This window comes from Dickeya sp. Secpp 1600, assembly GCF_003049805.1.
Taxonomy (GTDB): Bacteria; Pseudomonadota; Gammaproteobacteria; order Enterobacterales; family Enterobacteriaceae; genus Dickeya; species Dickeya fangzhongdai.
In genome coordinates this window covers 1,094,400-1,152,070 of sequence record NZ_CP023484.1, presented here as the reverse complement: position 1 = coordinate 1,152,070, position 57,671 = coordinate 1,094,400, and the positions used below count along the sequence as shown (strand labels likewise).

Sequence of the window (57,671 nt, the reverse complement as noted above, 5' to 3'; positions counted from 1 at the left end):
ATCACCGCCGGATCGCTGGTGCGGGTCAATGCCAGCATCAACAGGATACGGGCATGCGCCGGGTTAAGAGAATCCGCGACCAGACCCGGCAGCGCCTCATCCGGCGGCACGATGCCGTTGCCGGTGCGGGAGGAGCGCATCACCACCACGCCTTTATCCTGCGCCTTGCGCATGCCGGCGATGCCGCGCACCGACACCGAACCCGCGCCCATACCGGCATAGACAATGCCTTTCACACCGTGGCTGATGGCGGCGTCGTACAGGTATTCCGGGTCATCCTGATACCCATAAAGAATATCGACTTTCGGCAGCGAGGTCAGGCCGCGCACATCGAACACCGAACGGTTGGTATGCAGTTTGTCGAGACGATTCTGGTAGTAGATATGGTTGCCGATCACGACCCCCAGATAACCTTCTTCATTCACCCGGAAACTGTCCAGCGTCGAGGCGTTGCTCTTGGTGATATAACGGGCGGAACCGATACGATCATTGAGCACCACCAGCACGCCGCGGCCGCGAGATTGTTTGTCGCTCGCCACGCGAACCGCCTCCAGCAGGTTCATCGGACCGTCGGCGCTGATGGCCGTGGCCGGACGCATCGCCGCCGCAAATACCACCGGCTTGTCGCTTTTCACCGTCAGGTGGAGGAAATAGGCCGACTCCTCCAGCGTGTCCGTACCGTGGGTAATCACCACGCCGTCCACATCATCACGCGCCAGCAGCGCGTTCACCCGTTGGCTCAGTTTCAGCACCACATCGCCGGTCATGTTTTCGCTGGCCATGTTGGCGAATTGCTCGCCTTTCACGTTAGCCAGTTTTTTCACGTCAGGCACGGCGTTGATCAGCGTATCCACGCCAAGCGCGCCCGCCTTGTAACCGGTGGTCTGGGTGCTCGTCGCCGCCGAACCGGCAATAGTACCGCCGGTTGCCAGGATGACGATATTTGGCAGTTTATCCGCCGCGTTGGCCGTAAAAACAAAGAAGAAAACAAGAATAAACAGAGATTTAAACCATCGTTCCATAACAGATTCTCTTTAATGGGTCAGAGGACGATCGGGCTGTTCCTGCCCGGAAACCGGCATCAGCCGATCGTTTTTTTTATCGAAAAACTCCTTATCTGCCAGCCGGAAAGCTGGCATCGGCGCTTATGTTGCAGCGCCCCCTAAAGGCTGTATAGCGTCTGATGGTCAACAGGAGAGCCAGATCACTGAATAAGCGGCCTATTTTCAGCGGCATCTTCTTCAACGAGGCTGATGCGGGCAACCGCATCGCGGCTGGCCTCGCGGCGGGCGTCGCCAACCAGTTCCACCAGCGTGCCGGCGCGCATTTCCAGCAGCCGGTCCGCCTGTTCGAAATAGTGGTCGTCATGGCTGATGGCGATAACGGTTTTTCCTTCCGAGCGTAGTTGCGGCAATAACACCTGATAAAACACCCGGCGGAATTGCGGGTCCTGATCGGCGGCCCACTCATCCAGCAGCAGAACATCGCGCTGCTCCGCTACCGCCAGCAGCAACGCCACCCGCTTGCGCTGCCCCTGCGAGAGCGACAAATTCAGGATGCGCTGCTCCGTGATATGCAGTTTCTGGCGCATATTGAGCCGGTCGAGCCAATCGGATACCAGCGATGTATCCGGAGCGCCGCCCTGCGGCCCCATCAGGCGATCAAACAGGTGGAAATCGGTAAACACCGCCGAAAACAGCGTCTGATACTGCTCCAGCGGCACCGGCCGGTTATCCAGCGTCAGCTCGCCCGACACCGGCGTGTATAGCCCGGTCAGCAGCATCGCCAGCGTTGACTTGCCGCTGCCGTTGCCGCCGATCAGGAACACCAGCTCGCCGCGCCGCAGCGTGAGATTGATCGGTCCGACCTCAAACCCGCCGTCGTCATAGCGAAAGCAGACATCGCGCAGCGTCAGGGTTTGCCACTGGCGGGGGGCGGATGCCGACGAAAACCCCGGCTGATAATCGACCAGTTTCAACTGGCGCAGCTTGTCAAACGCCACCTGGGCGCTGACCAGCGTAGGAAACGCGCCTACCGCCTGCAGCAATGGCGTGCGCAAAAACAGCAGAATCAGGGAATAGGTGGCGGCCACCGCGTTATCGGCCCAGCCCAGACTGTTGGCCATAAAGAACACCGCGCCGATCGCGCCCAGCATCATGATATTCGACCAGTTGATGGCGCTCAGGTGGTAGGTATCCGCCCGGATAATATGGTGACGGTAGTCGTCGGCATGGCGCTGATAATCCTGTTCATACAGCTGGCGCGCCCGGTCGCGGTTCAGCGACAGCTCTTTGCAGCCGTCGATCACCCGCTGGTAATCTTCGTGCAGCCGGTTTTCCTCTTCGCGCACCCGACTGAAATGGCGATACACGCGGGAAACCAGCCAGTAGCCGCCCCAGATGGTGAGCGCCACCCACAACGCCGTCACCAGCATCATGCGCGGTGACAGCCAGGCCAGATAAGCAGCGCAGCCGAAGGTCAGAATGATGCCCTGCACCAGTTCCGGCAGGCGCACAAACGCCAGCGTGATGGTGCGGATATCGCTGGCAAGGCTGGCCTGCAACTGCGCGGGGCCAATCTGCCGCAACCGTTCCAGCCCGGTGTCGAGAATACGTTTGATCAGTTGCCCGCGCAGGCGGCAGACGAAATGGTGGCCCAGCACGGTCAGCGCCAGCTGCGAAGCCAGCGTCACCGCCATCAGCAATACCAGTAAGCCGATGAACCCCGGCAGTACCTGCAGCGTCGGGCTAACGGCCTCAATCAGTTGCTGGTTAATGAAAGCGATCAGGCCAATCCCCAGCGCCGCGCTGGCGAGGCTAAGAAAGATGACGGTCAGGAACGGCCAGCGATACTGCCGGTAGACAAGGTGAAGTAACTCCATAATATCCGCTTTTCGGTAACAACGAGCGCAGCCAGTTTAATCAGCCCCGAAGCGATATCAAGAATTATTCTCACCGAGAATTATGCCGTCTTTCAGCAGCTTACTCCGGCAGCGTCCAGATCTCGCGGGCAATACTCACCATATGTCGCAGTTTGGCCCACTGTTGTTCTTCCGTGATGCCGCCCTGGCCGCCGTGTCCAAAGCCGCACTTCGGGCTGATGGCCAGCTGTTGCAGCGGTACATACAACGAGGCGGTATTGATCGCCATCTTGACCGAATCCGGCGCTTCCAGCGCGGCGCTGTGGGAATCCATGACTCCCAGCACCACTTTCTGGCAGCTCACCTGACGCAACGGCTCCAACCCGACCGGACGCCGGTCATCGTATTCGATGAACAGGCTGTCCACCGCCAGATTCGCCATCGCATGCCCCATCACCTCACGCCCGCAGCCATAAACCCAGTTGGGAGAAAAACGCCGGCAGCACATATGCAGGCTGATGAACATATCCGGCGGACGTTGCGCCAGCGCCTGATTCAAAGTACGGGTGCAGCGCTCCAGCAGATCGCGCAATTCAAACCCGGACGCGTTTTCTCGTTCCATCACCTTGCCGTCGCACAGGCGCGCCCAGAACAGGTCATCCAGTTGGAGATAGCGACATCCCTGGCGATAAAACGCCTGGATCACTTTGCGGTACACCGCGGCCAGATCATCGCAAAACGCGTCCAGCGACGGGTAAACGTCATTGTTGCGGATAGCCGGATACATCAGCATGTTCGGGCTGGGAAGCGTCTGTTTCGCCAGAATCTCCCCGTCGTTGCCCACCGCCTGATGCAAAAAGCGATAGTGGGTCAGAAAAGGGTGCGCGTCGTCAAAATCGAGTTTGCCCACCACCCGCAACCGGCAAGGCGCATCGCCGTCCGGCAGGGCCGTGTCATCAACGTCAATACCCGTCAGGCAGGAGAAAAAATCGGTGATACCGTCGCGAATACGCAGTTCGCCATCGGTAATCGCGCTCAGACCGCAAGCCTTCTGGCGCTCGACCACATTCAGCACTTCTTCGTTTTCGATTTCCGTGAGCCGATCGTGGGTCATGAGCCCCTGCCGCCACGCCTGCCGGGCCTGCTTAAGGCGGTGCGGCAATAAAAAACTGCCTACATGCTCGGCGTGAAACGGCGGATAAGGTTTTTTCACTGTGCGCATCTCACGCGTCCTTTTGGTTTACACGACACTGTTGGTTTACACGACCGGTTTTGCACGACAATGTCTGCGCTTCAATGCGCGTCTGTTTGCTTGGGTTATCGTCCAGGCGGCGGACTGTCACTGATCCGTTCACCGATGTCAATCGACGGGGCGATGATTGTCGCACCGATTCCTCCTTATCGACAAATAACAAAATTTAATTATTTCATTGCTATTCATTTAGCCCATTCCACGATAGCGTATTTGCCTGCTATCGCCGTTTTCCGGCGCCACTTTTTTATACAAAGGGAAATTGTCCCTACCGGCCGCTATCGTTATGATTCAACGGATGGTTTCCGTCAATCCACCCGTCATACCGTCTTATTATTGTGCGCGCTCGCCCGCAAGGATGGCTTTATGGAATACACGCTCCTCTCTGTCTCGCGCCGGTTGTTAACGGCAAGAACGCTGGCGCTGATGCTGGCAATCACGCTGCCGCTGCTTGCCGCTTGTGGTCGTACCGCGCTTCCCCCGCTGGGGCAGCCTTCTTTCGATGCTTACCAACAGCAAACCGAACAGTGGGTACGGCAACATCGGGCGTTTCAGTCCGACGATCTCCGACAAGAGCTGCGCTGGAATACGCCGCAGGAAACCCGCCCGGCGGACTCCCCCCGTAAAGGCATCCTGCTGGTACACGGACTGGGCGATGCGCCCGGCACCTTCAGCGATGTCGCCCCGGAGTTGGCGCGGCAAGGATACCTTGTTCGCACGGTGCTACTGGCCGGACATGGCACACGGCCGGAAGATATGATCCCGGTGTCGCTCGACGACTGGCGACGGGTGGTCGCCGAGCAGGCCAGACTGTTGCAACGTGATGTGGATGAAGTGTATCTGGGCGGGTTCTCCACCGGCGCTAATCTGGCGCTGGAGTATGCGCTGGAACATCCTGAGATCCGCGGGCTGGCGCTGTTTTCCCCCGCTATCCGCTCTAATGAAACCTTTGACTTCCTGACGCCGCTGATTGCCCCGTTTCGGGAGTGGTTGCGCACGCCGCGACCGGGAGCGCCCGCGCAACTGACGACGCGCTACCTGCGGGTGCCCACCAACGGCTTGGCCCAGTACTATCTCTCCAGCCTGGCGGTGCGCCGCCTGCTGTGGCGCCATGATTACGACCGCCCGGTGCTGATGGTGGTTGCCGAACACGACTCGGTGCTGGATACCCCCTACCTGCGACAGCTTTTCCGCACCCACTTCACCCACCCCGCCAGCCGTCTGATCTGGTACGGTCAGCCGGACAACGCCATAACCAGTCGGGAACAGATACGCGACGATCGTCTGCCGGATTGGCGCATCAGCCAGTTCTCACACATGTCGGTGCTGTTCTCGCCGGATAACCCGCTGTATGGCAGCAACGGCTCGGTGATACTCTGCAACAATGGTCCTACGTCTGTTGCTGCCGACCAATGCCGCGATCGCAGCCGGTTCTGGTATTCCGACTGGGGCTATCAGGAAGAGGGTAAAACCTATGTGCGGCTAACCTTCAACCCCTATTTTGACTGGCAGAACGGTATCATGCGGGAGGTTCTGGCGGCGTCTGACCAGACACAACTGCGCTGACGCGCGACTGTCATCATTGACCAATACACTGGTGCGTCGGCGACGCTGCGCCCGACGCACCATCCGCCGCGAACCGACCGCGTGATACCTGTTTTTCACTTAATTTTTTTCAATTACTTGTTTTTAAATTACTTTTTCTAAATTAACTGTTTTTCACTTCCGGAGGCCCCCGATGGATTTAGCCCTGTTTGATCTGGACGAAACCCTGATCTGCGCCGATAGCACCGGCTTGTGGCTGCGCTGGCTGGAATCGCAGGGATTTGCCGGCAAGGAACTGCTACAGCAGGAACAACACCTGATGCAGCGTTACTATCAGGGCACATTGGCGATCGAAGATTACATGTATCTTTCGCTGTCGCCGCTGATTGGCCTGAGCGCCGAAACAGTCTCCGGCTGGGTGGACCGCTTTATCCGGCGCGACATCCTGCCCCGGCTCTACCCGGCGGCGCGCGAGCGCATGGACTGGCACCGTCAGCGCGGCGATACCCTGATCATTATTTCCGCCAGCGGCGAGCATCTGGTACAACCCATCGCCCACCATCTGGGGGCCGATCACGCGCTGGCGATCGGCGTTACGCTGGAAGACGGGCGTTTCACCGGCGACATCTACGGCATGCCGACGTATCAGCACGGTAAAGTGATCCGGATACGCGAATGGCTGGCGCAACGCGATGGCGAACCATTCGACCAGTTGCACGGCTACAGCGATTCGCTCAACGACCAGGCAATGCTGGAATTCGTCGATCAGGCTTACGCCATCAACCCGGCGCCAGAACTGGCGGCGCTGGCGCAGGAGAAAGGCTGGCGTATCTGCCGCTGGCAGCGCTAGCCGGGCGTTTACCGGCTACCGGAACGTATCGGCTCCAGCCCGATATCCGCCGCCAGACGCGCATGCTCACGATCCAATTCGTCGATGATAAAGGTGATGAAATGGCTTAGCGCGGCGGAGCGATGCTTGCCCGCCAGCGTCTGCACCTGCAGGCTGCGCTGGGTCAGCGGTTCGCTGCGCACCGGCTTGAGCAGCAAACCGTCCTCCCGCGCCCGGTACAGCACCGAAAAATGGCTGCAAGCGGTAACGGCATCCGGCGTCTGCTGCATGAAGTAGTAAAGCGCGGAGAAGTTGTTGCAACTGAGCGCCGGTTCCAGAAAAGTGCCGCTCATCCGGCAGGAGAGATCGAACAATTGGCGAATGGTGGTGCCCTGCTGCGGCAGCACCAGCGGAAACCCGTGCAGATCCGCCAGTTGGACCGCTTTGTCCGCCAGCGGGTGATCCGGCCGCATCAGCAGTAGCACTGGTGCCGGGTAAGACGCCATCACCTCGACGCCGCGCTCCGGCGACAGGCTGAACTGAAACGCCACATCGCATTCGCCGTTGCGCACCATTTCCGATACCTGTATCGCGGTGCCGACCTGTAGAAAGAACGTCACGGCCGGGTTGTCCTGCCGGAAACGGGCAAACAGCCCCGGCAGCAGATCAAACGCCATGCCGTCAGTACAGGCGACGCGCACAAACGTTCGCCGCACCGCCTTCAGCCCCTGAATCTCGGCAATGGCGTACTCCATGTCCATCATGCTCTTGCGCACGTGGTTTTCCAGAATTTGCCCGGCGTCGGTCAATACCATGCCCCGGGCATGGCGTTCAAACAGCGGTGCGCCGATGCGTTCTTCTAGTTTGTGAATCTGTCGGCTGATGGCCGACACCGCCACAAACAGCTGCTGGCTGGCGGCGCTCAGGGAGCCGGTATTGGCGACCGCCAGAAAATACCTGATTTCGTTACTATGCATCGCATCGCCCCTCCGCCTGCCTCGTTTTTGTGCAAGCAAGCTTTATATTAAAAGCAAAGCTTGCTTGCAATTATTATTATTGTGGCAATGCTGGCGATGATTTAGAACGTGGTTAATACCATCACTAAAAAAACATCACTAAAAAAACATCACCACAGACAGACAGGCACAACATGACAACACCACAGGTTATTCAACAGGCGCTGGCGTATTTCGACAGCGGCCGCTTCCGTGACGTACTGGCGCGTCGCGTCGCTATCGCCAGCGAAAGTCAGCGCACCGACCGGGACGCGGCGTTGCAACAGTATTTATCCGAGGAAATCATCCCGGCCCTGCAGGCGCTGGGTTTCGAATTACAGCAAATCGATAATCCGGCCGCGGCCAACCGCCCGTTTTTGATCGCCTCGCGCATCGAAGACGCCGCCTTGCCCACCGTGCTGTGTTACGGCCACGGCGATGTGGTGTTCGGCGACGACGAACACTGGAGCGAAGGGCTTTCCCCGTGGCAACTGGTGGAACAGGCAGGCCGCTGGTACGGTCGCGGCAGCGCCGACAACAAAGGCCAGCACTCGATCAATATTGCCGCGCTGGAGCAGGTATTTCAGGCCCGTCAGGGACGACTCGGTTTTAACTGCAAGTGGCTGTTCGAAATGGGCGAAGAGATCAGTTCGCCGGGATTGGCCGAGGTGTGCCGCCAGCATGCGCAGGCGCTGCAAGCCGACCTGTTCATCGCCTCGGACGGCCCGCGCCTCAACGCCGAACGCCCAACGCTGTTCCTCGGCTCGCGCGGCTGCGTCAACTTCCGCCTGACCATCCGCGCCCGCGAGCGGGATTACCACTCCGGCAACTGGGGCGGTCTGCTGAGCAACCCCGGCACTCAACTGGCCAACGCCATCGCCAGTCTGGTCAACCAACATGGTCAGATGCAGGTGGCGGCGCTGAAACCGCCGCGCCTGACGCCGGCATTGCGCACGATTCTGGCGGACATCGCGCCCGGCGGGCAAGCGACGGATCCGGCCATCGATCCGCAGTGGGGCGAAGCGGGTCTGAGCCCATCCGAGCGGCTGTTCGGCTGGAACACGCTGGAAGTGCTGTCATTCCTGACCGGCAATCCGCAGCGGCCGATGAACGCCATTCCCGGTCACGCCACCGCGGTATGTCAGTTGCGTTTTGTCGTCGGCACCGACTGGCAGCAACTGGCGCAGCATCTGCGCCATCACCTCGACGAGCACGGCTTCACGATGGTGGAAATCAGCGACGTGCGCGGTACGCCGGCGACCCGTCTCGACCCGACCGACCCGCTGGTGAACTGGACGCTCGACCTGATGCGCCAAACCAGCGATAAAAAGCCGGCGTTGCTGCCCAACCTCGGCGGTTCGCTGCCCAACGAAGTGTTTGCCGAAATTCTCGGCCTGCCGACCCTGTGGATCCCGCACTCTTACCCGGCCTGCGGCCAGCACGCCGTGGATGAGCACATGCTGGTCAGCGTTGCCCGCGAAGGCTTGCAGATCATGACCCGCCTGTTCTGGGAACTGGGGGAACAGGGCCACGCCGTTCTGGCGCAACACCGTGCACACCGTGCCGCCCACGAGCAGAGCTGAGGTGAATCATGACGACTGCATCCGTTTCGCACTACAGCACCGCGCGCCCCAGCCTGTACAAAACGCTGTTCGCCACCTGCATCGGCAACGCGCTGGAATGGTTTGACATCGCGGTATACGGCTTCTTCGCCAATTACATCGCCCATGCGTTCTTCCCCACGCAGGACCCGGCAGTATCGCTGCTGCTGGCCTTCGGCAGCTTCGGCGTCTCTTTCCTGATCCGGCCGCTGGGCGCGGTCGTGCTGGGCGCTTACGCCGACCGCGCCGGGCGCAAGGCATCGCTGCTGCTGTCCATTAGCCTGATGCTGCTGGGCGGCGCAATGATTACCTTTATGCCCACCTACGCCAGCATCGGTCTGGCCGCGCCGGTGCTGATCATGCTGGCGCGCCTGATTCAGGGCTTCTCCGCCGGCGGCGAGTTCGGCAGTTCCACCGCGTTTCTGGTGGAGCACTTCCCGGAACGCCGCGCGTTTATCGCCAGCTGGCAGTTCGCCACCCAGGGCGCCAGCACCCTGCTGGCCTCGGCGTTCGGTCTTGGATTATCGCAATCGCTGAGCGAAGCCCAGATTCAGGAGTGGGGCTGGCGTATCCCGTTCGCCTTCGGTCTGCTGATTGGGCCGGTAGGGTTGTATATCCGCCGCCACGTGCATGAACCGGCAGGCTTCGAACAGGCCGAGAAAAGCCATGCGCCGATCAAGATCCTGTTTACCCGGCAGAAAGCGCTGTTTCTGATTGCGGTCGGCCTGATGGTGATTTCCACCGCCATCAACTACATGCTGAACTATGTCCCCACCTATGCCACCAAGACGCTGCACCTGCCGTCCGGCGCCGCCTTCAGCGCCACGCTGATCGCCGGCATTATTTTGACGGTCGTCACACCGCTGGTTGGATTGTGGGCGGAGAAAGTCGGCCGGCTGCCGCTGATGTGGGGGGCGCTGCTGCTGTTGGCGGTCACCATCTACCCGGCATTCTGGCTGATGACCCAGCACTTGTCGGCCGTGTCGCTGATTGTGGTGGTAGGCTGGATGGCGTTGTTGAAGTCGGTGTATTTCTCCACCGTGCCGTCGATGATGGCCGACCTGTTTCCGATCTCCACCCGTGCCAGCGGCATGGCGATCAGCTACAACGTGGCGGTAACGGTGTTCGGCGGTTTCGCCCCGTTCATCTGTACCTTGCTGATTAGCGCCACCGGCAGCAGCCTGGCGCCGAGTTACTACCTGATGATCACCGCGCTGTTGAGCGTACTGGCGCTGTGGCAGGCGCAGCAGCGCCAGCGCTGACCGCACGACCTCCGTCAGGGCGTCACGCTTACGCTCTGACGGAATCACTCATCGGATAGCAGAACCGAGCGCGCAGCGCGCTGCCGCGTCAGATAAAGCAGCACTGCGGTCAGGGTGATCAGACAGGCTACGCCGAAAGAAAACATCAGGACGCCCCGATCGCCGATCGAGGCCCTGAGCGCCGCATAAACCGACGGTGCGGCGGCAGAAAAAAAGAACCCCGGCGTCAGCAACAGCCCAATCCGGGAGGAGTATCCCGCCCGGCCAAACAATTCCAGCGGCAATGCCGCCTTCACCAGCGTACTGAGTCCATTCACCGCGCCGTATCCGGCGACAAACAGTACCGCCGCTATCAGCGACTGTTCCCCCAGCAGCGCCAGCAGAAAACAGACCGGCAGCCCTGCCCCCAGAAACAGACTCAGCTTCAACGCCGGAAGACGTCCGCCCATCAGCACATCGCCCACCCGGGCGCACACCTGGCCTACGCCCCACAACGCGCCCAGCGAGGCCGATACGCCAAACCCAGTCAGTATTGCCAGCAGGTGCGCGGAAATGCCGGCGGACAGAAAGCTAAACAATGCCATCAGCACCGCGTACAGCACCGCGGGAAGCAGGGTCCGCGCATCCGCGGTCAGCGAGGTTTGAGTCTGCTCCCCGGTCCGGTGCGCCAACTGCGACGCCGGTTGCGGCAGCGCCCACAGCCACAGCAAACCCGATAACACGATGACGCCGTAAATCGCCACGCCCCAGCGCCAGCCCAGCCCGTTCAGCAACGCCATGCCCAACGGCCAGAACAGGGACGATGAGATGCCGCCAAACAACGTGACCAGCGAAATAGCGCGCCGGGCCTCGCCGCCATACAGTGCGACCAGCGTGGCGAAGGCCGCTTCATACAGCGACAGCCGCATCCCGACGCCCAGCATGACCCAGGCCATAAAATAGTCCGTCATACCGGTGCTCGCGGCCATCAGCATACAGCCGGCGGCGCTGCCGCCACCGCCCAGCATCATGACTCGCCGGCCGCCTGCCCGGTCGAGCAACCGACCGGCGTAAGGCGACAGGCACCCCATGACCATCAGCGCCAGCGTGGCGCCGGAAAACGCCAGCGTCGGGCTCCAGCCGCGATCCGCCGCGATGGCGGCGCAAAACACGCCGGGAAGGTAGAACGCCGTTCCCCAGTTAATCAGTTGGGTCATGCCGATGCAGACGGTGACCCGGCGGCGTCCGGCGGACTCAGACATGCGGCAAAGAGGCATCCCCCTCCCCCAACGCGCGTTGCAGCAACACGGTATCCACCCAGCGACCATGCTTCATACCTACCGAACGCAACGTCCCGATCCGCTCAAAGCCCAGCGACAGATGCAACTGCAGCGAGGCCTGATTTTCGCTGTTGCCCACCACCGATATCACCTGGCGGTATCCCTGCTGCTCCGCCCGCGATAATGCGGCGGACAGCAAGCGCTTACCGACGCCTTTCCCCAGATGGTCCGGGTGCAGATAGATCGAATCTTCCAGCGTGAAACGGTAGGCAAAGCGGGTGCGGTACATCCCCAGATAACAGTATCCCAGCACCTGCTGGTTTTGCGTCGCCACCAGCCAGGGCAGCCCGGCATCACGGATTTTCTGCCAGCGCTGGCGCATTTCCGCCTCATCGGGCGGTTCGGTTTCAAAGGTGGCGATACTATGCAGGACATGTTGAGCATAAATATCCCTGATGGCGGCGATATGTTCCGCCCGGGCATCCTCAATTATAATGGCGCTCATTGGTGTATCCTTGTCAGAACAGCGAGTTAGCGATTAGGCTTAGCCCCCTTGCCGCATCAACCAACGTGTGCGGAAGCGGGACTTCAGCTAGCTTAACCAACGCCCGATATCGGCAACAGACACAAACACTTATGCCCGTCATAAAGGAAAGTTTGATATGGCCAGGTTGAATCTGGAACTGCTGGAAACCTTTACCACGGTGATACGGGAAGGCAGCTTTTCCGCGGCGGCCAACCGGCTCAATCTGAGTCAACCCGCGGTCAGCCAGCAATTCCGTCAACTGGAGCACTATTTTGGCGTGCGGCTGGCCGAGCGCAGCGGTAAAAACCTGCGGCCAACGCCGGCGGGCGATATGCTGTTGATCAAAGCGGAACAGATTCACCGGCTGTTGGGTGAAACCCGTCAGGCCATCGCCGAATATACCGAAGATGTCATGGGACATGTGATTCTGGGCACCGGCGCCACCGCCTGCATTCACCTGATGCCGTCGTTACTGCGTCAGTTGCGACAGGACTACCCCCGACTGACGGTGGGCGTGCGCACCGGCAACACCCGCGACATTATTCAGGCGGTAATTGACAACCGCATCGATGCCGGGCTGGTGACGCTGCCTATCCCCAGCGCCAACGTAGCGGTTACGCCGGTGATGGAAGACGAACTGGTCGCCATCAGCAACGACCCCGCCTTCCCCGAAAGCATCTCGCCGGCATTTCTGCATTCCCGACCGCTGATTCTATTCGAGCGCGGCAGCAGCACCCGCACGTTGATCGACCGCTGGTTCAACGACGCAGGCACACAACCGCAACCGGTGATGGAACTGGGCAGTATCGAAGCAATCAAAGAAATGGTGTTGGCCGGGCTGGGATGCAGCATCGTGCCGAAAATGTCGGTGGGTTCTGACGCGCTGGCGTCGGCGTTTCATATCCGGCCACTGAGTCCGACGCTGCACCGAACACTGGCTATTGTCATGCGGCAGGATAAACCGTTGAATAAGGCGTTGCGCCTGGTCCTGGAAAGGCTAAAAAAAGGAAATATATAAAAATAGTTAACCACCTGATAATTTATCAGGCCATTGATATATTTTCGAAATAGCAAAAATAGCGTCGATTATTTTTACTTATCATCCTGGTTGCGGCAATTCACTTCCGCTACCCGGCAGCGTCCAGGAAACATCGCCGGATTTCACGCCCATCATCTGCTGTATTTTCTCGTAAACTTCAGCTGCCGACATGCCGCTATATAAGCCCTGGCTATAATAACCAAACTCGGCATTACCAACTTGCGAACGGGAACCAATCAGATTCGCTTCAGGGGACGTAATACGTTTACCGGTAAATACGTTATAACTTTCGCTTTGACCATCCGGATATTTGACCACGGAAACCAGCACGCCGCCATAAAGCGGGATACCGGTCATACGCAGCGAGCGCTCAACGGAAGGTTCGCTCTGCTGTTTCTGAAGTTTTTCTTTAGTCAGTCGCTCATCCAGCGATTTAGTACGATCGCTCACATCACTGGTATCGCCGGAATTGTTATCCGCAAATTGATTATTTTGCGAATCATTCATTTTTCCGGTTTTAAAGGAACCGGATTTATTTGTTCCAATAGCATCGACGCTGGCGCTGTCTCCAGGACCAGAATTGCTATTGGCGACATAAGTCGGCTGTGTATAAGAAGATGTAATGTTTTGACTCTGAATGCCTGATATGGACACGATGTCACCCCTTTTTATTTTTTAACGATAGCATGCCTCTAAGGGCACTGATTTATTACGACACACCAACACCTGCACACCGAAAGAAAAACAGCATACCCGCCGAAGCGAGTATCAAGCAGGACGGCTCAACAGATTTATGCCGCCCAAAGCTATCAGGAAATAGAAGAGTGGTTTACGAACCACACGGCGCAGTCTCATTTTTCACACCGCATTTTTTGCATCACACTAGCGGAATAGAAAAGACAGACCCACCTCTAAAATATATCGGCCAATTTATTTTTTTATTAATACGAAAAAGGCATAAAAACGTTCATGAAACGACCACCTCAGCAATATTTAGTCATGAGTGTAAAGACAAACCTGACAGTTCCTTAGCATTTCAGCGGCTTGTCATGTTTCCGTCATCTGCCGCTGTTACCTTAACGGCAGCTTATTTTCCCAGAAAGACAAGACAATGAGTGCCTTACCGCCACAGGAACATCGGTTACGCTTCGTTTCCTTCCCAAGTGCACGCGACTTGTGTATCACCACGCCGGATGTATCTCCCACCACTGACAACGCCACCGTATTGCACCTGTTCAGCCGCCACAAGGATCTGGTGAGCCTGCCGGTGGTGGAAGAGGGGCGGCCGTTCGGCCTGATCAACCGCCACAGCTTTCTGTCGCAGATGGCCCGCCCTTATTACCGCGAACTGTATGACCGAAAAAGCTGTATCGCCTTCATGGATAAGACTCCGCTGATCGTCGAAGCCGCCGCCTCGCTGAGCGACGTGGCGGACAAGGCGGTAATCAGCGGCGACCGCTTTCTGGCCGACGGCTTTATTATTACCGAAAACGGCCGCTACCTCGGTATCGGCCTGGGTATCGATCTGTTCCGCATCGTGTCGGACACCCATGTCCGCCAGCATCAGCACATCGTACAAAGTATAGAATATGCCAGCGTGATTCAGGGGGCGATGCTCACGCCGTTCCGGCAGACGCTGGCCGACACGCTGAAAGACTGGTGTCTGGTCTGGGAACCGCGCGACTGCGTCGGGGGCGACTGCTATGCCTTCAGGCGCTATGACCACGGCTGGCTGGCGGTGCTCGCCGACTGCACCGGCCATGGCGTGCCCGGCGCCTTCATGACGCTGATTTTCAACTCGGCGCTGGAACAGGCGCTGACGCAACACCGCCCGGACCAGCCGGGACGACTGCTTGGCGGCATCAATCGCTATATCAAGGACACGCTGGGCCAAAAGAGCGGCTATCCGGGGCAAACCACGGCCTCCGACGACGGCTGCGACGCGCTGGTGGTGTACGTGAATACCGCCGAACAGACTCTCAACTGGGCCAGCGCCCGTATGACGGCGTTTCTGATCGAGGCGCAAAGCGGCGAGCTGCTGACGCTCGACAGCGACCGCATGGGCGTGGGCTATACCAATACGCCATACGATTACAGCTGGCCGGCCTTTCAGCGCCCGCTGTCGCCGCAAGATCTGTTCTTTGCCACCACCGATGGCCTGCTCGATCAGATTGGCGGCGAGCGGCAGATCAAATTCGGCAAACGCCGGCTGCAAAACCTGCTGCAACGCGTCATGGAATTACCCATGAGCGCGCTGGCAAACCAACTATTACAACACCATCACACCTGGCAGGGAGCTCAGGAAAGACGGGACGATCTTACATTTTGGGGCTTCAGGCACCCGTGAACTTTATCAACCAGGTAAAACCGGAACATGTCCGAAACGAAGTACGCTGAATTTTTTGACCTCACCCAGCAGCAAAATATCGCGCTGTACTACGTGGGGTACTTTTCACAAAACATCATCTGCTCGCTGGCGGAAACGGTGCGGCTGCAGCTGGAAAAAAGCCGGGTGCCGCCCAACGTGCGCCGCAAGCTGTTTTCCAGCTTTGTGGAAATGGTGCAGAACATCATCCATTACTCCGCCTCGGCGCTCACCTCGGAAGAACAGGAAAATGAAATCCGTCGCGGCTCGGTGTGTATCGGCTTTGAGGCGGGAAAATACTTTTTGTTGAGTGCCAACCGGGTGTATCCGGCGGATGCGGAGAAGCTGCGCCAGCGGCTGGAGCCGCTGTGCGCGATGACGCTGGATGAAATCCGGCTTGCCTATAAGGCCTCGCTGCGTGAAGACATTCCGGCTTCCAGCAAAGGCGCGGATATCGGCCTGCTGACCGTGGCCCGCGACGCTAGCGAGCCACTGCAATTCACCTTTCGTAGCGATGCCACCACCGGGCTCTCCACGTTTTATCTGAAGGCGGTGATTTAACCATGACAGACATAATAACAACGGACAATCTCCACATCGCCGGCACAGCCAGTACGCCGACCGTGGATTTTCGCTTTGACACACATCAGCTTTCGTTATCCGGGGAGTCCTACCCGGAAAACGCGGCGGCATTTTACGGCCCTCTGATTGAGCGCCTTCAGCGCTATCTGCAGACTCCTCTTGCCAGCGCGACGGCGCAATCAACCCGTATTGACGTGCATGTGTCGCTGCCCTACTTCAACAGCTCCAGCACCAAAATGCTGTTCAGCCTGTTCAATATTCTCGATCAGGCCGCGCAGCAGCAGCTTCCCATCGCGCTGCACTGGTATTACGACCAGGAAGACGACATCGCCGAGGAGTTCGGGCAGGAACTGCATATCGATTTTTCGGCGCTCGAATTCCACCCTCACATTCTGGAGTAACGGCATGAGTAGCTATGAACTGTTCACCCCCGAATATGACATCCTGCTGTCAGCCCGCAACATCGCCGCGCAGGCCGATATGCCGGCGGAGGTGTACCGGGAAAGCCTGATTATGCTGGCGGAACACTATCAACGGCTGGTGCGGGAAACCCACCGCCTGATTACCCGCAGCGACCGCGCGGAACGGGAGCTGACCCGCCTCAATACCCAACTGCATCAGTTGGCGGTGGAGCTGGAATACAAAGCCACCCATGACCCGCTGACCGATGTCTTCAACCGCAGCGCGATCATCGATCTGGTCGACCATGCGCTGGAGCAGGATCAGGCGGCGCTGATTGTGCTGGATATCGACCATTTCAAGCAGGTCAACGACGCTTACGGCCATCCGACCGGCGATGCGGTGATCTGCTCGCTGATCGCCCGAATCCGCGACGTATTGCAGGGGAAAGGCAGCATTGGCCGCGTCGGCGGCGAGGAGTTCACCATCCTGCTGGATGGCTATACGCTGATGGCGGCGGTAGATGTCGCAGAGCACATCCACGCCAGTTTGAATTACGCCGCGCTGGAGGCGCTGCCTCAGCAAAAGGTGACCGCCAGTTTCGGCGTCAGTTGGGCGCCGCCGCACACCGGATTCGACACGTTGTACGGCACCGCCGACACCGCGCTGTACCAGGCCAAGCATCAGGGCCGCAATCGGGTGGAATATAGACCGATCGACGCTGTCAGCTAAACAACCCGGGCTGCCCAGAGCAATCCGGGCAGTGCGAGGCATTCATCAATCACGGTTTCTCAGTCGCGGTTTCTCAGATCAGCTTTTCTTCACAAATTCAGATTTCAGCTTCATCGCGCCGAAACCGTCGATTTTGCAATCGATATTGTGATCGCCTTCCACCAGACGAATCCCCTTCACGCGGGTGCCGATTTTCAGCGTCGACGAACTGCCTTTGACTTTCAGATCCTTGACGACGGTAACGGTATCGCCGTCCGCCAGCAGGTTGCCGTTGGCGTCGCGCACCACCAGCCCTTCTTCCTGCGCGCCGCTGTCGCCCTGCGTCGACCACACGTGCCCGCATTCCGGGCAGTTAAGCATGGCATCATCCTGCCAGGTGTATTCAGACTGACATTTCGGGCAAGCGGGCAACTGTTGCATACAAATCCTCGTTAAAACCAAATAAGTTAAATAAAATTTAAATATATCAATAGATAAAAAATCCTGTGTTTATTATTTTATCGCCTTTTCCCGCACGCCGACAGCAAAAAGAGCCAGACAAATCAATATTCCTCATCCTTTACCATCAAAGCCACTCAATTCATTCACTTTTCTTTTCGTCGTCGCGCAGGCTAAACGGTCACATCGGAACCTGGCTTTTCAATACGCGCCAGCCCGCACAATCGGTTATATTTTGCTTACATCTGTGGAGAAAACTTCAGTTTAATAAAACAATAACTTGGGTACACTGAACGCTTTTCATTACAACTGCCGTCGTGGATAACAACCTGTGGAAACCGCTTCCCCACTTAAAAACCCCACTTTTCTGTGCTTCTGGATCGGACAAATCGCCTCCTCCTTTGCATTTCAGATGCTGGTGGTCGGGATTGGCTGGCAGATGTATGACCTGACCAACAGCGCCCTGAATCTGGGTCTGGTCGGATTGGCCCAGTTTCTGCCGCAGCTGGCGTTGACGCTGGTTGCCGGTCATGCGGTGGATCAGTACAACCGCCGCGTGATTATCCTGTGCTGCCGCCTGCTTATGGCCGCCACCATACTGGTGCTGGTACTGGGCAACGTCACCCATACCATCAGCGCCACCATGATTTACGCCTGCTCCGCACTGCTGGGCGCCACGCGGGCATTTGAAATGCCGGCCACGCAGGCGCTGCTGCCGAACCTGATTGCGCCCGGTCTGCTGTCCCGCGCCGTAGCGCTGATGGCCTCCGCCCGCGAAGCCACGGTTATCGCCGGCCCGGCGCTCGGCGGCCTGATTTACCTGCTTGGCGCCACCATCCTTTACGCCGCCAGCGTAGCCTGCTTTCTGATTTCATTTCTGGTGCTGCTCAACCTGCGCTATGAATACAAGGCGCTGGCCCGTACGCCGGTGAGTCTGGAAAGCCTGTTTGGCGGCATGAACTTCATCCGCCGCAATCCGGTGATTCTGGGGTCCATTTCGCTGGATATGTTCGCCGTGCTGCTCGGCGGCGCCACCGCGCTGCTGCCCATCGTCGCCAAGGATATCCTGCACACCGGCCCGTGGGGGCTGGGGCTGCTGCGCTGTGCGCCCGCCCTCGGCGCGGTACTGATGTCTGTCTACCTGAGTCGGCGCCCGCTCACCCGCAACGTCGGTAAAATCATGTTCTCGGCGGTGGCGATGTTCGGCGCGGCCACCATCGCGTTTGGCCTGTCCACCAATCTGTTTCTGTCGCTGTTCGCGCTGCTGTTTCTCGGCGCGTCCGACATGGTCAGCGTGGTGATCCGCTCAACGCTGGTGCAACTGGAAACGCCGGATGACATGCGCGGTCGGGTCAGCGCCGCCAACTCCATCTTCATCGGCACGTCCAACCAACTGGGGGAATTCGAGTCCGGCGTGACCGCCGCCTGGCTGGGGGTAGTGCCGGCCATCGTACTGGGCGGCGTCGGCACCTTGCTGGTGGTGGCGTTGTGGATGAAATATTTCCCGACGCTGACCCAGCGTCAGACGCTGGAGGCGGGAGAAAACACGTAGGACCTGCCGATATGAACAACGGGGCGGATTCGCCCCGTTTCTACTGCTCATCGTCCCGCGACGATTAAAATACCTGCACCCGCCACAACTCACGACTGCGCGATGCTTCGGTCATCGGTAGCCGGCCGTGCAGCGTCTGCCAGTTATCGATGATCAGCAGGTCGCCCTGATCCCAGTCATGGGCAATCATGCAGCGCTCATCGTACACCAGCCGGTCAAGCTCTTCGATGAAGGCGCGGCTTTCCTGCCCGGAGACGCCTTCCACCTCGACGGTAAATTTCTGCAATTCGGAGTCGCTGCCTTCCTGATAACGAAACGCCTTTTTGCCGGTTTTCGGGTGCGCATACACCAGCGGATAAGTGCGTGGTTTGCCGCCGAAATAGGTCATGGGGGTGTTATAGGTGATGTGAACGTCTTCCCATTTTTTCACGACGTCCGGGCCGACCATCTCCATCACGATGCGGCCATCCACCACCGTGGTGCTGCCTTCGCCTTTCTTCGGCGGGGTCTTGCAATACAACATGAAGCGCTCTGCGGTAAACCAGGGATTGCCGCCGACCTGTTCGTGATCCAGCCGGATCATGCTCAGGTCCCAGTGTATCGGCGTTTTCTCCAGCGAATGTACGAATCCGCTCGGTTTTTCCTCCGGTTTCACCACATGCACCGCACCGAACTGCCACTGGAAAATCTCGCCGAACGGCTGGCAAAACGTTTCCAGTTGCTCGCTGCGCTCAAACTGCACGCCCTTGATGCACACGAAACCGAACTGAGCGGACAGGAAAGCCAGAAACGCCGGCGACAGCGCCTCAACCCCCAGCCCTTGCGGGTCGTCAATCTTCAGGCCGAACAACGGTTGCTTGAGCAATTCGTAATCGAATTTCCCGGCGCTGGCGTCCTCACTTTCCACATACACCCAGGGGCGCCCCTGATAGGTCACCAGCACGTGGCGATTTTTATCAACGCTGGCATGTCCCAGCAGGGAAACGTTCCCCGACGCCGACAAAACCGGCACGCTGTGCCACGGTTGACGCACGGTGGAGAGGCCGTCGGCAAAACCGAAGGTAAATTTCGGGCCGTCGTTGTCATACTGATGAACCGACAGACGAACCGCATCAGGAAAAGCCCGTTCCACCAGCGCACTCAGGGCCTGACCGCGGTACATCATCTGATAGGCTTTTTCCGCCACGCTGCTCAGGTAGTCTTCATCAGACTGCTGAGACTGCCGGTTCAGCCGCACATCGTTATACAAATAACTGCAGATTTTATCGTGCGTCGCCGCCAGTTCATCATGATTCCCGACGCGTTTGATAAAGTCAGCGATTCCCTTGTACGGTAATCCGGCCGATTTGATCAACGCTTTACGCGTTTCATCATCCGAGCGCGTTTCCGGGAAGAAATCTCCGAGTTCTTTCCATTCAATATAAGGCGACTGAATCAGCGCTCGTAACTGATGGTTATATTCTTTACGGGTGTGATCCGGCACCTCGACAATATCATTAAAGGTTGTGCCATCGCTCAGAATGGTCACCTGACAGCCGGGTTCATATAACGCCTGAATCGCTTTCGCCAGCGACTCCAGACGATTGATGGAAATCACATCGCCATAATCCGGCAAAATGCCGAACGACTTGTCGACAACATTAGGGGATTTGCAGGGGAAACCGGGCAGGACAAACCTGACGGGTTCAAAAGCGTGCAGGAAGGCGCTGATTTGTTTTTCCAGCAATACACGCCCCTCCGGCTCAAAACGATCATTCGGCGCCTGAACCAGATAGGATTTTACGATATCGGCTATCTTGCCGATCGTCTCACTCAAATTATCGTGCATAATTCCACTCCATTGATATTGGGTATTTTCCATTGTTTCCACTCACGGGAAAAAACAATGTGTCGAATATTCCTTGCACTCATAACCAATAAACGGGCTCGCCATTTCATACTGAAATCGCGCCGCCAGAAAAATAACAAGACCAGATAAAATATAAAGCCAACGTATTCTTATAGCCTATTGAGATAGGCTCTTAATGATGTCCGGCACCGCCGTCATCATGATGGTGGTTAAAATAAATATTAATCAGAAAACAACTGTATTAATGATTAATGCATTTCCTGCTGTGCGAGACAGCATCCTCTTTATTTCACGCCATTCACCTCGTTAACGCTTTTTCAGCGCGAGACAACAGATTCCTGCCACGCCAGATGCTGACGCAGACAGGTATTCAACTCCGCCACGTCATGACAAATATGGTTCGGCTGCCAGTCGGCCATGTTATCGGCATCGCCATATCCCCACGTCACGTAAGCGACGGCAACGCCGGCAAGGTTTGCCGTTTGCACGTCAATCGACGTATCGCCCACATACAGACACTGTTCGCTCGTCGTCCCCAGCGCGGTCATTACCTGTTGTAAGCCGCTAATATCCGGCTTAAGCGGCCGATCGGGCCGGGCGCCATACAGCAGCGCAAATGTATCTGGCGGAAATAGCGCCTGCACTATTCGGTGGGACAACGCGTCATCCTTATTGGTCAGTACCGCCAGCCGGACGCCCTGTGCTTTTAGCGCCGCAACCAGTTCTTTCACGCCGGCATAGCAGACGGTCTCGTGCAGACAATGCGCCTGATACAGCGCGTGGTAGCGTTGCGACAGCGCCGCCGTATCGCTGATGCCATGATGCCTGGCGGCGGCAGCCAGCATGTTTCCCGACCCGCCGCCGATATGCGCCCTGACAATGAACGCCGGGTCCGGCGTTACGCCTAATCCGCCCAGCGCCTGACGTAATGCAAATGCGATGCCGGGCAAGGTATCGACCAGCGTACCGTCCAGATCGAAAATCGCAGCTTTATTTACCGACATAGTTTACTCCGCGTTCATCTGAGTGCTGACGTCAGTTATTTGAGTACTGACGTAATGAAACGGGCGGCCCGATTTAAAGATCAGCTGATAATGGCGTTCGTCCACATTGCTGCGTTTTTCCAGATAAATGTCAGCGCCCCGTTTTACCGCCACCGAATGCCACGGCGTCCGCCAGCGATCTTTTACCGGAGCCAGTCTGATGCCGATCTTTTTGGAAATGCGGAATTGCGGATGAATCGACAGACGCACCGCCTGCGGGAATTTCTCTTCCAGATGTTTGCTCCAGGCTTCGCTGCGCTGAATTACGCGGTAAGCCGCCACGCGGGCCACTTTCTGAATTTGCGCGTTGCTGACGCCGGTAAATTCATCCATGCCGCCGTAGTCCTCGCACAGAAAACGCGTCACGCCTCTATACATGGAGGCGGCTTCAGGCTCCTCTTTTACCCTGTTCTTCAGCGCCAATAACGACGTACCGTACTGAATCATCAATTCTTCCCGCAGGGAGTCGAGATCCTTGATTCCCGGATAGGTATCAATCAGGTCATACATAAAAAACATGCCCGGATATTTTTTCGTGCAATAGTCGCTGATCACATCCGTATAAGCTTTCACCTGGCGATCGGGGATTCTGACCACATCGGCAAAGACATAACCGTCAGAACAAATACCGATAACGGCGCCAGGCTGGTAAACGCGGCGAATTTCCTGACATAATTCATGCAAATTATCCAGTGCGTAAAGCTCTGCATAATCAGGAAGATGGCTGAGGGTTTTCTTGCGATTCGGTGACTTTCCCGGAAAGGCGGGCAGAATCATGACTATCGGTTGCTGATGGCTGACCGCCTGCATGACGGTATCAAGATGAGGTGCGACTTCATCCTCATAGCGGCAATTTTCCCGGGCGCCCTCCTCTGCCAGACAGCGACGTGCGAATATCTTCTCTATAATCGCCAACGCGATTTCTTTCGCGCCGGTTTCCATCAGAAAATCATCGGCGTCATTCAGCCGACTTTCCTTTCTCTGAATGTTCATCTGAATAACCTTTATATATGCTTTATACCCGTCATACATCCGATGACGGGTATCGCGGCGGCGTTATGTTCCCCATTCACTGATTGTCGTGAGCGGATGGGCTTTCACTTGCTTCTCATTTTCCTGCAACCTGAATTATTTAGGGTATAGCACTATCACTAATCAAGTTATTTGATTAATAACCCGGTTGTTTTTTCAAAAAATGAGGACATGAAAAACGGCTTATCTGCGGAAATTTCGCAGTGAGCTTAAGTTGATATTTTTAGGTCGTCAATAGAACTTATTGAATATGAAATTCATCTTTTTTGAATAATGGCGACCTCTCTATTGCAAATCATTTACACGCGAAATTTATAATAAAATAATCAATAGAGTTAAAATATGTCTATTCATTTCCAAAAAAGATGCACGCGATCGATAACAACACCACACCCTTAACAAGGAAATAATAAGAAAACAATTTCCATCCCGTCGCTCTATCCGCATACTTATCCTGCGACTAAATCGATTCATTAGCGAAGAGAAAATGTGCCCAAATCCTGTCATCATGAAAATAGCTAATGATTGATCGCCAGACAAACGGCTGTTTTTCATCACACCATCGGCATGGATATATTTAACACGTTTATTGTCGCCTTTATTTCCCGCTAATTACCCGATGATGACTGGCTACTCATCATCAGGCTTATAGGGTGTGATTTCCTTTTCCGTATACAGAACATTGTTCGGATATCACTCGCAGTGAAAATTATTCATTTCATCTGATGCTAATCATTTCCAGTGAATTTAATATTCTATCGCCACACATTTGTAACAATTTATTTACCATCATCGAGCTATGACTCAGGGACTTGCGGTAACGAGCCGCTCGCCATAGGCGAAAGCGTCAGGATAGAATTAGCGAATCGATGATGAAGGGAAGAGTGGGATGAAAAAGGGGTATCGCAATATTATTCTGCTGTTCATCGGGCAAGGGTTAACCGGCTCCATCATCTCTCTATTGACGTTAACCTCCACGCTGGCGGGCCAAAGCCTGTCTCCGGTTCCTTATCTCGCCACCTTACCCGTCACCGCCACCGTATGCGGTTCCACGCTGATGGTCTATTTCGTCTCTTCGCTGATGAGCCGCTATGGCAGAAGAACGGCATTTTTGATCGGCGGCCTTATTGGGCTTATCGGCAGCGTACTGGCCGCGATTGCGCTGTATTACCGCTATTTTACTTTATTTACTGTGTCCACGCTGATTTTGGGAGGCGCCACGGTATTCAACCAGTACTATCGTTTTGCCGCCGCCGAAGTGTCGGACAATGACGCCAGGAATAAAAAAGCGACGTCGCTGGTGATTGGCAGCGGCGTTATCGGCGGATTTTTAGGCCCATTCGTCGCCGGACACGGCATCATGATGTTTGACCGCTACCCGTACCTGGGCGCCTTTCTTATCGCCGCCGTCATTTTTTTACTGGTGCTGGCGACGCAAAACTTTATCAATCTGCCGCATACCGCCCCTTCGCCCGCCATGCGGAACGACGCGCCGGATAACGCGCATTATTCGGCGGCGTTGCGCTCACCGGCCTTCATGACGGGCACCGTCAGTTGCGCGGTGGGATTCGCCATCATGACCCTGATCATGAATTCGACGCCGCTGGCGATGTCTCACCACCATTTCAATATCCGTGCGAGCGCAACGGTACTGCAATGGCATTTCGTTGCCATGTACGCGCCGGCGCTGTGCTTACCGTTGTTGATGAATATCCTGAGCACGCCGGTGACGATCGTTGTCGGCGCCCTGTTTTTCATCGCCGGCACCGGCACCGCGTTAATCAATACGGACATGACCGGCTACGTCCTCTCGTTGATTCTGGTGGGACTCGGCTGGTCTTTTATGTTCAGCGGCGGCACGTTCCTGATTAACAGCATAAAAGAGAACGCGATCAAACATAGACTACAGGGCATCAACTCACTGGCGACCTATTCCTTCAACCTGGTGGCGGCGTTGGGCGCCGGGCTGTTCATGAGCGGTGAAGGCGGCTGGCGCGTGGTGAATATCGTCTCGCTGGCGATCATGGCGTTCTTCGTGCTCTATTTCTGTCTGAGTCGCAAACGCAGGGGCGACGCGAGATAGCGTGACGCGTTCGAATCCCCCGCACGCGTCGCTACACGCGCCAGGGAACCGGCACCAATAACGCTTTTAGTATTTCAACGAACCGTTCCATACGGGCCGCGCGCCCGGCCCGTGGCCCAAGCAGAGCGACGACATCCGCGCTCGGCAGACGCCAGTCAGGCATCACTTCGACCAGGCGCCCGGCTTTCAGATCGTCGGCGATCGCCCACTCGGAGCGCTGAATCAGGCAAAGCCCGGCGACGGCCCAATTCCTGACCACCTCGCCGTCATTACTGGTGAAAACGGGCCTGATACGCACGGTCTTCGTCTCGCCATCGTTACGGCGGGCGAATCCCCACAGCGACGCATCCGCCCGGTCTTCCCGCAGCACGCCGCATACATGGCGGGGAAGATCCATCGGATGCTCGGGCATTCCGTGTTGCGCCAGATAGTCAGGCGCTGCGCACAGAATACGGCGGTTAGGCGCCAGCGGCCGCAGCGCCAGGCTGGAGTCGGTCAACGGGCCGACATGAATCAATACATCCCAGTCATCGATATCCAGCGTCCCAATCGGCGCATCCGACAGCATCAGCGAGGGTTCGATGGTCGGAAATTGCCGACACATGCGCGTTACCGCCTCCGCCACATAGGCTCGCCCAAACCCCAGCGGCGCCAGCACTCTCAACGGGCCGATCACCTCGTTTCGCCGCTCGGCAAGCAAGGCCGCGATCCCCTCGATTTGATCCAACACATCGGCCCCCTTCTCCGCCAGCAAGGCGCCTTCCGCCGTCAGGTGGTAGCGATGGCTGGAGCGATCGACGAGCTGAACCCCCAGACGCTGTTCGAGCGCCTGCAGGCGTTGCGTCACGGCAGGCGCCGTCACATCAAGCGCTCGCGCCGCCGCAGCCAGCGAAGGGGCGCTGGCAAGAACGGAAAAGAAATGCAGGTCCCGGGAGGTGATCATTAATGTCAGTCTTAACAACAGATGCAGTTTTGGTAAATTCCATTCTAAATGGCGACAGGGTAAAAATCTCATACCGACAGAGCAAAATGAGAACTACACCATGACACTGACCGATCGGCTATCGACTTTACCTACTCCCTCGCTGGTACTCGACGAAAAAATCATGCTGGCCAACATCGCACGCCTGCGCGATCGCCCGGAGCTTGCTGGCATCACCTTACGCCCGCACCTGAAAACGGCAAAATCGGTGGAGGTCGCCCGCCGGTTGCTCACCGACGGCACCGGGCCGGCGACCGTTTCAACGTTGCGTGAGGCGGAGGTGTTTTTCGAATCCGGCATCAGGGACATCCTGTACGCGGTGGGCATTGCGCCGCAGAAGCTGCCTCGCGTCGTACAGTTGATTAAAGCCGGCTGTGACCTGACCGTACTATTGGACTCTATCGAGCAGGCGCAGGCGGTTGTCGATGCGTCGCGCGCATCCGGTATCCAGATCCCGGCGCTGCTGGAGGTCGACAGCGACGGCCACCGCAGCGGTTTGCCGCCGGCATCGCCGGCGCTTATCGAGATCGGTCGCGTGCTGCACGACGGCGGCGGATTGCTGCGGGGCGTACTGACGCATGCGGGAGAAAGCTACGGCGTAGCCGGCGCCGGCGCCCACGCGGCGTTTGCCGAACAGGAACGTAGCGCGGCGGTGACCGCGGCTGACAACCTGCGGCAGGCCGGCTTGCCCTGCCCCATCGTCAGCGTCGGTTCAACGCCCACCGCGCACGCCGCCCGCAATCTGGCTGGCGTGACCGAAGTGCGGGCCGGCGTCTACGTCTTCTTCGATCTGGTGATGGCCGGGATCGGCGTGTGCCGCACCGATGATATCGCCTTGTCCGTGCTGACCACCGTCATCGGTCATCAGGCCGCGCGCGGCTGGATCATGGTGGACGCCGGCTGGATGGCGCTCTCGCGCGATCGCGGCACCGCCAATCAGGCGATCGATCAGGGGTACGGCCTCGTCTGCGATGACCACGGAAAGATCATCCCCGATCTTATCGTCACCGCGGCCAATCAGGAACACGGCATCATTGCACTGCGCCCCGGCAGCGACGGACCGTTACCGGATCTGCCGGTCGGCACGCGGCTGCGTATTCTGCCGAATCACGCCTGCGCTACGGCAGGCCAGTTCGACGCCTATCATGTTATTCCTGCGCAAGCGGACGCGCCGCTGTCGCAATGGTCACGTTTCGGTGGATGGTGAGGTAAGCATCATGTTTTTAATTAATGAGAAAGACAGTGCAGCATTGGCCAGCCACGCGATGGCCTATGATGCGGTGCGCGCCGCGCTGATCGATGCGGTACACCCTGCCACCGCCAACTTCCCCGTCGTCCACGGTCATGGCTCCGACCCCGGCAACCGGTTTACCGTGAAGTCAGGCGCCACACCGGAACTGGCGGGACTGAAAGTAGGTTCTTATTGGCCGGGAAACCTCGCCGGCGGGCTACCGTGCCACAACTCAATCATCTTCCTTTTCGACCAGTCGCGAGGCGTTATCGACTCAGCGGTAGAAGCTGGAACCCTGAATGCCTATCGCACCGCGGCCGCCGATGCGGTGGCTACCGATGCGCTGGCGCGCGCCGACGCCTCGGTACTGACGGTTTTCGGCACCGGCCATCAGGCGCGTTACGAGGTCGGGGCGGTGGCGCGCATTCGCACGATCAAGGAGATTCTGGTTGTCGGGCGTACTGAAGCCGCCACCCAAAACATGGTGGAGGCCCTGCGCGCCAACGCGCTGCCGGCGCGGGCATGTCAGGCACAAGCGGCCTGTCGGGCGGCGGACATCATCATCGCCGCCACCACCGCCAGAGCGCCGCTCTTTGATGCCGCCTGGGTTCGCCCCGGCACGCACGTCTCCTCAATGGGCTCGGACGCCGTCGGCAAACAGGAACTGCCGGTCGAACTACTGATGGCCGGCCGGTTATTCTGCGATCTTCCGGCGCAGTCTCGCCGCATTGGTGAATTCCAGCACGCCGACGAGGATAAGGCCGTTTTCGCCATTGGCGATGTGCTTTCCGGCAGCGTCACCGGCCGCGAAGCGGCCTCGGACATCACCGTTTTCGACAGTTCGGGCCTGGCGATTCAGGACCTGTATGTAGCCAAAGCCGTGATTGACGCCTGGCGACGTCAGCACGCTTAAGCCGCTATACACGTCAAACCAGACACGACATATCAAACCGGATGCCGTCCCATCGGGCATCCGGTTTGACGGTCGGCAAAACACCGCGACAAATAACCGTCGGCTCCCCCCTGATTCCACACCGCCCGGCGGGCAGATATGTACCGCCGATTTCACCTGCGGGCTGGGGCGGTATCTGCAAATAAAAAGCCTGGTCGCGATATCAGAATATTATTTAATAAAAATAACGGGCGTTAAGGACAAGAGTAGCGACAGCCGCCAACGCATATTGAATGAGTAATATACCATAGCAACTATATCACATATAAATATTCATCTAATTAATAGCAAGCAAATATCCACATATGTATTTAGTTACGCACCTATAATCCCCAAACCACCAAGATCATTTTTTAATCACCGGGACATTAATGGAGAAGTTTCATTTTAATTACCAATTAAATTCATTGGTAACCATTATGGCAAACCAAGGGATTAATCTCTGCTTTCATGTTAAAAAAAAGATATAAACACCTCATTAACCATACAAAAACTAAGTGAACAGAGTTTTATCTCAAATTACAATACATTTTTTAACATTATTGACACAATTATTTATAGCCAATAATATTTGTCACGCGGAATAAACACATTCTGCTTAATTCAAAAAACTCAATGTGAAACTATAAGGAAATTAATATGGATAAGGCTCAAGAATTAGAGTTGGCTGTTGCTGAACTGAATGCAGAAAATACCGAAGCTGAAAATGAAATTCTGCTGGATGTAACCTGCATGGTTTCGAATAAAGAGTGGCAAGAGTAAGAAAAAGTGGCCGCGATGCGGCCACCTTTCCTTAATCTATCCATCTTAAAGCAAACATCAAAACCATATTTTACTTTTCAGTAATCGAAAGGTATTTTTTTATGAGCAACATAGTCGATGGAATTGACAGTATCCGTTCAATATCGATAGATGAATTGAAAGACAGCGACGGTTTTCTTTTGATTGATGTAAGAGAGAGCCATGAATTTCTTGATGGTACTATTCCCAAAGCACTTACTATCGGACGTGGTTTTTTAGAAATAGAGCTAAAGAAAAGAAAAATAGAATTAGATAAACCTATAGTCCTCTTTTGTGCAAGTGGCTTACGCTCCAGGTATGCTGCATTAAATTTAATGCTACTTAATTATTCGAATATCTACTCCCTTCAGGGTGGATTTGAAGCATGGAAAGCTCAGGGGAATCAGATTGAATACCCGCAGAGCCTTAGCGAAAATGATAAAAAGCGTTATGCAAGACATCTGTCGCTACAAGACATCGGTTCCGATGGCCAGTTAAAAATTATGCAAGCGAAAGTACTGGTTGTTGGTGCCGGAGGACTTGGCTCATCATGCCTGTTGTATCTCGCAGCCGCCGGCGTTGGTGAAATTGCCATTGTCGATCATGACATTGTCGATCTGAGCAATTTGCAACGGCAGGTCATTCATAACGAAAACATGCTGAAGAAGAAAAAAGTTGATTCTGCATTCCATACACTACGGGCACTCAACTCTGAGATCACCGTTAATACTATTGATGAGCGAGTAACGCCAGAAAATATTGATGCATTAGTAGACAGTTACGACGTCATCGTAGATTGTACCGACAACTTTAAAGCCCGGTACATTATTAACGATTCCGCTGTCGCGGCAGGAAAACCCGTCGTCTCCGCGGCCGTATTCCGTTTTTCCGGACAAGTCATGACACGCTCTAATAATCAGGCGCCTTGTTACCGCTGTGTCTATCCGGAAGCCCCTCCAGCAGAATTAGCGCCATCCTGCACAGAAAATGGCGTTATTGGTGTTATCCCTGGAATGCTCGGGATCTATCAGGCAAATGAAGTACTAAAGATTATTCTTGGGATTGGCGACTGTTTAAATGGAAAACTATTAAAAATAGACATGCTCAACAATCAGCATCAGTTACTAACCACGAAAAAACGCCCTGGATGTCAATGCCATAATAATTAATGGAACTGTATGACGATGATTGCGATATCGCTGCCAGAATCAATAAAAAGCACAAGTAAGATAACAACAGACGCTAAAAATCTTAATGATATTTTACTTGAAATCAGGAGTATGAATCCTGAGGCATTTAAATTAATAGCCGTAGAAAAAAATGAAAGCTGCAAGTTAAAACCTTTCATTACCCTTTTTATTAACAATACGATGTCAGTTGATAGTAACCCAATCCTAACCGATGGTGATCATTTGACATTCGAAGTAGCTATTTCGGGAGGTTAATCTTGGACGCGAAAAAGTTACAGAAAGCGTATGTATCGATGCTATATAGCAACAACTATCGGATAAGCGGTGCAGATACCGAGTATCAGTACCTTGCCCAAACGATGGACAGCGAAAGACTGATCGTTGAACGCGCCGCCAGGCAGCGAAATTTGCGTACCGTGCTTTATTCAGACATGCACTTTTCCCCGCGTTTTTTTAGCAAAGAGCAGTTTCTTACCCTGGTAATAGCCTATTGTGAGTCAGACAGTTTCTGGAACTGGAACAGCAGGACGCTTATTGAAAGCTTTTGCTCATTTGTCGTCGAAAAATCCGACCTGACTGAAGAAGAGAAAACCATATTTCTGATTGATGGCATTTATTCTGGCATCTCAACAAACTCGGAAAACTCACCGTGGCAATCGAAAATAAGTCATGTTGCCGAAAAGTCGACAACTGAAGAGATTATTCTCGACAGATATTTTTCATTATCACTGTTGAACAAAGCGGATCATCTCTCAGATGTCACATTCGAGAATAAAACAGCATGTTTACGCTTACACAATGAAAATGGGAAAGTAGCGATTTCACTTAAGGAGACAGCATGAGCTCACTTGTAGGATTAGGGATTGATTACACTCACAGCTATGGTCATAAATTAAGTGAGCTATTGAAATTATCCCAAAACGGAATCAGCCATCTGTCAGTCGTCGCTATTCCAGATCTCGCTGTCGCTAAAACATTTCGTCAGACTTTTATTGACTATCCAATCATACACCATTTTTCAGGCATGGAGCCTGCGGGAATTGATGGATTACGGCCTGATGTACTGGAGCGTCAAAGCAACATCAGTGATGTACTGCAAGCGGCATGGTGCCTGGAAGATATCGGCATCTGGAATGTTGGCCCTTATAATCTACCCTATTTCGCCGCACCGGTGCTCTGCGAATCAGTCCTTGCAATGACAATCGAGGGTGTAAAACGTATTCAGCAAGTCTCCCGCATTCCGTTCTGTGCTGAAATTCCCTCGTTCAGTATTGCCGCGGGCGACATGACGCTGGGTGAATTTTTTCATCGTCTGGTTGATGCTAATCAATGCGGTGTTGTGTTGGATATTAGCCATGTATTTTCTTATGCGATCTATTATGGTCTGAAACCGGAAGATGTCCTGAATAGTCTGCCACTTTCAGCCGTTAATGAGATTCATATTGCAGGAGGTAGCGTTCATCCCAAGCATCATTGGCGATATCGTGACACGCACTCAGAAAAAATTGTTGCTGAGGTGTTTCCTCTGCTAGAACAAGCCATTACGCAATGCACCGACCTTAAAGCCATTACCTATGAGCTAGGGGTAGGTATCTCAACTGAAGTGATCGTGACAGATTTGGCAAATATAGAAAACGCCTGTCAGAGGATGAATTTCACTCCTTCATTCTGACTTAAAAAAATAAATATAATAGTACTGGTTAATAAGGCAATGTATGGATACTAACAACACGACTATCCTGCTATTTGATAGTGCAAGAAAAAACGAGATCGTAAGGCTGGCGGAAATATCAAATGTAGAAATACTACATCCACATACTGTTAAAATCTCCAGTTTGCTGGCCAGCGATCTTTTTTCTTGCTCAGGAGAAGACTTTTCCCGCGTTGTTTCCGCCAGTTACCTTGATGCCTTATCCCAAGGCTATGATAGCGTGAGAAAGCGTGTCGCCAAACAATTTGGCAACTGTCATATTGAAGCGCATGCTTATTCTTCTGCTGAAAATGAATTTTCTCATTCGCTGCATGCGGCGTTATCTCACTTTTCCGACGAAATTGAAAAGCCTTACATACTGGCATCGGTAGGTCATGATTTCGGCCGCCAGCGTTTTCCAGGCTCTTCGACGGAAGCAATCGGCGTTGCACTGTTATTAAAAAACAACACCATTCCAGGAAAAACGCCAGCAGGTAATGGCAATATAGAATTTATCGTCAGGGAATTTGACTATCCAACACGTAATAATACTGGTGCGTCAGACTCCATCAAAGGCACTTCCGCCGCCGTAGTTTACCTCGCAGGGCTGGCAGCCAACCTACGCGACTTTCTTATAAAATCGGGGCATCCTCACGATCGCCTTGCGCTGCACGCCGGTATGATCTACCTGGGTGAGGCTTATCAGGGATTGTACTTATTTGAAAATAAGCCACTTCCACAACCAATGCCACAGTGTTGGGATCTCAATGTCGAAAGATCGACGCGGGTGGAAACCGCACTCACATTGCCATCAACAGACACCGGAGTGAAAATCAGCCTGGTCGCCAGTTTTCAGGGAAGCATCGCACGCACAACCCGGTTGACGGCAATAGTCGATGGTCAGAAAATCATTGGGGAAAACGGAACACTGCTAATCTCTACCGAGCGGCTAAGTCATACCGGCGAGCATACGATAGGGTTACAAGCAGAAGGGCTGTTCGATCGGATCACCTTCGCCTCTCAGGCGACCATAGCCACAAATATAACGTCGTCACTCCCTCTGATTAAACCTGATGATGATGTCATTGTCGGCATTTCCGCCAGTCATGATGCGTCGGCATGCCTGATGGTCAACGGAAAAATTCGTTATGGTATTCAACTGGAACGCCTTACGCGGATTAAACATGATGGCCGGAATATTCTCGACAGTACCCTGGCAGTGGATTACTGCCTTTCAGCAGCAGGCCTTACTTATAATGATGTGAACTGCTTTGCCTATAATATTCAGGCTGCCACACCGGAGTATGTCGGCCTTAATCAGCCGATCCATGCCGCAGATTTCACCCTGTTTGATCCGTTTTCCGCCAAAGCCGTCTTTGCCAGCCATCATCTGTGTCATGCCTTTGCAGCCTGGTCTGGTTCGAAATTTAACCAGGGTAATGTGCTGGTCGTTGATGGTTCAGGCGGAACCGTCGTGGGCCGGGAAGATCTTTTATGCAGTGGCGAAGAATTTGCCGCCTACCTGAATGCGGGTCTGAACGGAATTAAGCCGTTGTTGCATGTCGTGTCGCATTATTCTTTTGATCAGCAGGGCTATCAACTAGTAAACCGGGAATACAGCCCGTCGTTTAATATCAGAAATGGCAGTTTTTCCCTTGGAGAAGCCTATGCTTCCGTGAGCCAGTTCGTATTTAATTCCTGGCAAGCCTCCGGTAAATTGATGGGATTAGCGCCGTACGGCACGCCTGAGTATGCTAATGAAATCGCTGTTGAAACACCGTCAGGCCTATCGTATGGCTATTTGTGGAAGCAAAAATTTACTGAAAAGAAATCCAATCCCATGGATTACGCCAACCTGGCGGCTTCGGTGCAGGCAGTATTAGAACAAGGAATATTTTCCCGCCTGGAGCGTTACCAGATTACGAATAATACGCCGCTGGTCATGACCGGCGGTGTGGCGTTAAATTCCGTCGTCAACTTCAAGGTTCGCAACCATCTTAAATTAAAAGACTTCTATCTATTTCCCGCGCAACATGATGCCGGTATCTCCATCGGAGCGGCCAGCGCCGCCTATTACAAAAGGCATGGAAAAACCCTGAATGATGCCTTTAGCCATGACTATCTGGGCAAAGTTTATCATCACCGGGATATTGCTTTTGCCGCCAACCGCTTTGCCGACAGAATAACCATCACCGCCATTGACACTGCCGCGCTGGCGGGACGATTAAACGCCGGACAAGTCATCGGGTATTTTTCCTGCAGTAAAGGTTCTGAATTTGGTCCGCGCGCATTAGGCGCTCGCTCATTACTGGCAAGTCCATGTTCAATGGACACCTGGAAATTCATCAACAAGTGGGTGAAATTCCGTGAAGACTTCCGCCCCTTTGCCCCAATGGTCGCCGCCGAACATCTTAGCCAGTACTTTGACGGGGATGGTGAACATAAATACATGCTCGAAGTTCTGCCGGTTAAAAAAGCATACCGAGATAAACTCGCAGCAATCACCCATGTCGATGGTACTGCACGGGTACAAACGGTCTCGGAGCATGACAATGCCGAAATCCACGCGTTGTTGAATGCCTTTGGCGAACGCTCTGGATTTCCAGTTTTGCTGAATACCTCATTCAATGTCCGCGGACAACCGATCGTTGAAGAGCCACAGCAGGCAATAGAAATGCTGCTTTCAACGCATATCGATGCCGTGGTATTTGGCGGCTATATCGTTGAACTGCGCGAGTGGGAATTGGATGAACAAAACCTGCCGGGATTGTTACGTCTTAGCCCCGGCTGCAAGCTGCACAGCGCGCTGGAAAAAAATGAAGCAAAGTACTGGCTTACTCATGACTATCAGGGAACGTCGCAATTAATCAGCGCCCAACTTTATCATTCGCTAACGGAACTGCTCAGACTCCATTGCCTGGCTGATGCGCAGAAAGCCTATGCTGAACTTCCTTTAACGCTCAGAAAGCAGATAAATAAATATATTCAGTTGAAATGCCTGACTCTTGCCTATGATTTTTCAGCCGGGAGGAATGAACCTTGAAAACGGCAACGCATCCCGGCTTAAGGCGTTATACCGAGAAAGAAGTGCTGGCGCTGGCGCTACCGCTGCGTAAGCGTTTAGGTATTTCAAGACTCACTTCAGTCGGCGAGTTTATTAATCTTCCTGGGGTATCCATCGTCAATGCAGTGAGAACGGAGATAAAAAAAGGCCAGATATCATCCACACAGGGTAAAGGTCGTAGTTTAATCGCTGCGACCTGCAGCGCGCTGATGGAAGCGTATGAACGGCACTGTGCTTGCTGGTGCGAGCATGCCATTTTTCATCATCAGGCAACCAGGGACGATAAAAAGACACTGCAACGATTAGGCTTCACTCCGGAATGTGATATTCAGCAATGGATAAACGGATATGAGTGGCATACGGGTCGCGAGCTGCGCCTCCCGGCTATTGAAGTACAATTTCCATATCATGGTTCCGACAGGCATAGCTCTAATATACAAGCACATACTTCCGGACTGGCTTGCGGCGGCAGTCTGGAGGAAGCGACCTGTTTTGCGATCATGGAGTCGATTGAACGTAATACGACATCCTTGTTTTACAAACACTGCCTGTCCAAAATCTGCGCTGACTTCGTTGATCTCTCGACCATTTCCAGAGCATCGACCATGACGTTGTGGGAACATCTTAACGATAAAGGGTACGAAAGTTTCGCGTTGCGCATACACGGTCCCTTACCCACTTACTACGTTGCTCTGTATGATCCCGTCAGTATGGGGCCAAAGTTTATGATTGCTGGTTCTGCGTCGGGTTTTACCGAATCTGACGCGCTGGATGCCGCAATGATGGAAGCTATTCAGGGGCTGGTGGTGAGTCTGCAAGCCTCCCGGGAAGATTTAAGCCGGCAGGAGAAAAAGTACCGCTCACAATCCTTCTTTGAAACATCGAAATTTAGCAAATTGAAGGCGTTATTCCACAAACATTATGCCAACGTGGCGATGCCGTCATCAGAGCAATCACCTTTAGAACCATCTCCTTCAGAACAGTCTCCCCAAACGCTGACAGCTGCGACGCAATTTCTTGCGAAGGTTCTCGAAAAGCAAGAGATAGAGGATGTTTATATTGTGGACTTATCGCTGCACGATCTACCTTTTCATACGGTTAAAGCCGTTATTCCTGGCCTGTATGACTGGCATGTTAATCCGGGCCGGGTGGGATAATTATGCTTTTTTCACCTAAACGTAAACCGATCGTATTTGGTGGTCCGTCAGTTTCAACGATTAAACAGCGTGACGATATTATTGAATATCGCCCACCGATTCAGGGTGGAGAGCTGGCAGCATTAACAGGTAGCGGTCGCCCAGTATTAATCGTTGATGGTTTATTTGGCACGAAAATGTCTGTAACCGTGGTTGAATGTCTGGAATTTATTCAGGCCGGAGGGTTGTTGCTGGGCTGTTCCAGCATGGGAGCACTGCGCGCTGCCGATTGTTATACTGCTGGGATGGTAGGAGTGGGACAGATTTTTCAGGGATACATTATGGGTTATTACCATTCTGACGCAGATGTAGCATTACGTTATCATTCCGGAAATTATGAAGAGATAACGCTCTCATGGGTGCATATAGACCATATTACGCGTCATCTCGTCATGCAAAAGCAATTTTCGTCACTCACCGCCCGACTTATTTTAGCGAAGGTTCGTTCTATTAGTTGGTACGAACGTTATATTGATCGAGTAGTAGAAATCATTCGTTCTTTTTCACCACAGATCAAAGACAGTGAATTAAGAGCACTATTTAGTGATGATGCTTTGCATCCTAAAAAGAATGATGCGCAACTGGCGATTAACTATCTGACTCAATTTTATCTGGCAAGGCGTGAGCAATAAAAAATGAAAAATAGTAATTGGTTAAAAAGCATCGGCTATCTGGATAGCACCTTCCGCGCGATGCAATCGACATCAAATCAGTTAAGCCATCTTTTGGTCGGCGCTTTAGGCGGGATGTTTAATTCCGCGGTGTCGCTACGCGTTTCTATCGCATTTTATTCATCAATCCTCCTCGAAGTGCCATCGGGTTTACTCGCCGACAAGCTGGGGCATTTTAGAAGCGTTGCTTTGGGTAGCCATTTTACCGCATCGGCTCTGCTCACACTTTTTTTCTCACTGACAAGCACCCACGATGCCGGCTTGCAAATATCACTGCTGATCCTCAGCTCATTTCTCAGCGCTATCGGTATGAGCCTGATTTCGGGGGCCTATCAGGCAATGCTGCAAGACATGATAGACAACCAAATCATTAAGCATGGTGAGGAAAGTGGGTTGCGCACCAAAGCACTTCTGCTTTCGCAACGATACGGCAAGGAGATTGTGTCGATTGTCCCGATCATCTTTCTGCTCATTTTGCTCGTCATGTATCGAACTATCGGGTATGCAGAAGCGATGCTGTTTATCCCGGCAATTATGTTTATTATTTTAGGTATCTGGCTGTGGCGCTATCCGCAAAGAAATAGTGCACAAGAAACTGACACTGAAAATAACCAGAAAGCCGGTGATAAAAACACGCTTAAAAATTTTATTTCTTGTCTCAGAGCGATGACCCGAGATCAGTTGGTCATGCTGATTAAAATTTCGTTGATAATTGTTTTACTTAACTTCTCAATGGTCCATGTTCATACCTACCTGATGGTGGCGGAGTTTAGGGAATACAATATCATGGACATCAGCATTATTTATCTTATCCCTTTATTCCTGTTTATTGCCTCCTTTGACGCCGCCCACTATGTTAAGGGTGTCATTGTGCCACGTGCCGCAGCGAAGTTTGATGATAAATCGCTGGTTATGCTGTCCTTTGGCAGCCTCGCATTATTATCTGCCGGTTGTTATTTCCTCTATATCTATTGCGATGGCATATTTGCACTTATTTTATATGTTTTATTTTTCCGGGCATGCGTAACAATGGGACAGGACGTCGCCATCAGTAATTTACTGGCTCGCCTTCCTGAAGAGATCCGGGCGTTCACCCTTAGTCTGGTGATGAGCTCTGTGATTGTTTTATACGGGGCTTACTCTGTCTATTTAACATTTATCGGTATTGGCGCAGAGCCCGCACAGAATGTTTTGATAGAAATCCTTATAATTGCTTTAATTGGCGGAATCTTCTCGCTTTCGTTAAAAATAGTACCGTTGAATGAACCTGATGGTTCTGAACTACAACCGTCAAATTAATGATCAGACCGGAAAAAGAAACATGAGCACAGAAAAAACAACATTATTCTCCACTGCAAGGACCGATGTTTACTGCCTTACAGAGGATTTTTCCGAGCAACTTCAACTTTTCTTAGTCGAGAACAGGGATAATTTTGCACCATTTGAACCATTGCGTTCTGAAGATTACTTCTCGCTCGACAGCATCAGGCAGCGCATTGCCGATTCTCAGCCTGATTTTAAAGCGAAAAAATGCTTATTGCTTGTTTTCACCCTCAAAGGAGAGGATAAGATCATTGGAAACATTAATTTTACCAATTTTGTTTATGGTGTATTCCAGGCTGGTTATTTAGGCTTCTCAATCGATAAATCATACCAGGGAAAAGGGTTGATGCATGAAGCTTTGGAAAGTTCAATCGCCTACGTCCATGAAAATTATGGCTTGCATCGTATTATGGCTAACCACCTCCCTGACAATACGCGTAGCCAAAATATATTAGCAAGATTGGGGTTTGTGAGAGAAGGGTTTGCTAAATCCTATTTGAAAATAAATGGAATATGGCAGGACCACGTCCTGAACTCATACATAACCCCTGAAAAATAAGAAGGATAAATAACATGGACAAGAGCGAAATCAATCTATATCTCAAGAAATCATTTGCTGACATCACTACACAGCTATCTGATATTTATGGCATTGATTCGACAGGACGATTATCCGATTTTCTGGCCGGCATGTTGGGTGAGTCTCATAGTAAACCATCACATCCGCTGCAAAAGCCACGTTTGCTGTTTTTCCCCGGTCTTAGCAACGGCCCGTGGATTGATGAAAGCTCAAGTGAAGCGACTGCGCATGTTGCTAAACTATTGGCTGAAAACTTTCATGCGATTAAAGAGGAATTCACCGCCGCAACCGGTCAATTGAAAGAATATTCATCCAGTAATCTGTTTAAAAATCTCTCAGAAAAAGACTGGTCATCCATTTCACTTTGGAGCCGTGGTAAATTCAGTGAAAAAATAGTTCACTTCCCTCACTTAGAAAAATTAATCGGTAGATTTGAAGACATTCTTTTTCCGTGGCGAGGAGAAGTCACTTTTATGCGATTAAAAGCCGGAGCCTGGCTTCCTGAACATTATGACTGGACTAATGCGCAAATAACCTGCCACTTTGGTATTAATATCCCTGAAGATTGCGGCCTAATCGTTGCGGGAGAAGAACGATGCTGGGAAGAAGGGAAGTCCATTTTTTTCGATCATAGTTTCCTTCATAACGTTTACAACCATTCTGCTCGTGATCGTGACATTTTGCTGATTAATCTTTTACATCCTGAGCTCACTGATGCAGAAGTTCATGGAATTAAGTTATTAGGCCCGGTTCTGGCAAAAATCAGCGACGCCCCCCGGTAAACGAGACCATCATCTTTCCTCCAGAATGAGCAGTCTGGGGTGTTCGGCACTATTCAGCAGGTGGCAATCAACAAGTGACAATCAACAAGTGACAATCAGCAGGTGACAAATGGCGGCTTAACCGCACCACCGGCCCAACCGACCAGACGCTACATCCCCGCCATTCAGCGGGGAAAGCAAGATGCCTCAGCGTCCTACTGCGCCGGACGGCCGTAATAGGCGGTGAAACTGGCTTTAGCCAGCGTGTTGCCGTTAATCATGTAGCCGCCGAGCGCCGGGCTGGCGTCTTTAGGGATATCCAGCGTTTTGGTCTTCAGCGCGTAAACGGTGAAGATGTAGCGGTGCGGTTTGTCGCCCGCCGGCGGGCATACGCCGCCCCAGGCCTCCACGCCGTAATCGATACGCACCTGACGCGCACCGGCAGGCAGGCGTTTGCCGCCGATTTCGCCGGCGTTGGCGGCAAGACTATTCACATTCGCCGGAATATTGATCACCATCCAGTGCCACCAGCCGGAGCCGGTCGGCGCATCCGGATCATAAACGGTGACGGCAAAGCTCTGAGTCCCTGCCGGCGCGCCGCGCCAGTTTAACGCGGGAGACTGGTTCAGCCCGCTACAGCCGAAGCCCTTGAACTCAAAGCTGGCAGGCAACGCGCTATCAGGCGCGATGGATGGGCTGGATAATGTCAGGGTATCCGCGTGCGCCGCGGCGGTCATCAACAAACCGGCGAGCAGCGGCGCGCAGGAGCGAATCAGGCGAGAACGTGTTTTCATATTAGTATTCCTGTGACTCATGGTAGGCTTGGCTTGCCATTCATCGCCATGCCGCGCAGACGGCCGTATCGGGGATGAATGTCAGGACACAGACTGAACTGTGCTGCCAATGGTAGCGCGCCGATGCCAGTTCCACTGTTCCGGCTCGCGCAACCTTTGTTCCATTTTCACCACGGATACCGGATGACGCTGACCGACCACCCCAACCTGCCTCAGATGCATTCGGCCGAGCCGCTGCCCCGCCATGCGCCGCCGCTTGCCCATCAGATTATCGCCCGCAGCCAGTATGCGCTGCGTACGGTGGTGATGCGTACCGACCTGATTGGGCTGGTCGTCTCCGGCACCAAACAGCTACTGGCGCCGGAAGGCAGCAACGCGTTTGCACCCGGCGAGTTATTTATATTGCCGCGAGGCACCCAGTGGGACGTGATCAACGACCCGGCGCCGCAAGGGCGCTATGTGGCGCAGATTCTGAACCTGCAACCGGAAACGGTGACGCGCTTTTACCAGAGTTTCGGTCAGTTTGCCGCGCTGACGCCGGTGCGGAGCTTCGCCAGAGTGACGGATAGCCGCACGATAGGGGCGGCATTTATGCGCGCCGCCGACGCGCTGAGCGACGCCGATTGTTCGGCGACGTTGAGCGAGCACCGGGTGCTGGAAGTCTTGCTCTTGCTGGCGGAGCAGTCCGGCATTGTGCTGACGCCGCCGGGCGCGCTGAACTGGAGCGAGCGGGTGCGGCGGCTGGTGGCGCAGCGCCCGTATGACCACTGGGCGGCCGACCGGGTGGCGCAAGCGCTGTCCACCACCGCCAGCACCCTGAACCGCCGGCTGGCGCAGGAAGGCAACACCATCGCCGCCTGCGTGCGGGAAACCCGGCTGGAAGCGGCGATGGTGCTGCTGCAATCATCGGATCGGCCGGTCGCCGCTATCGCCCTTGATGTCGGCTACGAATCCCACAGCAAATTCACCGCGGCTTTCCGCCGTCGTTTCGGCGTAGTGCCATCGGCGTTGCGCGACTGATACGCCGTTCGCACACTCTGTCGATGATATTTAACGCGCCGAGCACCAATGCGGGGACGACTGTCAGGCCTACTGGCGGAAGAAGGTTGATGGGGGCTCAATGTCACCGGCGTTGCTGGCGAGCGGGAGATAATCGCGCTTAACCGCTATGGTCGATTCAGATAGAACTCAAACAGCGTGACCAGCTCGCTAACCAGTAGCTGCGTATGCAAAAGAGTCGGGCGCTCTACCGTCACACGATGTATGATCGCATGCGTTGCGGTACCGATAATATAAAGCGCAAACTCGGGATCGGGGACATTGTTCATAAAGGGTTTTAGCCCATCGATTAAGCACTTACGCAGCTCTTCTTCATCCTCCAGTACACGCCGTGCCGTCAGCGGAATCTCTTCCGTCAAAACCTTATGCACAGCAGGTGAAACGCGATGTTTATCGACGATCATCCCGACAATCAGCGTCAGGGCCTCACGGAGCGAAGACTGTTCAGGGAACAACTGGAGTGTTTCATGCAACTCAGTATGCATTTCAAGAGCATGCCTGCGTTGTAACTCGTTAATAATCGCTTCTTTATTCGGGAAAAACTGATACAGAGAGCTGATGTTAACCCCCGCCCGCTCAGCAATAGCGTTAGTAGTCAGACTTTCCCATCCATGTTCATTCAGAATGTAAGCTGAGGCTTGAATTATTGCATCAACCGTTGCCCGCGAACGAGCCTGAACAGGCATTCTTCTGGGGTTGGCGACGAGTCGGCTGCGTTTCACTCCGTGCTCCGGAATATAAGTTTATTAAATTAAAGTTAAAGCTTACTATTTAAAATATGAACACACAAGGTAATTGGCAAATCTAATTTGCCAATGAGTTATCATACATTCACCAGGAATTATCTTTATGCCTATGCAAGATACCCCGTATTTATGGGCCGACTTTCAGACAACGAATCGTACGCGCAGGGCTATTAGAGACTTCGGTAATATTCCGATTGCCGATGATATCATCACCGCATTACTTACCGAAGCCGGCTACGCGCCATCCAGCGGTAACCTTCAACCGTATCAGCTTCACTGGATTAAAACGCCTGAATTAAAATCACAAGTTGCAGCCGCCTGTAATGGACAAAAGGCGGCAAAATCATCAGCAGCGATTATTGTTGTTGTCGCCAGTCCTGAAATTGGCAGAAGCACGGCAAATAAACAACTTTCCTATGTTGAAGACTCCCCGATATTACAACCAAAATCAAAAGATTATTACCGCAAGCAAATAGGGAAATTTATTAAAATACTGACCATAGGTTCCTCAGCATTATGGACCCCGTTAATCAATATTATTGCATTATTTAAGCCGAGCTTATCATTACTTCCCATCGGACATACCGGAAGCCGCCATTGGGCCGCCCGAAACGCCATATTTGCCGCACAGACGCTGATGCTTGCCGCCGCAGCCAAGGGAATTGACTCTTGCCCAATGGAAGGCTTTTCAGCGACGAAAATCGTCCGGCTGCTTGGATTGCCGCGTGAGTCAGTTATTCCGCTCGTGATAGCCCTTGGATATCGTGCGGACGATGCCCGGATAGAGGAACAATGGCGTCGTCCGTTATCGGAAGTTGTGGTGGAGCATTAATCGTAAGGGATAGATGAATCGCAAATTTTCTCTTTTCAGGGGTACGTTAGCGATGCGGTGTATTCAGTGTGTAGCTTACGGGTTGTGCTGTGCTTTTCTCCTTATGCTCGCGGGCTGTGATCGGCAAAAAAATGAGATTACAGGTACGATTCACCCCGTCCGCGCAATGCAAGTCTCCTCAGCGGAATACCAGCCGGATATCGAAGTGACCGGCGAAATCAAAGCAAAAATACAAACCGAGCTGTCCTTCAAAGTGGGAGGGAAAGTGACGGAACGGCGGGTGAATATCGGCACGCTGGTGAAGGCCGGCGATGTTCTCGCCCGACTTGATGATACGGAACAGCGCGCAGACGTGGAGAATGCCCAGGCAACGCTAAAGTCAGCACAGGCTACCTTGCAGAGAAAGACGCTGACTTATCAGCGTTATAAAGCATTGTTACCCGCCCGGGTCATCGCTAAGGCCGATTACGATCAAACGCTTACGGATATGATTGCGGCACAAAACAGCGTTGCCTCAGCTCAGGCGGATCTCGCTACCGCAATGGATAATTTATCCAACACCACGCTGAAGGCGGATGCGGACGGTGTAATTACCGCCCTTAATATTGAGAGCGGCCAGGTGGTTTCAGCGGCGCAATCCGCTTTAACGCTAGCGCATAATGGCGCCAGGGATGCCGTGTTTAATGTTTTTGAGGCTTACTTCATCAATGGAGAGCCATTAAAAACGGTGAATATTCATCCTATCGATGAATCAGGATATCAAGCAACGGGCGTGATTAGGGAAATCTCGCCAATTATTGATTCCGCGACCGGAACGATTCGCGTGAAAGTATCACTTCCGAAAGAATCCCCCTGGCCGCTTGGTACGCCGATAACGGGACAATTTCATCAAGACACCCGCAATGGCATCGTTCTGCCGTGGACATCGATGGATTCTAATTATGGCGCGCCGGCGGTGTGGATTATCAATACCTCAAATCACGAGGTATCAATGAGAAACGTTACCGTAGCGCAATATCGGTCGGGCGATTTCATTATCACAAAGGGTTTACAGCCCAATGAATGGGTTGTCGTTGACGGCGGCAGATTTTTGCGGGAAGGCCAGGCTGTCTCCTGGAGTGAGAATTAATATGAGCCGATACAAATTGCCATTGATTCCCTTATTGCTCATGGCATGCCTGTTACTTTCAGCATGCGACCGGCACGCAGAAAAAAACACAGAATTACGGCAAGTAATATGGACGACGGCGGAGGCGGCGCCTTTCAGCGATATTTTATTTACGGGTATCGTACAACCCCACATTGAAACTGAACAGGCGTTCAGGACATTGGGGCGCGTTATTTCACGTAACGTGGATGTTGGCGATATGGTCCACAAAGACGATATTCTTGCCGAAATAGATCCCCTCTCCCAGCAGCAGTCGGTTATTAATGCGCAGGCCCAATTACGCAGTGCGCAGGCACAATTAAGGAATGCGGCACTGACGGAGCAACGCAAACGCGCACTCAACGCCAGATTTGTCATCAGTAAGGAAGAATATGCTCTTGCCAGACAAGCATTGGCAACGACGCAGGCAGATGTTGATAAAGCGCAAGCTAATCTCGACAAGGCCAGAGAACAATTCAGTTATACCAGATTGAAAGCTGATTTTGATGGCGTGATTACCCGCACCGCGGTAGAAGTTGGTCAGACGGTGCAGGCCGGACAAACCGTGCTGACCTTAGCAAGCCTTGAACAACGCGATGCCGTCATCGATATCCCCGGCTCAAAACTTCCTGCTATACCTGCAGATTCTCGCTTTTTATTGTCGCTACAACTTGACGCGACAATACGTACCACCGGTGTAATTCGGGAAGTGGGTCCGCAAGCGGATTCCAGCACCCGAACACACAGGGTAAAAATCGCCATAGATCACGCACCGGTGGTTTTCAAGATCGGCGCGCTGGTAACAGTATGCGCAGATAACCCCAATACCACATCCGGCATTGTTGTTTTACCTGCACAGTCGCTATATCAAAAGAGCGAAATTGATGGTCGTGCGCAGGTCTGGACGATTGATCCTGAAAAAAACACCGTCTCGCTGAAATCAATTCTGATCGACCCGCATTCGCTTAACGCACGCTATATCCGCGTCCTGCAGGGAGTAAATGTTGGTGAAAAAGTCGTTGTTTCCGGCGTCGATAAGCTAACGGAAGGACAACACATTATTCCGGGACAGAGGATGCGATAATGAAGAAATTCAACCTTTCTGAATGGGCTCTGCAACATAGCGCCCTCGTCTGGTATTTCATGATAGTTTTTTCCATTGTCGGCGTTGTTGCCTATAACCAACTCGGCCGTGAAGAGGATCCGTCCTTTACAATCAAGACAATGATCATACAGTCGCAGTGGCCGGGAGCATCGGCTGAAGAAATGACGCAACAGGTCACTGACCGTATTGAAAAGAAACTACAGGAACTGGATAACCTTGAGCATACCCGGAGTGTTACCACTGCCGGAAAAACTACCATATTTGTTGATCTCAAGGCGGAAACAAAAGCAAAAGAGGTAAAACCGACCTGGCTGCGGATCAGAAATATGATTGCTGATATTCAGCATGATTTCCCCACCGGCGTCATCGGGCCTTTTTTCAATGATAATTTTGGCGATGTCTACGGCAATATATTTGCTTTCTCCAGTGAGGACATGAATCACAGACAGCTGCGGGATCTGGTGGAAAATGTTCGAAGTCAGATACTCACGCTTCCTGATACCGGGAAAGTGGATATTATCGGCGCGCAGGATGAAGTGATTTATCTGGAATTTTCTACGCGAAAAATTGCTGCGCTCGGTATCGACAAATCGGATATTCTGGCAACCCTTCAGGCACAGAATGCCGTAACACAATCCGGATTTATTCAAACCAACGGCGAGCGCATTGCATTACGCGTCGGCGGTCGTTTTATCTCTGAGGACAGCCTGCGCGCAATCAATCTGCAGGTAAACCATCGTTTCTTTCCTCTGACGGATGTGGCTACCATTTCCCGTGGATATGTTGATCCCCCTGACTCGTTATTTCGCTTTAATGGCAAGCCGGCGATTGGGTTGATAGTCGGTATGAAAACAGGCCGTAACCTGCTGGAATTCGGTAAAGAGCTTGATGCCATGCTATCGAAGATAACGCAGAGCCTTCCTGTCGGCGTCACTATTGACCGGGTCGCGGATCAACCGGAAACGGTTAATAAAGCAATATCAGGTTTTACCCATGCGCTTTTTGAAGCGGTAGCGATTGTGCTGGCGATCAGTTTTATCAGTTTGGGAATTCGCGCCGGATTGGTGGTCGCCATCTCCATTCCGCTGGTTCTTGCGATCACCTTTGTGATTATGCAGTACGCGGATATTACCTTGCAGCGGGTATCACTGGGGGCGCTGATCATCGCGCTTGGATTATTAGTTGACGATGCCATGATTGCGGTTGAAATGATGGTTGCCAGACTGGAAGCCGGTGATAACCTGCGTAAAGCAGCGACATACGTCTATACCTCAACGGCGTTTCCTATGCTGACCGGAACTCTGGTTACCGTTTCCGGTTTTATTCCAATAGGCTTTAACAGTAGCAACGCCGGGGAATTCACTTTCACCTTATTCGTGGTATTGGCCGTCTCGTTGATCGTCTCATGGGGGGTAGCGGTGCTATTTACCCCTTTGTTAGGCGTGACATTATTAAAAAACATGCCTCACCATCATGTTGAAAATAAGGGACGGTTTATGCGGACATTTTCCCGCATAGTAAACTATTGCCTGAAATATCGTTGGGCGACCATCGCTACCACCCTCGCTACGTTTCTGCTGTCGATTGTGGGCCTGGCGTTTGTTCAACAGCAGTTTTTCCCGAACTCAGACCGTCCGGAACTGATTATTGACTGGAACCTGCCGCAAAATAGTTCCATTACTGAAACCAGCAGACAAATGCTTAAATTTGAAAAAGAAAAATTGGCTGAAAATAAAGACATTGACCATTGGTCAACCTATGTGGGACGCAGTGCTCCTCGTTTTATTTTGTCTTTCAATGTTCAACCTGATAATGCATTTTGGGGACAAACCATCATTGTGGCTAACGATATCGAGGCACGCGATCGACTCCGTGTAGATCTGCAACAATATCTGAAAAATACATTCCCCGGTACGGATGCGTATGTAAGCCTACTGGATATTGGCCCTCCGGTTGGCAAACCGGTGCAATATCGAATTTCAGGACCGGATATCCAGACGGTGCGCAATTATTCCCGACAACTGGCCAGCATCATCACCTCGCACCCTTCCCTGACCAATATTGCTTTCGACTGGAACGAACCGGCCCGGGTAGTGAAAGTTAATGTATTACAAGATAAGCTGCGGCAATTAGGGGTGTCATCAGAAAGTATCGCTACAGCACTGAATGGCGTCGTTGAAGGGACATCGGTAACACAAGTACTGGATGATATTTATCTGGTTGATGTGATTAGCCGCGCTGAAAAAGCAGAACGAGGGTCAATAGAGAGTATTTATAATCTTCAGTTGCCGAGTAGTAATGGAAAATCGATTCCACTGTCATCGGTCGCGACCTTTCAATATAAACTTGAACAGCCGGTTATCTGGCGCTGGGACAGAATTCCAACCGTAACCATCAAAGCCGCCATCAATGATAAAAAGCAGGCGGCAACAATCACAAAAGAACTGTCTGATAAGGTAGCCGCTTTTCAGCAGACCTTACCCCCCGGTTATTCCGTCACGGTCGGCGGTTCTGTCGAGGAAAGCGCTAAATCTCAGGCGCCTATCGCCAGAGTGGTCCCCATCATGCTGTTCGTTATGGCAACCTTACTCATGATTCAGCTACAGGGTTTCTCCAGGTTGTTCCTGGTTTTTTCGGTCGCGCCGCTGGCCCTGATAGGTGTAGTGATTGCATTGTTGCTAAGCAACACGCCTTTGGGGTTTGTGGCATTACTGGGCGTCCTGGCATTGACGGGAATACTCATTCGTAATTCGGTTATTCTGCTCGTATTAATAGAGGAACTTAGAAGAACGGGAATGTCCCCCTGGCAAGCCGTGGTAGAAGCAACGGAACACCGTATACGCCCTATTTTGCTGACGGCGGCTGCCGCGACGCTGGGGCTGATCCCCATTTCACGTGAGATCTTTTGGGGGCCGATGTCCTTTGCCATGATGGGCGGCATCATTGTTGGAACGGTACTGACGTTATTATTCTTACCTGCGCTCTATGTTACCTGGTTCAGAATTAAGCATGACGCATGAATAGCCCCAAAGGCATACATTTCATGACCTGACGTCGAACCATCACCTTATTCATTTTCTTCAAGGGGGTTTTATGCACATTCAAATCATTATCGGTAGCGTAAGACAGGGGCGTATTGGCCCTAAAATTGCCAGATGGGCAAAAGAAGTTCTTGATGAGATTCAGGGAAAGACAAATGAAGTTATTGATTTAAAAGAATGGTATTTGCCTATGGATGATGAACCTAACCTTCCAGCAGAGGGCGTTTACGTTCAGGAACATACAACGTTATGGAGTAGAAAAATTTCAGAAGCTGATGCCTATATTTTTATTTTTCCACAATACAACTGGGGATATCCGGCAGCATTAAAAAATGCCATTGACCATTTATATAATGAATGGAAAGACAAACCTGCGGCGATGATTAGTTATGCCAACAGAGGGGGAGGAAAAGCGGCGGCACAGTTACATCAAGTATTACTGGGGGTACATATGAAAATTATTCCTGATAATATCGAAATCAAGCTATCAGAGGTTAATTTCTCTGATACCGATAATGAATATCCTATTGAATTAACGGCTTACCAGCCTGCTCTACACGCTTTAGTACATCGTTTAGACGAACAATTACAGCAACCCGGAGCGAGCGACTGACGGGTTCATGCTGTTGATATGACACACGGCTTAATTCGGCTGTTTAACGCTCCGAAAGGCAATGATTCCCTGCGCTTACATTGCCTGCATAACACGAGTTATGGCCTTCGCCAGCCCGTCAGGATTATCGTAAGCCATCATATGACTGCTGCCGGATAACAACTCGACATGGCAGCCGGCGTCAATATACCGGCTAATTTCGTCCTGCGTAGCGCTATCCGGCAGAATAATGCCTTTGCGGATGGCCAAGGCGGCCAGATTATCCATCCAGTCGGAAGCATTATCATTGAGCGCTGAATTGGCCCACTGCCAAATGGCTCGGGGGGAGCTGACCTGAAAAGCCCCCAGCCAGGCATCATTTCCACCTTCAGCTTTTAGCTTTAACATCAGTGCAGAAAATCCACGCCGGATAAAATTCGTCTCACTCATGGCGGTAATGTCCTCCAGAAGTGAAACCCCATACTCATTCAGCCCCGGCGTACATAAAATCAGCCGTTCTGGTGTGGGAGATAACATCCGGGCCAGTTTCAGGGCAATAAACGCCCCTGCACTGTGACCAAATAGCGACACTTCAGAAAAATGAACTTCGGTGAGCCAGCGCCGCAAGATTTCAGACTGACTATCGGAGTCATAACTTGTGCTCTGCGGTTTGTCGCTGAAACCGGCGCCAGGTAAATCAACGAGCAGAGATGTGATACAGGAGTAATTCGCAGAAGAGATGACCTGAGCGTAACCACTACTGGAAGCACAGCCAAGTCCATGAATATAAACCAGCGTTTTCTTCCCCTGATGACAGGTTTGCCAGCGTAGGTAGTTGTTTTGTGCGTTGAAAGACCATGTATTCATAGCAAGTCCGTCACGTTACTGACTGGCAAGGAGTCATGAATTACAGAATCAGGACGCCGGTGTGGCGCCTTTCCATTGATGTTCATACTCACGAGCCGATAGCGCCCGGCGCTACTGGGCCTTACGCCCCCGAGAAGTCGGGCGCTTCGGCACGCTACTTCCGTACTCCTGCCACCATGCCGTCAGCGCTTCCATCGTTGGCCCAAGCCCACGCGCCTTCTGCGTAATCTCATATTCGACGCGCGGCGGTACTTCTGCGAAGACCGTACGTAATACCAGACCATCCGCTTCCAGTTCGCGAAGCTGAGTCGTCAGCATGTGCTGCGTGATGCCGGGAATGGCCTTGCGCAGCTCGCCAAAGCGGTAGATTCGCTGGTTGAGCAGCCACATGATCTCAAGCTTCCACTTACCCGAGAGCAGCCCGAATGCACGGCGCATCTCCTCGTGCATATTGATATCGTCATCGCCATTAGTCTTATTATTCATACTAAGAGTCTCTATTTCATCCTACTTGCGAATTTTCATCTTAGACGACATTCTTGCCGCTTGTCGAACCCAGGAACGTAAATGAGAGAACCTTATGGCTGCTACATATACCTATTGGATCAGTACTGCACTGCTATCTCTGCTCTATTTCGCCTCGGCCGCGCTGTATGTCACGAAGAGCGCCGATGTTCGAAAGGCACAGGCGGAGTTAGGCTACTCGGCTTCCAACCTCGTGCCCTTCATGATCGTGGTAAAAGTGCTCGGCCCAATGGCGATTCTGTCGCGCTTCAATCTGGCCCTCAGCGATCTGGCGTATGCCGGCATCTTGTATCACCTGATCCTGTCCGGGCTGGCGCATCTTGGCGTCCGCAAGCCCAGGGGCGCCATTCCGGCAGCCGCGGGGCTCATCTTTCTGGCCGCCTCCTTCGCGACGCAGAACGTTGTTCGCGAACCGCCGTCGCCCTACGCACCTGCTGCAACGGCAATCCAGGCGCTGCTTAACTAAAAAGGACACCTGCAGAATCGCCGTAACGGAAAAGCCGCGGTTATCACGGGTGGCGGCCGCGATATAAGCAGCGCGATCGGCAAGGTGTGCAACCTTGCGGCCCGGCATCACAGGCCTGGCCGATCTATTGGCAGCATCAATTCCATTTCCCCGAGGTCCAGCATGAAAATAACCCTTTTTGGCGCAACCGGAAAAACCGGAAAATACCTGATTGATGAAGGCTTAAAACGCGGCATGGATATGACGGTCTTTGCCCGGACGAACAGCCCGTTTGAAAACGCCAACGTGCGCGTCGTACGTGGAGAACTCACCGACAGGGTGAGTCTAAGAGAAGCCATTTCGGGTTCAGACGCCGTGTTGTCAGCGCTCGGTCCAACCTCGCTAAAACACCCCAACAACCTGCCGATTACCACGGCTATGGGCGCCATCACGTCGGTCATGAAACAGGAAGGGGTAAAGCGCCTGATTGCCGTATCGACCGGCACCGCCCCGGATCCTGAGGACCGGTTTGACCTAAAAATCAGGTATCCCGCATTGCTTATCAGGTTTCTCATGCCCCGTTCCTTTCAAGACATTATCGGGCTTGCGAACGCGATACGGGCTTCGGAACTGGACTGGACGATGGTCCGTGTGGCATTCCTGAAAAGCAGCCCCGCGTCCAACCGTCTACATGTCGGACTGTATGGCCGCTCAACGCATACGCTGACCGTCTCTCGTCAAGACGTTGCCATATTCATGTTCGATCAACTCTCAAGCACCGAATTCGTTAATCAAGCCCCCGGAATCAGCTCACGATAAAGTGGGCTTCTGCCGGGGTCATCATGAATCATCCGAATCGGGGAGTCGGCCGCCCCAACGTCTATTGCAACCGGACGCCGTGAACCGGTATCCGGCCACGTTCTCCGGCTTCATCTGCTGGTGTGAAAACAACCATTATTGCGAAGCGTCAGGCAAACATTGCATCCAATTCACAAAAAGCAGCAAAGCCCCGGCCCCACTCAGTTATGATGAGTACAACGATGGTGAGTACAACTATGGTGAGTACAACTGTGGTAAGTACAACTGTGGTAAATACAACGTGCTGATTAAAAAGGTTGTCTGCATCCGGTAGATAAGGCGCCGCTACGTTGGCTGCCTATTCCGGGCTGCGTCCGGGTGAACGACCGCCACACAACGATTACTTAATGCTTGTTGAAGTCTATGCATGCTGGATAGATTCAGCGTCTCACAGGGAGCTGGATCGCATCTGGGAAAACATGAAAAATAGGGATCAAAATGCCCCAATTGCCCCAAAACTGGCATCGTAATTTATAAGTGATTTATTTAAATGGAAAAAGAAGACATTAGCTTGCATACCCCCATGATGCAGCAGTACCTGAAGCTGAAAGCCCAGCATCCCGATATTCTGCTGTTTTACCGCATGGGCGACTTCTATGAGCTGTTTTATGGCGACGCCAAACGCGCCTCACAGTTGCTGGATATTTCGCTGACCAAGCGCGGCGCTTCCGCGGGGGAACCCATCCCGATGGCAGGCGTACCTCACCATGCGGTGGAAAACTATCTGGCCAAACTGGTGCAGTTGGGCGAATCGGTGGCGATCTGCGAACAAATTGGCGACCCGGCCACCAGCAAAGGCCCGGTGGAGCGCAAAGTGGTGCGCATCGTCACCCCCGGCACCATTAGCGATGAAGCGCTCTTACAGGAAAAACAGGACAACCTGCTGGCCGCCGTCTGGCAGGAAGGCCGGGGATTCGGCTACGCCACGCTGGATATCAGCTCCGGCCGTTTCCGGCTGGTGGAGCCGGTTGACCGGGAAACCATGGCGGCGGAGCTGCAGCGCACCAATCCGGCGGAATTGCTCTATCCGGAAACCTTTGAAGCGATGTCCCTGATTGAGCATCGCCACGGGCTGCGCCGCCGTCCGTTGTGGGAGTTCGAACTGGACACCGCCCGCCAGCAGTTGAATCTGCAGTTTGGCACCCGCGACCTGACCGGTTTCGGCGTAGAGCAGGCGCACCTGGGGCTGCGCGCCGCGGGTTGTCTGTTGCAATACGCCAAAGATACCCAGCGAACCTCGCTGCCGCATATCCGCGGCATCACCGTGGAACGCCAGCAGGACGGCATCATCATGGATGCGGCGACGCGCCGCAATCTGGAGCTGACGCAGAACCTGTCCGGCAGCGGTGAGAATACGCTGGCCTCGGTGCTGGACCGTACCGTTACCGCGATGGGCAGCCGCATGCTGAAACGCTGGCTGCACGCGCCGATTCGCGACGTTCAGGCGCTGCTGCGGCGTCAGCAGGCCATCGGCGCACTGCGGGATACGGCGGCCGAACTGCAGCCGTTTTTGCGCCAGGTGGGCGATCTGGAGCGTATTCTGGCGCGTCTGGCGCTGCGCTCGGCGCGTCCGCGCGATCTGGCCCGAATGCGTCATGCCTTTCAACAGTTGCCGGACATTCACGCTCTGCTGGAAACGGTCAGCGCCGAAGCGGTACAACAATTGCGGACGCAAGTCGGCCATTTTGATGAGCTGCGCGACCTGCTGGAACACGCGGTGGTGGAAGCGCCGCCGGTATTGGTACGAGACGGCGGCGTCATCGCCAGCGGCTACAACGCCGAACTGGATGAGTGGCGCATGCTGGCCGATGGCGCCAGCGATTATCTGGAAAAACTGGAAATCCGCGAACGCGACCGGCTTGGCATCGACACGCTGAAGGTCGGTTTCAACGGCGTGCACGGTTACTACATTCAGGTCAGCCGTGGGCAGAGCCATCTGGTGCCGATGAACTATGTGCGCCGCCAGACGCTGAAAAATGCCGAGCGCTACATCATTCCCGAGCTGAAAGAATACGAAGACAAGGTACTGACCTCAAAAGGCAAGGCGCTGGCGCTGGAAAAAGCCCTGTACGAAGAATTGTTCGATCTGCTGCTGCCGCATCTGGCGGACCTGCAGCAAAGCGCCGGCGCGCTGGCGGAACTGGATGTTCTTACCAATCTGGCCGAACGCGCCGACACGCTGAACTACGTCTGCCCCACTCTCAGCGACAAACCGGGGATCAAGATTACCGGCGGCCGCCATCCGGTGGTGGAACAAGTGCTGAGCGAGCCCTTTATCGCCAACCCGCTGTCGCTGTCGCCTCAGCGTCGGCTGCTGATCATCACCGGCCCCAACATGGGCGGGAAAAGCACCTATATGCGACAAGCGGCGCTGATTGTGCTGATGGCGCACATCGGCAGCTACGTCCCGGCCGAACAGGCGGTGATTGGCCCGGTCGACCGTATCTTCACCCGCGTCGGCGCCGCCGATGATCTGGCTTCCGGCCGTTCAACCTTCATGGTGGAAATGACGGAAACCGCCAACATTCTGCATAACGCCACCGAACACAGTCTGGTGTTGATGGATGAAATCGGGCGCGGTACATCCACTTACGACGGTCTGTCGCTGGCCTGGGCCTGCGCCGAAGCGCTGGCGAACAAAATCAAGGCGATGACCCTGTTCGCCACTCACTATTTCGAGCTCACCAACCTGCCGGAAAAAATGGAAGGCGTGATCAATATCCATCTCGACGCGCTGGAACATGGCGACACCATCGCCTTTATGCACAGCGTGCAGGAAGGCGCAGCCAGCAAGAGTTACGGACTGGCAGTAGCGGCGCTGGCCGGCGTGCCGAAAGAGGTCATCAAGCGGGCAAGACAAAAGCTGAAAGAACTGGAGTCACTGGCAGGTCATGCTTCGGCCAGCCACGTCGACGGCTCGCAACTCGCGTTGCTCACGCCGGAAGAACCGTCGCCGGCGCTGGACGCGCTGGAAGCCATCGACCCGGACACGCTGACGCCGCGTCAGGCGCTGGATTGGTTGTATAAGCTGAAAGGAATGATGTAAAAGTGTTGAGCGGAGAACAACGGCTTTCAGGTTCTCCGCTCACGCTATCTCTGTCCGCCCAAGGCTCAAGGCTGCATCACAGGGCCACAGGATAGGCAATCACGCGGGAATATGAGTAATAGCTCACGTGCACGGCAGTGATTCCCGGCTCCATCGCAATGGAAAATACATGCCCACCCGGTTGCTTCGTCATATAACGCTCAACCGCAGCCGTTATCGCGCGCATATCACGACCGGGGAGCAGGCTCAGACATGCGGGCTCTACCGGTTTATCCTGCTTATCCACGGCAAGCAACCGGTAACGCTGAGCGGCGGCGCCCAACGGCTGGCCGTCATCGCCCAAGGCTTCAAGGCCATTGTTTAACGGGCGGAAATAGCGTTTCTCGCCATAGTTATCGGTCAGTACCAGCCGTTCGGCGGTACGGCTCCAGCGGCCCGATTCCGCAACGGTGGTGTTACCGTCAGTCCCGGACGGGTAGCTTTCCTGCATGACAAAACTGCCGTCCGTATTCAAAAACAGTGACGTATCCATCTCGCCGCACGCGCCACAAGGCAACTTACCGCGATAATATTGCGCCATCGGGCGTAATGGCTCTTCCTGAATCTGGGGGCGGGAATGGCACCCCATCAACCCCGATAATAAAAGAACAAGCATCACCCCTGTCGCCAGTTTTTTCATCCTTATTCTCCTGCTGTGTTGTGCTGGCATGCTGTCAGATCATCCTTAACCTTGGGCAATTTGCCAGCTACTGAACGACAATTCCAGATTATTCTGATCGTCAGACAGCCAGATAGTTCCTTCCTGCAACGTAGCCTGTAATGTCATGGAACGTTTCGCCAGGGCAGCCAGGCTCGCCAGTTGCTGATCATCGAGAAAATACACCGTCAGATTGGACAGAGACGCCGCCTTGTCGGCCATGTTTTGCCACCATACCCGGGCAGCGCGTTCGCCATAGGCATACAGCACCACGTCGGGCGACAGACTACAGGCTTTTTTCAGGCGTTTTTCATCAGGCAGGCCCAGTTCAATCCATAACATCAGTTGACCGTCGTCGCTATGTTGCCAGATTTCCGGCTCGTCATCCGCGCTCAATCCCTTGGTGAAACGCAACCGATCATCGGCATGGCAGATCCACGCCAGCAGTCGCAGCATCATGCGCTGGTCGGTTTCGGAAGGGTGCTGGGCCAGCGTCAGGCTGACATCCTGGAAAAACGCGCGATCCATATCGGCGATGTTGACGTTGGCTTTGTAAACCGTTGCTTTTAAGGCCATTCTCTACCCCTAATTACAGAGCCGTTAGTCTACCCCAGCTGCGACGTACATCACAGTCACATGCGCGTTATGGGCGGTAACAGCAGAATTATGCTGTTGCATTATGCTGATAACCTACCGGGGCCTATGCTATAGTCGGAAAGAAGATGAGAGTTTATCTTCGTAGACTTACATTGCAGTCACCATAACAATGAAGGATGCATGAATCTCTACCGGGTTAAGCTCTAAGAGAGGATATTATGCAACAATACAGTGAATTAGTGCGCCGTCTGTACGCGGAGATCGCCAGTGGCGATCTGGGGTTCATACCCGACGCGCTGGGTTGTGTGTTGAAAACCCTGGATGGCATCGCGACAAACAGCGAATTACCATCCTCTGTCAGGGAACAGGCGGCTTATGCCGCCGCTAACTTATTGGTGAGCGATTATGTCAATGAGTAATGAATATCAACCCATCAATTGTGATGACTACGATAACCTGGAAGCCACCTGCCAGCAGCATCTGACGCTGACGGTTGAACTGCGTACTGGCGAGGTCGTGGTCGGTAAAGCCAGTGATATGATCTCTCGAAAAAATATCGAATATCTGGTGATTGAAGAGTCGGGTCAGAAACGCGAGCTCCGTCTCGACCATATCCTCAGCTTCAGTCACCCCGAAATTGGTAAAGTGGTGGTCAGCGAGCCCTGACAGCCCTTTTCGTCTACAGCAACGGACAACGCGGGTTGTCCGTTTTTATTTCAGCCCACGCCAGTCGATAAACCATCCGCTCTCATCCGCCGTCGCCTGTCCTTCACGGGTCACAAATCGCCCGACCGCCGCAATCAACTGGTCGTTATAGAAAATCAGCGGCGTGCGTTCCCGCAGCCACGGCGGCACGTCCAGCTCCTGCCATAATTTCTTGATAGGGCGGCCATGCGCGCGCCCGACTATCTGCACATACCCCTGAAAACCGAAACGCACGGTGACGACTTCGTCATGGCGCGGCTGCCGCATCCAGGTTCCCTGCGTCGATACCCGCAGTTGCCCGAGGTTATCCGGCAACGGCAAGGGCGCGGCCGCTGGCTGCCACGGCAGCACATATCCGGTTACCGGCGTCATCGCCGGCAGCAGATACAAGCAGTGGCGAAACCGCCTGACCTGCCACGAACCGAGTTGCAGGCAAGGGTTGGCATCGTCACGGCTGGTCGCCACCTCTTCCCACAATCGCGTCAATTGTTCGCGGGACGGCATACGCGCGCCCTGCTCCGCCAGCCAACGACGCAACAAAGCGAACCGCCGTGCGGCGCTCATTGGCGTCAACGCCGCCACGCTCAACGCGCCATCGGCATTGCGCAGCGTCGCCAGCGACTCAGCCAGCAGTTCATCCAGCAGTTGTTCCTGTTCCGCGCACAGTTCGGCGCTGCGCGCCACCGCTGAAGGGAAATGAGGCCAACGCCGTTTCAGCAACGGCAACACCTGTCGGCGCAGAAAATTGCGGTCGTAGCGCTCATCGGCGTTGCTGTCATCCTCCACCCACGTCAACTGGTACGCGTTGGCATAAGCCTCCAGTTGTTCGCGGGCTATCCCCAGCAGCGGGCGTTGCAGCCGAACGCCGTTTGGTTGCGCGGTCGCCGCCATCGACGCCAGTCCGGCAGGCCCGCTGCCGCGTTTAAGCGCCAGCAGGAACGTTTCGCTCTGG

At 53.7% G+C, this 57,671-nt stretch carries 54 protein-coding genes (2 of these 54 cut by a window edge); 35 read left to right on the top strand and 19 right to left on the bottom strand.

The features are described 5' to 3' along the window. From CPA59_RS05280 to CPA59_RS05270, 3 genes are all read right to left on the bottom strand, one after another. Positions 1-1,022: the 5' portion of an asparaginase gene (locus tag CPA59_RS05280; protein WP_107758843.1), read on the bottom strand. It extends 25 nt beyond the left edge of the window; the window shows 1,022 of its 1,047 coding nt (coding positions 1-1,022); the start codon lies at positions 1,020-1,022; its stop codon lies beyond the left edge, outside the window. Between the two features lie 182 nt (positions 1,023-1,204). Next, the gene (locus CPA59_RS05275; RefSeq protein WP_100849092.1) at positions 1,205-2,881 is read right to left on the bottom strand and encodes a multidrug ABC transporter permease/ATP-binding protein; all 1,677 of its coding nucleotides are present in this window, start codon (positions 2,879-2,881) and stop codon (positions 1,205-1,207) included. 100 nt (positions 2,882-2,981) lie between these two features. Next, positions 2,982-4,082: a 5-methyltetrahydropteroyltriglutamate--homocysteine S-methyltransferase gene (locus CPA59_RS05270; protein ID WP_038918140.1), complete on the bottom strand. Its 1,101-nt coding sequence runs from the start codon at positions 4,080-4,082 to the stop codon at positions 2,982-2,984. Between the two features lie 456 nt (positions 4,083-4,538). Between CPA59_RS05270 and CPA59_RS05265 the strand changes: the two genes are divergently transcribed. Together CPA59_RS05265 and CPA59_RS05260 are read left to right on the top strand one after the other, a co-directional pair. Then, positions 4,539-5,678: an alpha/beta hydrolase gene (locus CPA59_RS05265; protein ID WP_369831429.1), complete on the top strand. Its 1,140-nt coding sequence runs from the start codon at positions 4,539-4,541 to the stop codon at positions 5,676-5,678. Positions 5,679-5,850: 172 nt separating this feature from the next. Continuing rightward, positions 5,851-6,507: an HAD family phosphatase gene (locus tag CPA59_RS05260; protein WP_038918139.1), complete on the top strand. Its 657-nt coding sequence runs from the start codon at positions 5,851-5,853 to the stop codon at positions 6,505-6,507. A gap of 8 nt (positions 6,508-6,515) precedes the next feature. Here CPA59_RS05260 and CPA59_RS05255 read toward each other — a convergent pair whose 3' ends face one another. Beyond that, on the bottom strand, positions 6,516-7,463 hold the full coding sequence (locus CPA59_RS05255) for a LysR family transcriptional regulator (RefSeq protein WP_038918138.1): 948 nt from the start codon (positions 7,461-7,463) through the stop codon (positions 6,516-6,518). A 173-nt stretch (positions 7,464-7,636) separates the two neighbouring features. Between CPA59_RS05255 and CPA59_RS05250 the strand changes: the two genes are divergently transcribed. After that, positions 7,637-9,064: a M20 family metallopeptidase gene (locus CPA59_RS05250; RefSeq protein WP_038918136.1), complete on the top strand. Its 1,428-nt coding sequence runs from the start codon at positions 7,637-7,639 to the stop codon at positions 9,062-9,064. Positions 9,065-9,072: 8 nt separating this feature from the next. Further along, complete coding sequence (locus CPA59_RS05245; protein ID WP_038918135.1) at positions 9,073-10,344, top strand: MFS transporter; 1,272 nt, start codon at positions 9,073-9,075, stop codon at positions 10,342-10,344. Between the two features lie 44 nt (positions 10,345-10,388). Here CPA59_RS05245 and CPA59_RS05240 read toward each other — a convergent pair whose 3' ends face one another. Next, positions 10,389-11,585, bottom strand: a complete 1,197-nt coding sequence (locus CPA59_RS05240; RefSeq protein ID WP_255412268.1) for an MFS transporter — start codon at positions 11,583-11,585, stop codon at positions 10,389-10,391. Further along, positions 11,578-12,108, bottom strand: a complete 531-nt coding sequence (locus tag CPA59_RS05235; protein ID WP_107758840.1) for a GNAT family N-acetyltransferase — start codon at positions 12,106-12,108, stop codon at positions 11,578-11,580. The genes CPA59_RS05240 and CPA59_RS05235 overlap by 8 nt, the downstream gene beginning before the upstream one ends. 157 nt (positions 12,109-12,265) lie before the next feature. On the opposite strand from CPA59_RS05235, the gene CPA59_RS05230 reads away from it, so the two are divergent. Continuing rightward, positions 12,266-13,147 (top strand): LysR family transcriptional regulator, encoded by an 882-nt coding sequence (locus CPA59_RS05230; RefSeq protein ID WP_100849087.1) that lies wholly within the window; start codon positions 12,266-12,268, stop codon positions 13,145-13,147. A gap of 81 nt (positions 13,148-13,228) precedes the next feature. Here the strand turns inward: CPA59_RS05230 and CPA59_RS05225 are convergent, their stop codons facing one another. Next, complete coding sequence (locus CPA59_RS05225) at positions 13,229-13,822, bottom strand: hypothetical protein (protein ID WP_100849086.1); 594 nt, start codon at positions 13,820-13,822, stop codon at positions 13,229-13,231. 457 nt (positions 13,823-14,279) lie between these two features. On the opposite strand from CPA59_RS05225, the gene CPA59_RS05220 reads away from it, so the two are divergent. From CPA59_RS05220 to CPA59_RS05205, 4 genes are read left to right on the top strand one after another with little or no spacing between them, the layout of a single operon-like run. Beyond that, positions 14,280-15,515 (top strand): SpoIIE family protein phosphatase, encoded by a 1,236-nt coding sequence (locus tag CPA59_RS05220; RefSeq protein ID WP_107758839.1) that lies wholly within the window; start codon positions 14,280-14,282, stop codon positions 15,513-15,515. 27 nt (positions 15,516-15,542) lie between these two features. Beyond that, positions 15,543-16,094 carry a SiaB family protein kinase gene (locus CPA59_RS05215; RefSeq protein ID WP_038918127.1) on the top strand — a complete coding sequence of 184 codons (552 nt, stop codon included), beginning with the start codon at positions 15,543-15,545 and terminating at the stop codon, positions 16,092-16,094. Between the two features lie 2 nt (positions 16,095-16,096). Next, entirely contained in the window at positions 16,097-16,516 is a 420-nt protein-coding gene (locus CPA59_RS05210; protein ID WP_107758838.1) for a DUF1987 domain-containing protein, read from the top strand. 4 nt (positions 16,517-16,520) lie between these two features. Further along, complete coding sequence (locus CPA59_RS05205) at positions 16,521-17,246, top strand: GGDEF domain-containing protein (protein WP_100849083.1); 726 nt, start codon at positions 16,521-16,523, stop codon at positions 17,244-17,246. Between the two features lie 78 nt (positions 17,247-17,324). Here CPA59_RS05205 and CPA59_RS05200 read toward each other — a convergent pair whose 3' ends face one another. Then, positions 17,325-17,666 carry a zinc ribbon domain-containing protein YjdM gene (locus tag CPA59_RS05200; RefSeq protein ID WP_038918124.1) on the bottom strand — a complete coding sequence of 114 codons (342 nt, stop codon included), beginning with the start codon at positions 17,664-17,666 and terminating at the stop codon, positions 17,325-17,327. A gap of 349 nt (positions 17,667-18,015) precedes the next feature. Between CPA59_RS05200 and CPA59_RS05195 the strand changes: the two genes are divergently transcribed. After that, positions 18,016-19,236: an MFS transporter gene (locus CPA59_RS05195; protein ID WP_100849082.1), complete on the top strand. Its 1,221-nt coding sequence runs from the start codon at positions 18,016-18,018 to the stop codon at positions 19,234-19,236. Between the two features lie 64 nt (positions 19,237-19,300). Here the strand turns inward: CPA59_RS05195 and CPA59_RS05190 are convergent, their stop codons facing one another. The 3 genes from CPA59_RS05190 to CPA59_RS05180 form a co-directional block, all read right to left on the bottom strand. Next, positions 19,301-21,064: an L-tyrosine/L-tryptophan isonitrile synthase family protein gene (locus CPA59_RS05190; RefSeq protein ID WP_107758837.1), complete on the bottom strand. Its 1,764-nt coding sequence runs from the start codon at positions 21,062-21,064 to the stop codon at positions 19,301-19,303. Positions 21,065-21,402: 338 nt separating this feature from the next. Further along, positions 21,403-22,089 carry an HAD family hydrolase gene (locus CPA59_RS05185; protein ID WP_107758836.1) on the bottom strand — a complete coding sequence of 229 codons (687 nt, stop codon included), beginning with the start codon at positions 22,087-22,089 and terminating at the stop codon, positions 21,403-21,405. A gap of 3 nt (positions 22,090-22,092) precedes the next feature. Beyond that, complete coding sequence (locus CPA59_RS05180; protein ID WP_225622643.1) at positions 22,093-23,121, bottom strand: L-tyrosine/L-tryptophan isonitrile synthase family protein; 1,029 nt, start codon at positions 23,119-23,121, stop codon at positions 22,093-22,095. Between the two features lie 928 nt (positions 23,122-24,049). On the opposite strand from CPA59_RS05180, the gene CPA59_RS05175 reads away from it, so the two are divergent. After that, positions 24,050-25,243, top strand: coding sequence for an MFS transporter (locus tag CPA59_RS05175; protein WP_107758835.1), 1,194 nt, complete (start codon positions 24,050-24,052; stop codon positions 25,241-25,243). Positions 25,244-25,274: 31 nt separating this feature from the next. Here CPA59_RS05175 and CPA59_RS05170 read toward each other — a convergent pair whose 3' ends face one another. Beyond that, positions 25,275-26,186, bottom strand: a complete 912-nt coding sequence (locus tag CPA59_RS05170; protein WP_107758834.1) for a LysR family transcriptional regulator — start codon at positions 26,184-26,186, stop codon at positions 25,275-25,277. 100 nt (positions 26,187-26,286) lie between these two features. Here CPA59_RS05170 and CPA59_RS05165 point away from each other — a divergent pair, with 100 nt between their 5' ends. From CPA59_RS05165 to CPA59_RS05110, 13 genes are all read left to right on the top strand, one after another. Beyond that, the gene (locus CPA59_RS05165; protein ID WP_107758833.1) at positions 26,287-27,432 is read left to right on the top strand and encodes a DSD1 family PLP-dependent enzyme; all 1,146 of its coding nucleotides are present in this window, start codon (positions 26,287-26,289) and stop codon (positions 27,430-27,432) included. 10 nt (positions 27,433-27,442) lie between these two features. After that, complete coding sequence (locus CPA59_RS05160) at positions 27,443-28,369, top strand: ornithine cyclodeaminase family protein (protein WP_107758832.1); 927 nt, start codon at positions 27,443-27,445, stop codon at positions 28,367-28,369. A 678-nt stretch (positions 28,370-29,047) separates the two neighbouring features. Continuing rightward, positions 29,048-29,170: a hypothetical protein gene (locus tag CPA59_RS23085; RefSeq protein WP_022632489.1), complete on the top strand. Its 123-nt coding sequence runs from the start codon at positions 29,048-29,050 to the stop codon at positions 29,168-29,170. Between the two features lie 101 nt (positions 29,171-29,271). Beyond that, the gene (gene moeB, locus CPA59_RS05155) at positions 29,272-30,357 is read left to right on the top strand and encodes a molybdopterin-synthase adenylyltransferase MoeB (RefSeq protein WP_107758831.1); all 1,086 of its coding nucleotides are present in this window, start codon (positions 29,272-29,274) and stop codon (positions 30,355-30,357) included. A 9-nt stretch (positions 30,358-30,366) separates the two neighbouring features. Next, the gene (locus CPA59_RS05150; RefSeq protein ID WP_107758830.1) at positions 30,367-30,633 is read left to right on the top strand and encodes a hypothetical protein; all 267 of its coding nucleotides are present in this window, start codon (positions 30,367-30,369) and stop codon (positions 30,631-30,633) included. A 2-nt stretch (positions 30,634-30,635) separates the two neighbouring features. Continuing rightward, positions 30,636-31,220 (top strand): hypothetical protein, encoded by a 585-nt coding sequence (locus tag CPA59_RS05145; protein WP_107758829.1) that lies wholly within the window; start codon positions 30,636-30,638, stop codon positions 31,218-31,220. Further along, complete coding sequence (locus tag CPA59_RS05140) at positions 31,217-32,050, top strand: DUF692 family multinuclear iron-containing protein (protein ID WP_107758828.1); 834 nt, start codon at positions 31,217-31,219, stop codon at positions 32,048-32,050. The genes CPA59_RS05145 and CPA59_RS05140 overlap by 4 nt, the downstream gene beginning before the upstream one ends. 43 nt (positions 32,051-32,093) lie before the next feature. Further along, on the top strand, positions 32,094-35,111 hold the full coding sequence (locus tag CPA59_RS05135; RefSeq protein WP_107758827.1) for a carbamoyltransferase C-terminal domain-containing protein: 3,018 nt from the start codon (positions 32,094-32,096) through the stop codon (positions 35,109-35,111). Further along, positions 35,108-36,289 (top strand): YcaO-like family protein, encoded by a 1,182-nt coding sequence (locus CPA59_RS05130; protein WP_038918113.1) that lies wholly within the window; start codon positions 35,108-35,110, stop codon positions 36,287-36,289. The genes CPA59_RS05135 and CPA59_RS05130 overlap by 4 nt, the downstream gene beginning before the upstream one ends. Positions 36,290-36,291: 2 nt before the next feature. Further along, positions 36,292-36,960, top strand: a complete 669-nt coding sequence (locus CPA59_RS05125; RefSeq protein ID WP_049854475.1) for a TfuA-like protein — start codon at positions 36,292-36,294, stop codon at positions 36,958-36,960. A gap of 3 nt (positions 36,961-36,963) precedes the next feature. After that, positions 36,964-38,298 (top strand): MFS transporter, encoded by a 1,335-nt coding sequence (locus tag CPA59_RS05120; protein ID WP_100849071.1) that lies wholly within the window; start codon positions 36,964-36,966, stop codon positions 38,296-38,298. 22 nt (positions 38,299-38,320) lie between these two features. Then, a complete protein-coding gene (locus tag CPA59_RS05115) occupies positions 38,321-38,881 on the top strand; it encodes a GNAT family N-acetyltransferase (RefSeq protein WP_107758826.1) in 561 nt (186 codons plus the stop codon). 14 nt (positions 38,882-38,895) lie between these two features. Beyond that, a complete protein-coding gene (locus tag CPA59_RS05110) occupies positions 38,896-39,684 on the top strand; it encodes an aspartyl/asparaginyl beta-hydroxylase domain-containing protein (RefSeq protein WP_107758825.1) in 789 nt (262 codons plus the stop codon). 194 nt (positions 39,685-39,878) lie between these two features. On the opposite strand, the gene CPA59_RS05105 is transcribed toward CPA59_RS05110, so the two are convergent. Beyond that, entirely contained in the window at positions 39,879-40,457 is a 579-nt protein-coding gene (locus tag CPA59_RS05105; RefSeq protein ID WP_107758824.1) for a YbhB/YbcL family Raf kinase inhibitor-like protein, read from the bottom strand. 183 nt (positions 40,458-40,640) lie between these two features. On the opposite strand from CPA59_RS05105, the gene CPA59_RS05100 reads away from it, so the two are divergent. Continuing rightward, entirely contained in the window at positions 40,641-41,477 is an 837-nt protein-coding gene (locus CPA59_RS05100; RefSeq protein WP_162942910.1) for a helix-turn-helix transcriptional regulator, read from the top strand. Between the two features lie 146 nt (positions 41,478-41,623). Here the strand turns inward: CPA59_RS05100 and CPA59_RS05095 are convergent, their stop codons facing one another. After that, complete coding sequence (locus CPA59_RS05095; RefSeq protein ID WP_038918109.1) at positions 41,624-42,238, bottom strand: TetR/AcrR family transcriptional regulator; 615 nt, start codon at positions 42,236-42,238, stop codon at positions 41,624-41,626. 127 nt (positions 42,239-42,365) lie between these two features. On the opposite strand from CPA59_RS05095, the gene CPA59_RS05090 reads away from it, so the two are divergent. The 5 genes from CPA59_RS05090 (at position 42,366) to CPA59_RS05070 (ending at position 49,000) form a co-directional block, all read left to right on the top strand. Continuing rightward, positions 42,366-43,094 (top strand): nitroreductase family protein, encoded by a 729-nt coding sequence (locus tag CPA59_RS05090; RefSeq protein ID WP_107758822.1) that lies wholly within the window; start codon positions 42,366-42,368, stop codon positions 43,092-43,094. Between the two features lie 166 nt (positions 43,095-43,260). Beyond that, the gene (locus tag CPA59_RS05085; protein ID WP_222844071.1) at positions 43,261-44,223 is read left to right on the top strand and encodes an efflux RND transporter periplasmic adaptor subunit; all 963 of its coding nucleotides are present in this window, start codon (positions 43,261-43,263) and stop codon (positions 44,221-44,223) included. A 1-nt stretch (position 44,224) separates the two neighbouring features. Further along, on the top strand, positions 44,225-45,325 hold the full coding sequence (locus CPA59_RS05080; protein ID WP_159077925.1) for an efflux RND transporter periplasmic adaptor subunit: 1,101 nt from the start codon (positions 44,225-44,227) through the stop codon (positions 45,323-45,325). Then, entirely contained in the window at positions 45,325-48,366 is a 3,042-nt protein-coding gene (locus tag CPA59_RS05075; protein ID WP_107758819.1) for an efflux RND transporter permease subunit, read from the top strand. Before CPA59_RS05080 ends, CPA59_RS05075 begins: the two co-directional genes overlap by 1 nt. A gap of 73 nt (positions 48,367-48,439) precedes the next feature. After that, complete coding sequence (locus CPA59_RS05070) at positions 48,440-49,000, top strand: NADPH-dependent FMN reductase (RefSeq protein WP_107758818.1); 561 nt, start codon at positions 48,440-48,442, stop codon at positions 48,998-49,000. A gap of 75 nt (positions 49,001-49,075) precedes the next feature. Here CPA59_RS05070 and CPA59_RS05065 read toward each other — a convergent pair whose 3' ends face one another. Beyond that, a complete protein-coding gene (locus tag CPA59_RS05065) occupies positions 49,076-49,846 on the bottom strand; it encodes an alpha/beta fold hydrolase (RefSeq protein WP_107758817.1) in 771 nt (256 codons plus the stop codon). Positions 49,847-49,957: 111 nt separating this feature from the next. Then, on the bottom strand, positions 49,958-50,332 hold the full coding sequence (locus CPA59_RS05060) for a helix-turn-helix domain-containing protein (protein ID WP_038918102.1): 375 nt from the start codon (positions 50,330-50,332) through the stop codon (positions 49,958-49,960). 94 nt (positions 50,333-50,426) lie between these two features. Between CPA59_RS05060 and CPA59_RS05055 the strand changes: the two genes are divergently transcribed. The 3 genes from CPA59_RS05055 to mutS all read left to right on the top strand — a co-directional run bounded on the left by CPA59_RS05055 (position 50,427) and on the right by mutS (position 54,720). Continuing rightward, positions 50,427-50,837, top strand: a complete 411-nt coding sequence (locus tag CPA59_RS05055; protein ID WP_038918101.1) for a DoxX family protein — start codon at positions 50,427-50,429, stop codon at positions 50,835-50,837. Between the two features lie 162 nt (positions 50,838-50,999). Continuing rightward, entirely contained in the window at positions 51,000-51,635 is a 636-nt protein-coding gene (locus CPA59_RS05050; protein WP_107758816.1) for an NAD(P)-dependent oxidoreductase, read from the top strand. A 529-nt stretch (positions 51,636-52,164) separates the two neighbouring features. Then, positions 52,165-54,720, top strand: coding sequence for a DNA mismatch repair protein MutS (gene mutS, locus CPA59_RS05045; protein WP_174213729.1), 2,556 nt, complete (start codon positions 52,165-52,167; stop codon positions 54,718-54,720). A 76-nt stretch (positions 54,721-54,796) separates the two neighbouring features. On the opposite strand, the gene CPA59_RS05040 is transcribed toward mutS, so the two are convergent. Continuing rightward, positions 54,797-55,399, bottom strand: coding sequence for a copper resistance protein NlpE N-terminal domain-containing protein (locus tag CPA59_RS05040; RefSeq protein WP_038918098.1), 603 nt, complete (start codon positions 55,397-55,399; stop codon positions 54,797-54,799). Between the two features lie 45 nt (positions 55,400-55,444). Next, positions 55,445-55,993, bottom strand: a complete 549-nt coding sequence (locus tag CPA59_RS05035) for a YaeQ family protein (RefSeq protein WP_038918097.1) — start codon at positions 55,991-55,993, stop codon at positions 55,445-55,447. 239 nt (positions 55,994-56,232) lie between these two features. On the opposite strand from CPA59_RS05035, the gene CPA59_RS05030 reads away from it, so the two are divergent. Further along, positions 56,233-56,433 carry a YaeP family protein gene (locus CPA59_RS05030; RefSeq protein ID WP_013316770.1) on the top strand — a complete coding sequence of 67 codons (201 nt, stop codon included), beginning with the start codon at positions 56,233-56,235 and terminating at the stop codon, positions 56,431-56,433. Continuing rightward, entirely contained in the window at positions 56,420-56,680 is a 261-nt protein-coding gene (rof, locus tag CPA59_RS05025; protein ID WP_038661467.1) for a Rho-binding antiterminator, read from the top strand. Before CPA59_RS05030 ends, rof begins: the two co-directional genes overlap by 14 nt. 45 nt (positions 56,681-56,725) lie before the next feature. On the opposite strand, the gene tilS is transcribed toward rof, so the two are convergent. Next, positions 56,726-57,671, bottom strand: the 3' portion of a protein-coding gene (gene tilS / locus CPA59_RS05020; RefSeq protein ID WP_107758815.1) for a tRNA lysidine(34) synthetase TilS. The gene runs 428 nt beyond the window's last position; 946 of the gene's 1,374 nt are visible here — the last part of the coding sequence; its start codon lies off the right edge, out of view; the stop codon is at positions 56,726-56,728.

What these genes read in the sequence shown, in the direction of transcription:
- CPA59_RS05275 (WP_100849092.1), bottom strand. Translation starts at nt 2,881, where the DNA reads ATGGAGTTACTTCACCTTGTCTACCGGCAGTATCGCTGGCCGTTCCTG.
- CPA59_RS05270 (WP_038918140.1), bottom strand. Translation starts at nt 4,082, where the DNA reads ATGCGCACAGTGAAAAAACCTTATCCGCCGTTTCACGCCGAGCATGTA.
- CPA59_RS05265 (WP_369831429.1), top strand. Translation starts at nt 4,539, where the DNA reads ATGCTGGCAATCACGCTGCCGCTGCTTGCCGCTTGTGGTCGTACCGCG.
- CPA59_RS05260 (WP_038918139.1), top strand. Translation starts at nt 5,851, where the DNA reads ATGGATTTAGCCCTGTTTGATCTGGACGAAACCCTGATCTGCGCCGAT.
- CPA59_RS05255 (WP_038918138.1), bottom strand. Translation starts at nt 7,463, where the DNA reads ATGCATAGTAACGAAATCAGGTATTTTCTGGCGGTCGCCAATACCGGC.
- CPA59_RS05250 (WP_038918136.1), top strand. Translation starts at nt 7,637, where the DNA reads ATGACAACACCACAGGTTATTCAACAGGCGCTGGCGTATTTCGACAGC.
- CPA59_RS05245 (WP_038918135.1), top strand. Translation starts at nt 9,073, where the DNA reads ATGACGACTGCATCCGTTTCGCACTACAGCACCGCGCGCCCCAGCCTG.
- CPA59_RS05240 (WP_255412268.1), bottom strand. Translation starts at nt 11,585, where the DNA reads ATGTCTGAGTCCGCCGGACGCCGCCGGGTCACCGTCTGCATCGGCATG.
- CPA59_RS05235 (WP_107758840.1), bottom strand. Translation starts at nt 12,108, where the DNA reads ATGAGCGCCATTATAATTGAGGATGCCCGGGCGGAACATATCGCCGCC.
- CPA59_RS05230 (WP_100849087.1), top strand. Translation starts at nt 12,266, where the DNA reads ATGGCCAGGTTGAATCTGGAACTGCTGGAAACCTTTACCACGGTGATA.
- CPA59_RS05220 (WP_107758839.1), top strand. Translation starts at nt 14,280, where the DNA reads ATGAGTGCCTTACCGCCACAGGAACATCGGTTACGCTTCGTTTCCTTC.
- CPA59_RS05215 (WP_038918127.1), top strand. Translation starts at nt 15,543, where the DNA reads ATGTCCGAAACGAAGTACGCTGAATTTTTTGACCTCACCCAGCAGCAA.
- CPA59_RS05210 (WP_107758838.1), top strand. Translation starts at nt 16,097, where the DNA reads ATGACAGACATAATAACAACGGACAATCTCCACATCGCCGGCACAGCC.
- CPA59_RS05205 (WP_100849083.1), top strand. Translation starts at nt 16,521, where the DNA reads ATGAGTAGCTATGAACTGTTCACCCCCGAATATGACATCCTGCTGTCA.
- CPA59_RS05200 (WP_038918124.1), bottom strand. Translation starts at nt 17,666, where the DNA reads ATGCAACAGTTGCCCGCTTGCCCGAAATGTCAGTCTGAATACACCTGG.
- CPA59_RS05190 (WP_107758837.1), bottom strand. Translation starts at nt 21,064, where the DNA reads ATGCACGATAATTTGAGTGAGACGATCGGCAAGATAGCCGATATCGTA.
- CPA59_RS05185 (WP_107758836.1), bottom strand. Translation starts at nt 22,089, where the DNA reads ATGTCGGTAAATAAAGCTGCGATTTTCGATCTGGACGGTACGCTGGTC.
- CPA59_RS05180 (WP_225622643.1), bottom strand. Translation starts at nt 23,121, where the DNA reads ATGAACATTCAGAGAAAGGAAAGTCGGCTGAATGACGCCGATGATTTT.
- CPA59_RS05175 (WP_107758835.1), top strand. Translation starts at nt 24,050, where the DNA reads ATGAAAAAGGGGTATCGCAATATTATTCTGCTGTTCATCGGGCAAGGG.
- CPA59_RS05170 (WP_107758834.1), bottom strand. Translation starts at nt 26,186, where the DNA reads ATGATCACCTCCCGGGACCTGCATTTCTTTTCCGTTCTTGCCAGCGCC.
- CPA59_RS05165 (WP_107758833.1), top strand. Translation starts at nt 26,287, where the DNA reads ATGACACTGACCGATCGGCTATCGACTTTACCTACTCCCTCGCTGGTA.
- CPA59_RS05160 (WP_107758832.1), top strand. Translation starts at nt 27,443, where the DNA reads ATGTTTTTAATTAATGAGAAAGACAGTGCAGCATTGGCCAGCCACGCG.
- CPA59_RS23085 (WP_022632489.1), top strand. Translation starts at nt 29,048, where the DNA reads ATGGATAAGGCTCAAGAATTAGAGTTGGCTGTTGCTGAACTGAATGCA.
- moeB (WP_107758831.1), top strand. Translation starts at nt 29,272, where the DNA reads ATGAGCAACATAGTCGATGGAATTGACAGTATCCGTTCAATATCGATA.
- CPA59_RS05150 (WP_107758830.1), top strand. Translation starts at nt 30,367, where the DNA reads ATGACGATGATTGCGATATCGCTGCCAGAATCAATAAAAAGCACAAGT.
- CPA59_RS05140 (WP_107758828.1), top strand. Translation starts at nt 31,217, where the DNA reads ATGAGCTCACTTGTAGGATTAGGGATTGATTACACTCACAGCTATGGT.
- CPA59_RS05135 (WP_107758827.1), top strand. Translation starts at nt 32,094, where the DNA reads ATGGATACTAACAACACGACTATCCTGCTATTTGATAGTGCAAGAAAA.
- CPA59_RS05125 (WP_049854475.1), top strand. Translation starts at nt 36,292, where the DNA reads ATGCTTTTTTCACCTAAACGTAAACCGATCGTATTTGGTGGTCCGTCA.
- CPA59_RS05120 (WP_100849071.1), top strand. Translation starts at nt 36,964, where the DNA reads ATGAAAAATAGTAATTGGTTAAAAAGCATCGGCTATCTGGATAGCACC.
- CPA59_RS05115 (WP_107758826.1), top strand. Translation starts at nt 38,321, where the DNA reads ATGAGCACAGAAAAAACAACATTATTCTCCACTGCAAGGACCGATGTT.
- CPA59_RS05110 (WP_107758825.1), top strand. Translation starts at nt 38,896, where the DNA reads ATGGACAAGAGCGAAATCAATCTATATCTCAAGAAATCATTTGCTGAC.
- CPA59_RS05105 (WP_107758824.1), bottom strand. Translation starts at nt 40,457, where the DNA reads ATGAAAACACGTTCTCGCCTGATTCGCTCCTGCGCGCCGCTGCTCGCC.
- CPA59_RS05100 (WP_162942910.1), top strand. Translation starts at nt 40,641, where the DNA reads ATGACGCTGACCGACCACCCCAACCTGCCTCAGATGCATTCGGCCGAG.
- CPA59_RS05090 (WP_107758822.1), top strand. Translation starts at nt 42,366, where the DNA reads ATGCCTATGCAAGATACCCCGTATTTATGGGCCGACTTTCAGACAACG.
- CPA59_RS05085 (WP_222844071.1), top strand. Translation starts at nt 43,261, where the DNA reads ATGCAAGTCTCCTCAGCGGAATACCAGCCGGATATCGAAGTGACCGGC.
- CPA59_RS05080 (WP_159077925.1), top strand. Translation starts at nt 44,225, where the DNA reads ATGAGCCGATACAAATTGCCATTGATTCCCTTATTGCTCATGGCATGC.
- CPA59_RS05075 (WP_107758819.1), top strand. Translation starts at nt 45,325, where the DNA reads ATGAAGAAATTCAACCTTTCTGAATGGGCTCTGCAACATAGCGCCCTC.
- CPA59_RS05070 (WP_107758818.1), top strand. Translation starts at nt 48,440, where the DNA reads ATGCACATTCAAATCATTATCGGTAGCGTAAGACAGGGGCGTATTGGC.
- CPA59_RS05065 (WP_107758817.1), bottom strand. Translation starts at nt 49,846, where the DNA reads ATGAATACATGGTCTTTCAACGCACAAAACAACTACCTACGCTGGCAA.
- CPA59_RS05060 (WP_038918102.1), bottom strand. Translation starts at nt 50,332, where the DNA reads ATGAATAATAAGACTAATGGCGATGACGATATCAATATGCACGAGGAG.
- CPA59_RS05055 (WP_038918101.1), top strand. Translation starts at nt 50,427, where the DNA reads ATGGCTGCTACATATACCTATTGGATCAGTACTGCACTGCTATCTCTG.
- CPA59_RS05050 (WP_107758816.1), top strand. Translation starts at nt 51,000, where the DNA reads ATGAAAATAACCCTTTTTGGCGCAACCGGAAAAACCGGAAAATACCTG.
- mutS (WP_174213729.1), top strand. Translation starts at nt 52,165, where the DNA reads ATGGAAAAAGAAGACATTAGCTTGCATACCCCCATGATGCAGCAGTAC.
- CPA59_RS05040 (WP_038918098.1), bottom strand. Translation starts at nt 55,399, where the DNA reads ATGAAAAAACTGGCGACAGGGGTGATGCTTGTTCTTTTATTATCGGGG.
- CPA59_RS05035 (WP_038918097.1), bottom strand. Translation starts at nt 55,993, where the DNA reads ATGGCCTTAAAAGCAACGGTTTACAAAGCCAACGTCAACATCGCCGAT.
- CPA59_RS05030 (WP_013316770.1), top strand. Translation starts at nt 56,233, where the DNA reads ATGCAACAATACAGTGAATTAGTGCGCCGTCTGTACGCGGAGATCGCC.
- rof (WP_038661467.1), top strand. Translation starts at nt 56,420, where the DNA reads ATGTCAATGAGTAATGAATATCAACCCATCAATTGTGATGACTACGAT.